Raw genomic sequence first — 57,671 nt, 5'->3', positions numbered from 1 at the left:
GCTGATCCCGCTGCGCACCATCGCCACGACCCTGCTGAGTCTGGGCGCCGCGCTCGGTGTGGTGGTGTGGGTCTTCCAGGACGGCCATCTGGCCGGGCTGCTGGGCGCGGAGGGCCTGGGGGCGCTCAGCCTGACCGCCCCGCCGCTGATCGTCGCGATCGCCTTCGGGCTCGCCATGGACTACGAGCTGTTCATCCTGGCCCGGATGCGCGAGGCCCGTCGCCGCACCGGCGACGACCAGGAAGCCGTGGTAACCGGTCTGCGGAGGTCGGGCCGGGTCGTGACCTGCGCCGCCCTGCTGCTGGCCGTGGTCTTCGGTGCCTTCATGACGGGCGGCTTCTCCCCCATCCTGCAGATCGGTCTGGGCCTCACCCTCGCGGTGCTGATCGACGCCACCGTCGTCCGCATGCTGCTCGTCCCGGCGACGATGGCGCTGCTCGGACGGCGGGCGTGGTGGGCACCGAAGCCGCTGCGGAAGGCGCACGACCGGTTCGGGTTGAGCGAGGAGGCGGAGCCCGCGCCACGCGTGACGACGAACGCCTGACGGCGCCCGGCGCGCGAGGGGACCCGGCCACGGGGCGGGTCCCCTCGCGTACGGTGGCTACAGTGCCGCCATGGGCGGGGACGAGGGGGAGCGGCCGACGCGGCCGTGCAGGTGGTGCGACGCGCCGGTCGTACAGCCGAGCAGCCGGTGGCGGCGGCGGAACTACTGCGGCAAGTCCCACCGTCGCAGATTCCGTATCCTGCGCGCCGTCCTGGAGTTCCTGGACTGGTAGCGGCCTCCCCTGAGCGCGCCCTCACAGGAATCGCGGGAAGCGGCCCGGGAAGCGAGAGGCGGGCAGCGCGCTGGAGGGCCGGTCAGGGCGCGATCGGCTCCGGTTCGGGGAAGACGCGGGCGACGGCGGCCGTACGGCTGGAGACCCCGAGCTTGCGGAAGATGTTCTCCAGGTGCTTGCGGACCGTGCTCGTCGAGACCGCGAACTGCCCCGCGATGTCCTCGGTCCCGAGCCCGTTGGCCACGGCCCGCATGACGTCGAGCTCGCGCGGGGTGAGCCGCACCGGCTCGTGACGCCGCCGGGCCGCCTCGCGGTAGACGGCCTGGATGTGCGGGCGCAGGAGTTGCAGGACCAGCCGGTCGCGGTCGCTGAACGGCCGGTCGCGGTCGCGGGAGACGGAGTACATGCGGATGCGTCCGGGCGCCGTGGGCAGGGCGACGACCATCATGGCGACGAAGGGCCGCATGAAGTCGGTGTAGAGCGCGGTGTCGCGGAACTCCCGGGTCGGCATGTAGTCCGTCAACTGGCCGACGTCCAGGTGCCCGTGGCTGTGTTCCACGTCCACACAGTGAGGATGCTGGTGCTTCCACAGCCACCACACCTCATCGTCCACCTCGGGGTAGGGACCGCCGTACTGGACCTCTTGGTGGCCCAGGCACCGGCGGGTGGGGATGTCGACCTCGTCGAACTCCGCCAGGTCGCAGGGGATCAGCCGCCCCAGCCCCGCCACGAGCGACGGCGGCGGGAACACGTCCGAGTCGTCGCGCCGGGCCTCGTCGATGGCGTCGAGCATCATCCGCAGGTGGCGTTCGGTGACGGAATGACGGCTCATGGCGGCCCCCTGTCTCCGGGCGGGACACTCCGACGGTACGCCCGTCGCCGGGCCGTCGGCGGCCACTTTCTCCGCTTTGCACATTCCTGCCTTCATGGGGTGAACTCGCCCACCCCCAAAGGACTTTCACGGTTACACCTCTTGACGACCCGAGTGACCGAGAGCACATTGGGCCCAATTTGAGAGCGCTCTCAGACGGTTCCGGGCGCGCTGTCGGATCACCCGCGCATCTCCCTCCGTACCCGAGAGGCACACCCCATGAGTGAAACCTCCGGCACACCCGCCTCCCACAGACGGCGCCGCCTGCGCCGGACCCTGATCGCCGCGTTCAGCACGATCGGACTGGCGGCGGCCGCGGCCACGCTGACCTCGCCGGCCGCCAACGCCAGTGCGCCGACGCCCCCCACGGGGTGGACGCAGGTCTTCGTCGACGACTTCAACGGCGCCGCGGGCACCGGTGTCAACACCTCCAACTGGCAGTACGCGACCGGCACTTCGTACCCCGGCGGCCCCGCCAACTGGGGCACCGGCGAGGTCGAGACGATGACGAACAGCACCTCCAACGTCTCGCTCGACGGCAACGGCAACCTGCGCATCACCCCGATCCGCGACTCCGCCGGCAGGTGGACGTCCGGCCGTATCGAGACCAACCGCACCGACTTCCAGCCCCCGTCCGGCGGCAAGCTGCGCGTCGAGGCCCGCATCCAGATGCCGAACGTCACCGGCACGGCGGCCGAGGGCTACTGGCCGGCGTTCTGGATGCTGGGCGCGCCCTACCGCGGCAACTACCAGAACTGGCCGAGCGTCGGCGAGCTGGACATCATGGAGAACGTCCAGGGCATGAACCGCGTGTGGGCCACCATGCACTGCGGCACCAACCCGGGCGGCCCCTGCAACGAGACGACCGGCATCGGCAACTACGTCGCCTGTCCGGGCTCGACCTGCCAGGCGGCGTTCCACACCTACACGATGGAGTGGGACCGCTCGGTGAGCCCCGAGACGATCCGCTTCTTTGTCGACGGCACCCAGTTCCACTCCGTCAACGCGAGCCAGATGGACGCGACGACCTGGGCCAACGCCACCAACCACGGGTTCTTCATCATCCTGAACGTGGCGATGGGCGGCGCCTTCCCGGACGCGTTCGGCGGCGGCCTGGACAGCGGCACCCAGTCCGGCGTGCCGATGACCGTGGACTACGTCCAGGTGCTGTCGGCCGGTGGGGGCGGCGGTACCACGCCTCCGCCGACGGGCGGCCGGGACGCCTACAGCGCCATCCAGGCCGAGTCCCACAACAGCCAGTCCGGCACGATCACCGAGGCCACCACCGACACCGGCGGCGGCCAGAACATCGGCGCGCTGGCAGGCGGCGACTGGGCCCTCTACCAGAACGTCGACTTCGGCTCCACGGCCGCCACCCAGTTCGTCGCCCGGGTGGCGAGCGGCGCGGGCAGCGGGGTCAGCGGCCTGGTCGAGGTACGCCTGGACAGCCGCTCCAACGCTCCGATCGGCAGCTTCGCCCTCGCCAACACCGGGGGCTGGCAGTCCTGGCGGACCGTACCGGCGAACATCTCGTCGGTGACGGGGACGCACGATGTGTATCTGACGTTCTCGAGCGGGCAGCCGGCGGACTTCGTGAACGTGAACTGGTTCAACTTCGGGCGCTGACACACCCGTTGGCGAGTTCAGTGAGGGGCCCCGCGGCGGCGGGGCCCCTCATCTCAATTCGGTGCGGAACGCCACCGGCGTCTGCCCCACGTGCAGTTGGAAGAACTTCGAGAAGTTCGCCGCGTCGGGGAACCCGATCGCCGCCCCCACCCGCCCGATCGGCAGGTCCGTGTGGGCGAGCAGCCGTTTGGCCTCCAGGACGACCCGTTTGTCGATGAACCCCTTGGGGGTCTCCCCCGTCGCGGCGCGCACCGCGCGGACCAGGGTCCGCCGCGAGTAGCCGAGGGCGTCGGCGTAGGCGCTCACGCTGTGGTTGGTGGCGAAGTCCTTCTCCACGGCGTCCCGGAACAAGGTGAACGTCGTGTCGGCCTGTCCGCGCGCCGCCTCCTGCGAACTCGCCGCCAGATGCGCGAGGCGCAGCAGGAAGGCCGTCAGGGAGTGGCGGAGCACGGCCGTGTGCAGGCTGAGCGGGAGCGTCGTCGTGTCCTTGTACTCCCGTCGCAGCTGCGCCAGGGCCGCCCCGAGTCCCGCCAGTTGCGCCGCGTCCGGGTGCAGCAGCGGCGGCAGGTCGTAGCGGTACAGGCCCGTGGCCTCGACCGTCGCGCGCGGCAGGAAGCCCGGTTGCATGGTCAGGACCGTTCCGCGGTACCCGCTGAACTTCGAGAAGCGGTGGACCTGGCCCGGGCGGATCCACAGCACGTCGCCGGCGTACGCCTCGTACTCGGCGAAGTCGATCATGTGGCGGACGGGGCCCTTGTCGAAGAGCATCACGACATGGAAGTCGATCCGGTGGACGCGGTGCAGTGGGGCGTCGGCGTGCCAGGTGCGGTGCGGGCCCATCGGGCCGACCTGCATGCCGACGCCGCCGACGCTCAGCTCGATGGGGAAGGGGAACGTTCTGATCCCGTTCACACCGCCGTCGCCGTCTCCGCCTTGGATGGAGCCGTCTGCGTCTTGGATGGTTCTGTCCGCCATGTCCTACTCGTGCCGCCTGGCCGAAGCCGCCCGTGTCCCACTTTCACCACAGGCTGACACACCCCGACCTTCCCTCAAAAAAGTCAGACTTTTAGTTTTGAACGCGTCAGAGCAGCTCCCCCGCTCGAACCGAGGATTTCTTGAAGATGAGCACGCAGACACCGGACAGCTTCGAATGGACCGAACTCGACCGGCGTGCCGTCGACACCGCCCGCCTGCTGGCGGCGGATGCCGTGCAGAAGGTCGGCAACGGCCACCCGGGGACGGCCATGAGCCTCGCCCCCGCCGCGTACACGATCTTTCAGAAGGTGATGCGGCACGACCCCGCGGACCCGGAGTGGACCGGCCGTGACCGGTTCGTCCTGTCCCCCGGCCACACCTCGCTCACCCTCTACACCCAGCTCTTCCTCGCCGGGTACGAGGTCGAGCTCGACGACCTGAAGGCCTTCCGCACCCACGGCTCCAAGACCCCCGGCCACCCCGAGTACGGCCACACCGCCGGCGTCGAGACCACCACCGGTCCGCTCGGACAGGGCGTCGCCAACGCCGTCGGCATGGCCATGGCCGCCCGCTACGAGCGCGGCCTCTTCGACCCCGAGGCCCCCGAGGGCGAGTCCCCCTTCGACCACACCGTCTGGGCGATCGTCTCCGACGGCGACCTGGAGGAGGGCGTCTCCGCCGAGGCCTCCTCCCTCGCCGGCCACCAGAAGCTCGGCAACCTGGTCTTCCTCTACGACGACAACCACATCTCCATCGAGGGCGACACCGCGACCGCGTTCTCCGAGGACGTGCTGAAGCGTTACGAGGCCTACGGCTGGCACACCCAGCGCATCGAGCCCTCCGAGAGCGGTGACATCGACGTACCCGCCCTGTACGCGGCGCTGAAGGCGGCGCAGGCGGAGACCGGGCGGCCGTCCATCATCGCGATGCGCACGATCATCGCCTGGCCCGCGCCGAACGCGCAGAACACCGAGGCCTCCCACGGCTCCGCGCTCGGCGAGGACGAGATCGCGGCCACCAAGCGGGTCCTGGGCTTCGACCCCGAGCGGTCCTTCCAGGTCGACGCCGACGTCCTCGCCCACGTCCGTACGGCTCTCGACCGGGGTGCCGAGGCGCACGCCGCCTGGGACAAGCAGCTCGACGAGTGGCGGGGGGACCGGCCGGAGCGCGCCGAGCTCTTCGACCGCGTGGTCGCCGGTCAGCTTCCCGAGGGCTGGGAGTCCACGGTCCCGGTCTTCGAGGAGGGCAGGTCCGTCGCCACCCGTGCCGCCTCCGGCAAGGTCCTGCAGTCGCTCGGTGCGATCCTCCCCGAGCTGTGGGGCGGCTCCGCCGACCTCGCCGGTTCGAACAACACGACCATCGACAAGACCTCCTCCTTCCTGCCCGAGGGCAACCCGCTTCCCGAGGCCGACCCGTACGGCCGTACGGTGCACTTCGGCATCCGTGAGTTCTCCATGGCCGCGGAGATGAACGGCATCGCGCTGCACGGCAACACGCGGATCTACGGCGGCACCTTCCTGGTGTTCTCCGACTACATGCGCAACGCCGTACGGATGTCGGCGCTGATGCAGCTGCCCGTCACCTATGTGTGGACCCACGACTCCATCGGCCTCGGCGAGGACGGCCCGACCCACCAGCCGGTCGAGCACCTGGCCTCGCTGCGCGCCATCCCGGGCCTGAACATCGTCCGCCCGGCGGACGCCAACGAGACGGCCGTGGCCTGGGCCGAGATCCTGAAGAGGCACGCCACGAACCCGGCCCCGCACGGCCTCGCGCTCACGCGTCAGGGTGTGCCGACGTTCCCCGTGAACCCCGACGCGGCGAAGGGCGGGTATGTGCTCAAGGACTCCTCCACCGAGACGCCCGACGTCGTGCTGATCGCCACCGGCTCCGAGGTCCAGCTCGCCGTGGCCGCCCAGGAACTCCTTCAGGCCGAGGGGCTGGGCACCCGGGTCGTGTCGATGCCGTCCGTGGAGTGGTTCGAGGAGCAGCCCCGCGAGTACCGCGAGAGCGTGCTGCCGCCGGCGGTGAAGGCGCGCGTCGCGGTCGAGGCCGGGATCGGCCTGACCTGGTACCGGTACGTCGGCGACGTCGGCCGCATCGTCTCCCTCGAACACTTCGGCGCCTCCGCCGACGCCAAGACCCTCTTCGCCGAATTCGGCTTCACCGCCGAGAACGTCGCCGCCGCCGCCCGGGAATCGTTGGCCGCCGCGCGCGGTTGATCCGATCGCCAGAAAGAAGATGATCACTGTGACCGAAGCAACCGCGACCGCGGGAGCACTCAAGCGCCTGTCCGACGAGGGCGTCTCCATCTGGCTGGACGACCTGTCGCGCACGCGGATCGAGTCGGGGAACCTCGCCGCACTCGTCGAGAACAAGAACGTCGTGGGCGTCACCACGAACCCGTCCATCTTCCAGGCCGCCATCGGCTCCGGAGCGGGCTACGAGGACCAGCTGACCGACCTCGCCGTGCGCGGTGTGACGGTCGACGAGGCCGTACGGATGATGACGACGGCCGATGTACGGGCCGCCGCGGATGTGCTGCGCGAGGTGTACGACGCCACCGGCGGCCGCGACGGCCGGGTCTCCATCGAGGTCGACCCCCGTCTCGCCCACCACACCGAGGCGACGATCGCCGAGGCCAAGCAGCTCGCCTGGCTCGTCGACCGCCCCAACGTGATGATCAAGATCCCGGCGACGAAGGCCGGCCTCCCGGCGATCACCGAGGTCATCGGCCTCGGGATCAGCGTCAACGTCACGCTGATCTTCTCCCTGGAGCGCTACCGCGAGGTCATGGACGCCTACCTCGCCGGTCTGGAGAAGGCCGCCGCGAGCGGCGTCGACCTCTCCACCGTCCACTCCGTCGCCTCCTTCTTCGTCTCCCGCGTCGACTCCGAGATCGACAAGCGGCTGACCGTCCTCGGCACGGACTCGGCCCTCGCCCTCAAGGGCAGGGCGGCCCTCGCCAACGCGCGGCTCGCGTACGAGGCGTACGAGGAGGTCTTCGCGGGGGAGCGCTTCACCGCCCTCTCCGGTGCCAAGGCCAACAAGCAGCGCCCGCTGTGGGCCTCGACCGGCGTGAAGGACCCGGCGTACAAGGACACCCTGTACGTCGACGAGCTGGTCGCGCCCGGCACGGTCAACACCATGCCGGAGGCGACGCTGAACGCCACCGCCGACCACGGGCAGATCACCGGCGACACCGTCACCGGCGGCTACGCCCAGGCCCGGGCCGACCTGTCGGCCGTGGAGCAGCTCGGGATCTCCTACGAGGAGGTCGTGCAGCAGCTGGAGGACGAGGGCGTCGCCAAGTTCGAGGTGGCCTGGAACGACCTGCTGGCCACCGTCACCAAGTCGCTGGACAGCAAGGGGGTTGACGCGGAATGACCGGCACTCCTGCCAACGAGACGCTCGAAACCACCGGGACCTCTCCCGCCAAGGCGCTCACCGAGGCCGCCGCAACCGTCGCGGCCACCGAGGCGGCCGACTGGGAGAACCCGCTGCGCCACCCCCAGGACCGCCGGCTGCCCCGCATCGCCGGTCCCTCCGGGCTAGTCATCTTCGGTGTCACCGGTGACCTGTCCCGCAAGAAGCTGATGCCGGCCGTGTACGACCTGGCCAACCGCGGCATGCTGCCGCCGGGCTTCTCGCTCCTCGGCTTCGCCCGCCGGGACTGGGAGGACCAGGACTTCGCCCAGGTCGTGCACGACTCGGTGCGCGAGCACGCGCGGACGGAGTTCCGTGAGGAGGTCTGGCAGCAGCTCGCCGAGGGCATGCGGTTCATCCCCGGCGACTTCGACGACGACCAGGCCTTCAAGCAACTGCGTCAGGCCGTCGACGAGTTGGACGCCTCGCGGGGTACGAGCGGCAACTACGCCTTCTATCTCTCCGTACCGCCGAAGTTCTTCCCCAAGGTCGTCCGGCAGCTGAAGAAGCACGGGCTCGCCGACGCCCCCGAGGGCTCCTGGCGGCGAGCCGTCATCGAGAAGCCGTTCGGCAGCGACCTCACCAGCGCGCGGGAGCTGAACGCGATCGTGCACGACGTGTTCGACCCGGAGCAGGTCTTCCGGATCGACCACTACCTCGGCAAGGAGACCGTCCAGAACATCCTGGCGCTCCGCTTCGCCAACCAGATGTACGAGCCCATCTGGAACCGGTCGTACGTCGACCACGTACAGATCACGATGGCCGAGGACATCGGCATCGGCGGCCGGGCCGGCTACTACGACGGCATCGGCGCCGCCCGTGACGTCATCCAGAACCACCTCCTGCAGCTCATGGCACTCACCGCCATGGAGGAGCCGATCGCCTTCGACGCCGAGGCGCTGCTCACCGAGAAGCTCAAGGTGCTGAAGTCGGTGCGGCTGCCGGAGAACATCGGCGAGCACACCGTGCTGGCGCAGTACGCCGAGGGCTGGCAGGGCGGCGCGAAGGTGGCCGGGTACCTCCAGGAGGAGGGCATCGACCCCGAGTCGAAGACCGACACCTACGCGGCCATCAAGCTGGAGGTCGACAACCGGCGCTGGGCGGGCGTCCCGTTCTATCTGCGCACCGGCAAGCGGCTCGGCCGCCGGGTCACCGAGATCGCGGTCGTCTTCAAGCGGGCCCCGCACTCCCCCTTCGACTCCACGGCCACCGAGGAGCTCGGGCAGAACGCCATCGTCATCCGCGTCCAGCCGGACGAGGGCATGACGGTGCGGTTCGGGTCGAAGGTGCCGGGCACCTCGATGGAGATCCGGGACGTGTCGATGGACTTCGCCTACGGCGAGTCGTTCACCGAGTCCTCGCCCGAGGCGTACGAGCGGCTCATCCTGGACGTCCTCCTCGGCGACGCCAACCTGTTCCCCCGTCACCAGGAAGTGGAAGAGTCCTGGAAGATCCTCGACCCGATCGAGGAGTACTGGGCACGGCACGGCAGGCCCGCGCAGTACGCGTCGGGCAGCTGGGGTCCCGAGGAAGCCGACGAGATGCTCGCACGAGACGGACGGAGCTGGCGCAGGCCATGAAGATCGATCTGACCGACACCACGGCAAGCAAGATCAACAAGGCGCTGGTGCAGGGCCGCCGCGCCATCGGCACCCCTGCCGTGGGCATGGTCCTGACGATGGTCATCGTCACGGACGAGGAGAACGCCTACGACTCGATCAAGGCGGCCGAGGAGGCCTCGCACGAGCACCCCTCGCGCACCCTGGTCGTCATCAAGCGGCACGCCCGCACCCCCCGCGACCGCCAGTCGTCCAAGCTGGACGCCGAGGTGCGGGTGGGCGCCGACGCCGGCACCGGTGAGACGGTGGTCCTGCGGACGTACGGCGAGGTCTCCGACCACGCCGACTCCGTCGTGCTGCCGCTGCTCCTGCCGGACGCGCCGGTCGTCGTGTGGTGGCCGGTGGAGGCACCGGAGAACCCGGCCAAGGATCCGCTGGGCGCGCTGGCGCAGCGCAGGATCACCGACCTGTACGCGGTGGAGAACCCCCTTGAGGTCCTCAAGACCCGGGTGAACTCCTACGCGCCCGGCGACACCGACCTCGCCTGGACCCGGCTCACCCCGTGGCGCTCGATGCTGGCCGCCGCGCTCGACCAGGCCCGCGCGAAGATCACCTCGGCGGCCGTGGAGGCCGAGGAGGAGAACCCGGCCGCCGAGCTGCTGGCCCGCTGGCTGGAGGCGCGCCTCGGCGTCAGGGTCGACCGCGTGGTCACCGCCGGTCCGGTCGTCACGGCCGTGCGCCTGGGCACCGCGACCGGCGAGATCGTCATCGACCGCCCCGAGGGCCCGCTGGCCACGCTGTCGCTGCCCGGCCAGCCCTCGCGCACCCTCGCGCTGAAGGTCCGCACCACCTCCGAACTCATCGCCGAGGAGCTCAGGCGCCTCGACGCGGACGAGATGTACGCCGTCGCCCTGCGGGGCGAGGCCGGCAAGGAGAACGGCTGATGTCCGACACCCCCACCCTCACCCGGCGGCCCGAGTGGACCGCCCTGGAGGACCACCGCGCCCAGGGGCTCACGCATCTGCGGGAGTTGTTCGCGGACGACCCCGCACGCGCGGAGCGGTACGTCGTGCGCGTCGGCGATCTGCGCATCGACTACTCCAAGCACCTGATCACGGACGAGACCCTCGCCCTGCTCCAGGAACTGGCCGCCGCCACCGATGTGTTCGGTCTGCGCGACGCCATGTTCCGCGGCGAGAAGATCAACCTCACCGAGGACCGGGCGGTCCTGCACACCGCGCTGCGCGCCTCCGCCGACACGGTCGTCGAGGTCGACGGCGAGAACGTCGTCCCGCAGGTGCACGCCGTGCTGGACAAGATGAGCGGCTTCGCGAACCGGGTCCGCTCCGGTGAGTGGGCCGGCCACACGGGCCGCCGGATCAAGAACGTCGTCAACATCGGCATCGGCGGCTCGGACCTGGGCCCGGCGATGGCGTACGAGGCGCTGCGCGCCTTCACGGCACGGGAGTTGACCTTCCGGTTCGTCTCCAACGTGGACGGCTCCGACCTCCACGAGGCCGTGCGGGACCTGGACCCGGCCGAGACGCTGTTCATCGTCGCGTCCAAGACGTTCACGACCATCGAGACGATCACCAACGCCACCTCGGCCCGCTCCTGGCTGCTCAACGGCCTGGGCGGCGACGAGAAGGCGGTCGCCCGGCACTTCGTGGCGCTGTCGACGAACGGCGAGAAGGTCACCGAGTTCGGCATCGACCCGGACAACATGTTCGAGTTCTGGGACTGGGTCGGCGGCCGCTACTCCTACGACTCGGCGATCGGCCTCTCCCTGATGATCGCCATCGGCCCGGACCGCTTCCGGGAGATGCTCGACGGCTTCCGCATCGTCGACGAGCACTTCCGCAGCGCGCCCGCCGAGGCCAACGCCCCGCTGATCCTGGGCCTGTTGGGCATCTGGTACGGCAACTTCCTGGGCGCCCAGTCGCACGCGGTGCTGCCCTACAGCCACTACCTGTCCAAGTTCACCGCCTACCTGCAGCAGCTGGACATGGAGTCCAACGGCAAGTCGGTGCAGCGGGACGGACGGCCCGTGGACTGGCAGACCGGTCCGGTGGTGTGGGGCACGCCCGGCACCAACGGGCAGCACGCCTACTACCAGTTGATCCACCAGGGCACCAAGGTGATCCCGGCGGACTTCATCGGCTTTGCCAAGCCGGTGGACGAGCTCAGCGACGAACTCAAGGCGCAGCACGACCTGTTGATGGCGAACCTGTTCGCTCAGGGACAGGCCCTCGCCTTCGGCAAGACGCCGGACGAGGTGCGCGCGGAGGGCGTGGCCGAGGAGCTGGTGTCCCACAAGACGTTCAAGGGCAACCACCCCACCACGACGATCCTGGCGAAGGAGCTGACCCCGTCGGTCCTCGGTCAGCTGATCGCGCTGTACGAGCACAAGGTGTTCGTACAGGGTGCCGTCTGGCACATCGACTCCTTCGACCAGTGGGGCGTCGAGCTGGGCAAGGTGCTCGCCAAGCGGGTCGAGCCCGCGCTCACCGAGGGCGCCGACGTCCCCGGTCTCGATCCCTCCACCGCCGCCCTCGTGGCCGCTTACCGTGAACTGAAGGAAGTGCACTGACATGACGTCGATGCAGCTCGGCCTCATCGGCCTCGGCAAGATGGGTGGCAACATGCGCGAGCGGATCCGCCGCGCAGGGCACACCGTCATCGGCTACGACCGCAACCCCGAGGTCTCCGACGTGGCGAGCCTCGCCGAACTCGTCGACAAGCTCGAAGGCCCGCGCGTGGTCTGGGTGATGGTCCCGGCCGGTGCCGCGACCCAGTCCGTCGTGGACGAGCTGGGCGACCTCCTCTCCCCCGGTGACACGGTCGTGGACGGCGGCAACTCCCGCTGGACGGACGACGAGAAGCACGCCGAGGAGCTCGGCGCCAAGGGCATCGGCTTCGTCGACGCCGGCGTCTCCGGCGGCGTGTGGGGCCTGCAGAACGGCTACGCGCTCATGGTCGGCGGCGACGCCGAGCACGTCGCGAAGGTGCAGCCGGTCTTCGACGCGCTCAAGCCCGAGGGCGACTTCGGCTTCGTCCACGCCGGCAAGGTGGGCGCCGGGCACTTCGCGAAGATGGTCCACAACGGCATCGAGTACGCCATGATGCAGGCCTACGCCGAGGGCTGGGAGCTGCTGGAGAAGGTCGACTCCGTCACCGATGTGCGTGAGGTGTTCCGGTCCTGGCAGGAGGGGACGGTCATCCGTTCCTGGCTGCTCGACCTGGCCGTCAACGCGCTCTCCGAGGACGAGCACCTGGACAAGCTGCGCGGCTACGCGGAGGACTCCGGCGAGGGCCGGTGGACCGTCGAAGCGGCCATCGACAACGCCGTACCGCTGCCCGCGATCACCGCGTCCCTCTTCGCCCGGTTCGCGTCCCGGCAGGACGACTCGCCGCAGATGAAGATGATCGCGGCGCTGCGCAACCAGTTCGGCGGGCACGCCGTCGAGTCGAAGTAGGCGCACCGTGGGGGATCTCCTGCTGGTCCGCCACGGGGAGACGGAGTGGAGCGTGTCGGGACAGCACACCAGCTGGACCGACCTGCCCCTCACCACGCATGGTGAGGAACAGGCCAAGGCGCTCGCTCCGCTCCTGTCCGGACGGACCTTCTCGCTCGCGCTGACCAGCCCGCTGGGCCGCGCGATACGCACCGCCGAACTCGCGGGCATCACCGGGGCGTTGCCCTATGACGACCTGCACGAGTGGGACTACGGCGCCTACGAGGGCGTCACCACCGTCGACATCCACCGGACCCGTCCCGACTGGTACCTGTGGAACGACGGGGTCCCGCCCGGCCCCGAAGGGCATCCGGGCGAGTCGCCCGCCGAGGTGGGGGCGCGTGCCGACCGGGTGCTGGCCCGGGTGGACACGGCGCTGCCGGACGGGGACGTGGTCCTCGTGGCGCACGCCCACTTCCTCCGCGTCCTGACGGCTCGTCGGCTGGGCCTGCAGCCGGCCGACGGACGGCTGTTCCAGCTGGCGACGGGCACCGTCAGCCGGCTGTCCACGGAACACGGTCGCCCCGTCATCGCCGAGTGGAACGCACGGCTCTGAGCACACCGGCCCGGGCTGCGGCCCGGGCCGTCGCCGTCGCCACCGCCGTCGCCACCGTCGTCGCCGTCGAGGCAGCGACTAGAGTCCCGCCCTGTGGAGATCAACGAGCTGACGCCGGCCGAGCGGCAGGTCTGGGAGGCGTTTCCGACCGGGACCGCCGTGGATCTTGCCGACAGCCCCGAACAGGCGGTCCGGGCCTCGGTGTTGCGGGCGCTGATGCTCAACGGACCCCGACGGGACGGGGAGATACCCGGGCTGAAGGTGTCCGGGGCCCGGATCACCGGGGTGCTCGATGTGCAGTACGGGACGGTCGAGACGTATGTACGGCTGAGCCAGTGCCGTTTCGACGAAGTGCCCCGCCTCTACGGCAGCCGGTTCCGGCAGCTCAACCTGACCGGCTCCGAACTGCCGGGCCTGGCCGCCGCGACCCTGTGCGTGGAGGGCGTGCTGCGGCTGACGGACTGCCGGTTCCGGGGCCCGGTGGGCCTCGCGGGGTCCCAGATCTCCGGGGCGCTGTTCATCGACCGGGCCGAGTTCCAAGCAGCGGACGACGGCGAGGAGCCCGCGCTGCGGCTCAACCACTCCTCCATCGGGGAGGACCTGGTGGCGTCCTGGACGCGGGTCCGGGGCCGGATGGTCGTCAACGACGCCACCGTCGCCGCGTCGGTCAACCTCCACGACGCCACGCTGGAGAACCCCGGCGGCACCGCTCTCGACGCCGAGACTCTGTCCATCAGCTCCGACCTCCATGCCCGGCGTCTCACCGCCCTCGGCCGGGTCAGTCTGCGGGGCATCCAGGTCCCCGGCCGCCTCGACCTGTCGTACGCGCGACTGTCGCACCCCGGCCACACCGCCCTCCAGGCCAGCAGCTCGATGATCGGGGAGCTGTGGCTGAACGGCGCCGAACCCCTGGAGGGGTCGCTCAACCTGCGCCGTGCCCAAATCGAGCACCTGCGTGTGGATCCGGAGACCCTGGCCACCGCCGTGCGGCTCAACGGGCTGACCTACACCATGCTGACTCCGCACGTCCCCGCCGAGCGCATGCTGCCGGTGCTGGAGCGGGACATCGACGGCTATGTCCCGTACGCCTACGAGCAGTTGACGGCCGCCTACCTCCGCGTGGGCGACGACCACGCCGCCCGCGTCGTCCAACTCGCCAAGCAGCGCCGGCTCAGACGCACCCGCGCCTGGTACGGCCGCCTCTGGGGCTACGTCCAGGACGTCACCGTCGGCTACGGATTCCGCCCGCTGCGCGCCTGCGCGTGGCTGGTCTCCCTGCTCGCGCTCGGCTCGATCGCGTACGCCCTGCACGAGCCGCCGCCGCTGAAGGCGGGCGAACACCCCGACTTCAACCCGGTGTTCTTCACCCTGGACCTGCTGCTGCCGGTGATCTCCTTCGGGCAGGAGGGCGCGTTCGCCCCGGAGGGCGGGTATCAGGCGCTCTCCTATGCCCTGGTCATCACCGGGTGGATCCTCGCCACGACGGTGGTGACCGGTGTGACCCGGGCCGTCAGCCGCCAGTGACCCCGTGCTGCGCGGCGAGCCGCACGGGCGCGTTCTGGGCGCCGTAGCCGCGGTAGCCGTCCCGCTGGACCAGTTCGAAGAAGACCCGGCCCACCGTGCGGGTGTAGCAGTGACGGAAGGTGCCGTGCGCGTCGCGGTCGTAGAGGATGCCGAGCTCGCGGTAGGTCTCCAACTCGCCGTCGGCGAACTCGAATCGGGCCGCGAGGTCGTCGTAGTAGTTGGCGGGGATCGGCAGCAGGCGGCCGCCCGCGTCCCGGAAGCGGCGGGCCGCGGTGACCACGTCGTCGGTGGCGAACGCGAGGTGCTGGGCGTGCACCGTGTCGTCCGTGGGCGCCGCGCCGACGCTCAGCGCGATACGGACACTGCCGTCGGTGTTCGTCACCGCGCGGCTGCGCATGAGCCCGTACGGGTCGGCGACGTCCACGCTCTCCTGGGCGTGCAGTCCGAGGACGCTGCGGTGGAAGAGCGTCGCCTCGTCGAACTGGTGCCAGGGCTGGACGAGGGCCAGATGGTCGATGCGGCGGACCCCGCCCGTCCCCGTCTCATGGGGCAGGTTCTCGAAGTCGGCGCGCCAGTTGGGCAGTTCGACGCGGTCCGTCGCGCAGAAGAAGAGTTCCGTGCCGTCGGGTGCGGCCACGGCGTCCAGCGGGGCGTCCTCGACCGCTCGGCGGCGGGGCAGGACCGGCGCCAGCAGGGCCTCGGCGCGACGGGACGCGCCGGCGGGGTCCGGTGACTCCAGGCCGATCGCGGCGAGACCGGTGCCGTCCCGGCGTCCGGCGGGGCCCGTGTTGACCAGCAGGCGGGCCTCGCCCTGCTGCCACAGGTCCACCGGCTTGCTGCGGTGGCGTGCCGTACGGGCGAAGCCGAGCGCGCCGAGGACCGCCGAGACCGGCTCGGCGTCGGGGGTGACCAGTTCGGCGAAGGCGACACCGGTGGGCACGACGGCCGCGGGCGGGGCCGTCACACCGACCGTCTCCTGGAGGACCAGGAGCGAGCGGTGGGCGTCCACGGCGGTCGGGCCGGCGTCGGCCTGCCGGTAGACGTCGTTGAAGACTTCCAGGGAGAGCGGACCGTCGTAGCCTGTATGCAGTACACGGCGTACGAGATCCGGTACATCGAATCCGCCCTGCCCCGGGAAGCAGCGGTAGTGGCGGCTCCACTGCAGGACGTCCATCGCGAGCAGCGGGGCGTCGGCGAGCTGGAGGAAGAAGATCTTCTCGCCGGGGATGTCCTCGATGCCCTTCGGGTCCGAGCCGCGGGAGAGGATGTGGAAGCTGTCCAGGCAGGTGCCGAGGGCCGGGTGGTCGGCGGCCTTGACGATCTCCCAGGCGTGGTCATAGGTGCTCACGTGCCGGCCCCATGCCAGCGCCTCGTAGGCGACCTTGATGCCGAACTCCTCGGCCAGGTCGGCCAGTCGGCCCAGCTGTTCGGCGGCGAGGGCGTCGTCGTCCACGGCGAGGGGGTGGACGCTGGAGCAGACGAGGACCGTGTCGGCGCCGAGGCGGCCCATCAGTTCGAACTTGTGGCGGGCGCGGCGCAGATGGGACGCGAACTGCTCCTCGGGCACCGCCTCGATGTCCCGCATCGGCTGGTAGAGGTCGATGCTCAGCCCGAGGTCGGCGCAGCGGGTGCGGATCTCCTCGGGGGTGCGGGGGCTGGCGAGAAGGTCGTTCTCGAAGATCTCCACCCCGTCGAAGCCGGCCCGGGAGGCGGCGGTGAGTTTCTCGGTGAGGGATCCGCTGAGGGAGACGGTGGCGATGGACGTACGCACGTCGGTACCTCTTCCTACTTCGGGGTTCCCACGGCACCGGCGAGCTCGGTGATGTCGGCGAGCATCCGCGCGCTGTCGGGTTCCCGGCCGGTGAAGAGACGGAACGCGTCCGCGGCCTGGAAGACGGCCATGCCGCCGCCGTCCAGGGTGGCGCAGCCGATGTCGCGGGCGGTGCGCAGGAGTTCCGTCTCCAGCGGGCGGTAGACGACCTCGGCGATCCACAGGCCGGAATGGAGGAGTCCGGCGGCGAACGGGAGGCCGGGGTGGGCGGCCATGCCGGTGGGGGTGGCGTGGACGATTCCGTCGGCGCTCGCGAGCAGCTCCGGGAGGCTGTCCGGTTCCGCGTGGACGGCCCGGCCCTCGCCGAAGTGGCGGTTCAGGGAGGCGGCGAGGGCGGCGGCCCGGTCGGCCAGCGCGTCGACGACCGTGACCCGCTCGGCGCCCAGCGTCAGCGTGGCGTGCGCGACGGCCGCGCCCGCGCCGCCCGCGCCCAGCTGGACGACCTTCTCCAGCGGTACGTCGGGCAGCCCGCGGGCGAAGGAGGCGGCGAAGCCGGTCACGTCGGTGTTGTGTCCGACGGCCCGGCCGTCCTCGAAGACGACGGTGTTGACCGCGCCGAGCGCCTCGGCCTGCGGGGAGAGCGCGTCGAGGTGCTCGATGACGAGCTGTTTGCACGGGTGGGTGATGTTGAGCCCGTCGAAGCCGGTGTCCCGGGCGGACCGCAGCAGGTCGCCGACCGCCTCGGGGCGGACACCGAGGACGTCGATGTCGATGAGCCGGTACAGATAGCGCAGCCCCTGGCGGTCGGCCTCCCGCTCGTGCAGGGCCGGGCTGAGCGAGGGGCCGATGCCCGCACCGATCAGTCCGACGAGATACGAGTCCTTGGCCACGGCGGACCTCCTGAGCGGCTCACTAATGTACGAACTAGTGAGTTAGTCATAGCACTCGGAAAGCGGCGTTGGGAAGCCCTCACCCGTCCCAGGAGCGACCGGGCTTCTAGAATCGCGGCACTGGCCGCACACCTGAAGGAACCCGATGACCAGCGTCGAAGAACCGGCACGACCCAACGGGCGCACCCGTGACGCCGCGCGCACCAAGGCCGAGATCCTCGACGTGGCGACCCACGAGTTCGCCCGGGCCGGCTTCGCCGGGGCGCGGGTCGACGACATCGCCGCCCTCACCAGCACCACGAAGCGGATGATCTACTACTACTTCGGCGGCAAGGAGCAGCTGTTCACGGCGGTCCTGGAGCGGGCGTACGGCGTGATCCGCGAGGCCGAGCAGGAGCTGGACGTCGAGCATCTGGACCCGGTGGCGGCCATCCGCAGGCTCGCCGAGCTCACCTTCGACCACCATGAGCAGCACCCGGACTTCATCCGCCTGGTCAGCATCGAGAACATCCACGAGGCCGAGCACATCGCCGCCTCCGAGAAGCTCGGCAAGATCGGCTCACCGGCCCTGGAGGTGATCCGCCGGATCCTTGCGTCGGGACAGAAGTCCGGGCTGTTCACGGCCGACGTGGACGCCGTCGACCTGCACGCGATGATCAGCTCCTTCTGCTTCTTCCGGGTCGCCAACCGGTATACGTTCGGCGCCCTGTTCGGCCGCGACCTGGTCGACCCGGCCCAGCGCGAGCACTACCGCAACATGCTGGGCGACATGGTGATCGCGTACCTCACGGCGGACCGCGCGACGGACTGAGAGTCGGCCGGCGGGACCTCTTGACAGGCGGGAAATGTGCGCGCAACATCCGTAGCCAACCGCTACTAACTATCCAGTGGGTTAATTAGCCGGGCAGTGGATGAACCGCACACCCCCGGCGCGGCCGACCCTCACCCCCGGGAATCGGCACTTCTCACCGCCGCTCACTCCGCCTACGTTGGAGTTCCCTCGAAGGAGCACGCCCGTGGCTGTACCTGTCGCACCCCGCGACCCTGCCGAATCCGTCGGGCAGCCGAAAAAGGCGGCCACTGCCGCCTGGATCGGCAGCGCGCTGGAGTACTACGACTTCTTCATCTACGGCAGCGCGGCCGCGCTGATCTTCCCGGAGATCTTCTTCGACAAGTCCGACCCGGCCACCGCAACCCTGCTCTCGCTGGCCACGTTCGGTGTCGCGTACGCGGCCCGGCCCATCGGCGCGCTGTTCCTGGGCCACTTCGGTGACAAGCTCGGCCGCAAGAAGATCATGGTCTTCACGCTGATCCTGATGGGTGTGTCGACGTTCCTCATCGGCTGCCTCCCCACCCGCGACCAGGTCGGCACGCTCGCCCCGGTCCTGCTGGTCCTCTGCCGTGTCCTGCAGGGCATCTCGGCGGCCGGTGAGCAGGCCAGCGCGAACTCCATGACACTGGAACACGCGCCGCCGGGCCGACGCGGCTTCTTCACCAGTTTCACTCTCAGCGGCACCCAGGGCGGCCAGCTCCTCGCCACGCTCGCCTTCATCCCGATCGCCGCGCTCCCCGAGGACCAGCTGCTGTCCTGGGGCTGGCGGATCCCGTTCTTCCTGAGCATCGCGGTCGCCGTCGTCGGCTACGTCATCCGCCGCAAGCTGCAGGAGACCCCGGCCTTCGAGCAGCAGACCGCGAGCGAGGGGGTCGTGAAGATGCCGCTCGCGGTCCTCGCCCGCAACCACTGGGCGGACGTCCTGCGGGTCGTCGCGGGTGCGATGATCGCCTCGGTCTCAACGATCTTCACGGTGTGGGCGCTGGCGTACGCCACCAGCGACTCCGTCGGCATGAGCCGCTCCTCGATGCTGTGGGTGGGCGCCCTGGCCAACCTCGTCGCCCTCGGCGCCATCCCGGCGTGGGCCACGCTCTCGGACCGCATCGGCCGCCGCCCGGTCTATCTGATCGGCGCCGCGGGCAGCGCGATCGCGATGTTCGCCTACCTGTGGGCGATCTCCACAGGCAACTACCCGCTGATCCTGCTGCTGGGCATCGTCACCTTCGGAGTGATCTACAGCGCCGCGAACGGTGTCTGGCCGTCCTTCTACGGCGAGATGTTCTCGACCCGCGTCCGCCTGTCCGGCATGGCCATCGGCACCCAGATCGGGTTCGCGGTCGCCGGTTTCGCGGTCACCTTCGCCGCGCAGATCGCGGGCCCCGACGGCGACGACTGGTCGGCGGTCGCCCTGTTCACCGCCGCCCTGTGCGTCCCGCCGGTCCTCGCCGCCCTCACGGCCCGCGAGACCCACAGGATCCCGACGGAACTGCTCGGCGAACGCACGCCGCGGACAACGGCGGACCGGGAGACCGTAACCGCCTGATCCACTCCCGCAGGACTCCCGAGTCCCCGGACGCCCCAAGGGCTCCGGGGACTCGGGCTTTCGTACGGACTACGGGCGCGGGTGGCACGGCTCGTACAAGGACCGGCGGCTCCGGCACGGCACGGCCGGGACGGAACCGTCAGTTTTCGAGAAGCGGCCACCCCGGGACGGCGCCTAGCGTGAAGGATGCTCGAAGACTCCGAGCTCCCGCACACGAAGACTCCGAGCTCCCGAACATGGAGACGATGAGATGGCCAAGACGACGACCCCCCAGCCGCCCGCGTCGCACCCCGCCGACAGCCACGATCTGATCCGCGTGCACGGAGCGCGCGAGAACAATCTCAAGGACGTCAGTATCGAGATCCCCAAACGCAGACTGACGGTCTTCACCGGCGTCTCCGGGTCGGGCAAGAGCTCGCTGGTGTTCGACACCATCGCCGCGGAGTCGCAGCGGCTGATCAACGAGACGTACAGCGCGTTCGTGCAGGGCTTCATGCCGACGCTGGCGCGGCCCGAGGTCGACGTGCTGGACGGTCTGACCACCGCGATCATCGTCGACCAGGAGCGGATGGGCGCCAACGCCCGCTCGACCGTCGGCACCGTCACCGACGTCAACGCCATGCTGCGCATCCTCTTCAGCCGGCTCGGCACGCCGCACATCGGCCCGCCCAACGCGTACTCCTTCAACGTCCCCTCGGTCTCGGCGAGCGGTGCCATCACCGTGGAGCGCGGTGGAAAGACGAAGGCGGAGAAGGCCACGTTCAAGCGGCTCGGCGGCATGTGTGCCCGCTGCGAGGGCATGGGCGCGGTCAGCGACTTCGACCTGACGGCCCTGTACGACGACAACCTCTCCCTCAACGAGGGCGCGCTCACCATCCCCGGCTACAGCATGGAGGGCTGGTACGGCCGTATCTACCGGGGCTGCGGCTTCTTCGACCCGGACAAGCCGATCCGCAGGTTCAACAAGCGGGAGCTGCACGACCTGCTGTACAAGGAACCCACCAAGATCAAGGTCGAGGGCATCAACCTGACGTACGAAGGGCTGGTCCCGAAGATCCAGAAGTCCTTCCTGTCGAAGGACGTCGACGCCCTCCAGCCGCACATCCGCGCCTTCGTGGAACGGGCGGTGACCTTCCAGACCTGTCCCGAGTGCGAGGGCACCCGGCTCAGCCCGGAGGCACGGTCGTCGAAGATCAGGGGGAAGAACATCGCCGATGTCTGCGCGATGCAGATCGACGATCTCGCGCACTGGGTACGGGAGTTGAAGGAGCCCTCGGCGGCGCCCCTGCTGGCCGCGCTCGGCCACTCGCTGGACTCCTTCGTCGAGATCGGCCTCGGCTACCTCAGCCTCGACCGCCCCTCCGGCACCCTCTCCGGCGGTGAGGCGCAGCGCACCAAGATGATCCGCCACCTCGGCTCCTCGCTCACCGATGTGACGTACGTCTTCGACGAGCCGACGATCGGCCTGCACCCGCACGACATCCGCCGGATGAACGAACTGCTGCTCCAGCTGCGGGACAAGGGCAACACCGTGCTGGTCGTGGAGCACAAGCCGGAGGCCATCGGGATCGCCGACCATGTGGTCGACCTCGGTCCGCGCGCCGGCACCGAGGGCGGCGAGGTGGTCTTCGAGGGGACCGTGGAGGGCCTGCGGGCCAGTGACACGCTCACCGGACGGCACCTGGACGACCGCGCCTTGCTCAAGGAGTCGGTGCGTGAGCCGTCGGGGGTGCTGGCGGTACGCGGCGCCGCCACCAACAACCTCCAGGACGTCGACGTCGACATCCCACTCGGCGCACTGGTCGTCGTCACCGGCGTCGCGGGGTCCGGCAAGAGCTCGCTCATCCACGGCTCGGTCTCCGGGCAGGACGGCGTGATCACGGTCGACCAGACGGGCATCCGCGGTTCACGGCGCAGCAACCCGGCGACGTACACAGGGCTGTTGGAGCCGATCCGCAAGGCCTTCGCCAAGGCCAACGGGGTGAAGCCGGCCCTGTTCAGCGCCAACTCCGAGGGCGCCTGCCCTACTTGCAACGGCGCCGGCGTCGTCTACACCGACCTGGCGATGATGGCCGGGGTCGCCTCCACGTGCGAGGAGTGCGAGGGGAAGCGGTTCCAGGCGGCGGTCCTGGAGTACCGCCTGGGCGGCCGGGACATCAGCGAGGTGCTCGCGATGTCGGTGACCGAGGCGGAGGAGTTCTTCGGCGCGGGCGAGGCGCGCACTCCGGCGGCGCACAAGGTCCTTCAGCGGCTCGCGGACGTCGGCCTCGGCTATCTCACGCTCGGCCAGCCGCTGACCACACTGTCCGGCGGTGAGCGGCAGCGGCTGAAGCTGGCCACGCACATGGGCGAGAAGGGCGGGGTCTACGTCCTCGACGAGCCGACGACGGGTCTCCATCTGGCCGATGTGGAGCAGCTGTTGGGTCTGCTGGACCGGCTGGTCGACGCCGGGAAGTCGGTGATCGTCATCGAGCACCACCAGGCGGTCATGGCCCACGCCGACTGGATCATCGACCTCGGCCCGGGCGCCGGGCACGACGGCGGGCGGGTCGTGTTCGAGGGCACACCGGCGCAGCTGGTCGCGGACCGGTCGACGCTCACGGGCGAGCATCTCGCGGAGTACGTCGGAGCCTGAGGACACCCCGCGAACGGGTGTGGTCCGACTCCTGGTCGGACCACACCCGTTCGCACAGCACCCGGCCGCCGGCTTCAGGGACGGCCGGTATGCGCGGAGTGACCGCCGACCGGCGCGACGACTCCGCAGGGCCCGTCTACCCCTTGTTGGCGCCCGCCGGAATCCCGTACGCCCGCTCCACCTTCAGCCGCAGCACCAGCCGCCGGTCCCGCACCATCGCCGCCCGGTAGTCCTCCCAGTCCGGATGCTCGCCCAGTACGTCGCGGTACAGCCGGATCAGCTCCTCCACCGTGTCGTCGTACGGGTCCTCCGCCACCGGCGACAGCTCGGCCGTCCCCTCGGCGACCGTGTACGCCCACCGGTCGGCACCGGTCACGTGGTACGAGGCCCTCGGATCGCGCCGCAGGTTCCGTGTCTTGGCACGGTCGTCGGTGACGGAGACCCGGATGATCCGCTCGTCGGGGTAGTAGGCGTGACTGACGTTCGACAGCTGGGGCCGACCGTCGCGCTTGAGGGTGACGAGCACCCCGCCGTGGCCCTCGGAGAGCAGCCCGAGCAGTGCGTTCTGAGTCGCGTCCTGAGTCATGCCTTGGTCAACCGGTGCACGAGGTGTGCACATTCCCGGGCGGGGAGTTGTCACGAAAGGCGAGTAGACGCTGTCTACGGACGGCTGGTAGACAGTGTCCATGCATGAATCGTCCGCCTGCGAACCCGAGGCCGGACTGCGGGCCCGTCTCGTCGAGGCCGGCGTGGAGCTGCTGGCCCGGGAGGGCGTGCAGGCCCTCACCCTGCGGGCGATCGCCCGGAGGGCAGGCGTCTCGCACGGCGCGCCCCGCCGCCACTTCCCCACCCATCTGGAGCTGCTGTCGGCCATCGCCCGCCGCGGCTTCGCCGAGCTGGGCAGGAGCGTGGCGGCCGATGACGACACGGCGACTCCGCGTGCCCGGCTCACCGATCTCGGACACGTCTATCTGCGGTTCGCGCTCGACAACCCCGACATGTACGAGCTGATGTTCCGTCATGATCTGCTGGAGAGCGGCCATCTGGGCCTCAGGGACACCGGCCTCCCCCTCTTCGCCCGGCTGGTGGAACTGGTCGGCCGGGTCCGTCCCGACGCCGACGCCCGTCTCGTCGCGGGGGCGTTGTGGGCGAGCCTGCACGGGATCGCCCAGCTGTGGGGCCGGGGCGGTCTCCAACCGGCCACGGGCTCGGACGACTTCGTACCCCTGCTGCGGTCAGTGCTCGATGCGCACCTCGGGCCGGAGGACGGGTGAGGCCGCGTCTCGTGCTCGCGGGGGCGGTGCCGGCGGCCGGATTCCGCGTCACGACGGCCGATCAAGGTCAACTGGGCATCCGTACCCGGGTTCCTGAGCGACGATGAGGTCTGAGGTCGGTGTGGCGGGGTATGCCGGATCGCACCTCGACGAAAGCGAGCGGAGGAGCACGATGGCACAGCTGCGACAAGAGGTCGACCCGGGTGAGGTGGGGCTGGACGGGAAGGCGTTGGACCGCCTCGACCAGCACTTCGCCCATTACGTCGACGAGGAGCGGATGCCCGGCTTCCTCGTGGCCGTCGCCCGCGGCGGCCGGATCGCCCACGTCACGTCCCATGGACGGCGGGACATGGCGGCTCGGCTTCCGGTCGAGAGCGACACGTTGTGGCGGATCTACTCGATGACCAAGCCGGTCACCGCCGTCGCCGCGCTGACCCTGGTGGAGGAGGGCAGGCTGTCGCTGGACGACCCGGTGGCCCGGCATCTGCCGGCCTTCGCGGACGCGCGGGTGTACGAGAGCGGCTCGGGCGCGGACATCGTCACCCGGCCCGCCGAACGGCCCCTGCTGGTCCGGCACTTGATGACCCACACCGCGGGTCTCACCTTCGCCTTCTACCACTCCCACCCGGTCGACGCGCTCTACCGCGACGCCAACCTGGAGTCGTCGGTCGTGCCGGGATCGACGCTCGCCGAGACGGTCGACGTCTACGCGAGCCTGCCGCTGCAGTTCGAGCCGGGGACCGAGTGGAACTACTCGGTCAGCTCCAATGTGCTGGGCCGGGTCATCGAGGTGGTGTCCGGGCAGCCGCTCGACGAGTTCTTCGCCGAGCGGATCTTCGGACCGCTCGGGATGACCGACGCGGGCTTCTGCGTGACGGACGAACAGGCGTGCAGGCTCTCGGAGTTGTACGGCGAGAAGGACGACGGCTCCATCGAGGCGATCCCCGGGCTCCCGCTGCACGGACGGCCCCGCTTTCTGTCCGGCAGCGGCGGCATGGCGGCCTCCGCGCACGACATGCACCGCTTCATGGAGCTGCTGCGCCGCCGCGGCGAACTCGACGGCGTCCGGCTGCTCGCCCCCGAGACGGTGGACCTGATGACCAGGAACCATCTTCCCGGCGGCGCCGACCTGCGTGCCTTCGGCAGCAAGCCGGCCCACGACGAGCCCAACAACGACGGGATCGGCTTCGGCCTGAGCGTCTCCGTGGTGATCGACCCCGACCGCACGCTCGCGCCCACGAGCCCCGGCACGTTCGGCTGGAGCGGGGCCGCCTCCACCACCTTCTGGGTCGATCCGGCCCGCGATCTGACGGTGCAGTTCTACACACAGGTGCGGCCCAGGACGCTGAAGCTCAACCCGGACCTCAGACGGCTGGTCCACGAGGCCGTGATCGACTGATCGGTCATCTGGTCGGCCGCCGACCGATCAGCTGTCGACGCGCAGCGTGAACCCGACTCCTTCCAGGGCGAGTTCACGCAGCCACTCCTCCGACCGGGCCGCCGTCTCGGCGGCGCGGTGCAGGCCGGGCGGCAGCGAGCCGTCCAGGATGTGGCCGACGCCGAGGGCGAGGGTGCGGGAGACACAGCGGGCCATCGCGCTCTCCTCCTCGTCCCCCACCAGGTCCAGCAGATAGCTGCCCGACCAGGCCTCCCCCTCCGGGCCGCGCACATCGAGCGACACGGCGAGGACGACCCGGTCGCGATCGGCGTCCGTGGTGGGGTAGGCGGCCGCCAACTCCCTTGCCAGCGCGGCGATCCGGGCGTCGTCGCCGCCCTTGAGCTCCTCGAGGACGGCGTCCCAGGCCCGCAGCCAGCCCTCCAGACGCAGGGTGCCCCGTACGAAGGTCCGCGGCTTCCAGGCGGGCGGCATCCCGTACTGCTCGACGAACGGGACGCTGTCGCGGTTCGGGTAGACCTCGAAGTCCTCACCGTCCACGACATGCCGCCGGGTCGCCTCCCACGGCCGCCCGACGGTGGTCTCGGCACCGTCCTCGATGTAACGGGCGGGCGAGCGCAAGGCGTTGAGGACCCCGAGAGGTGCCCAGCTGAACCGGTACCGGAAGTCGTTCGGCACCGCCGGGACGCCGCCGCAGTAGGAGGTGAGGCGGTAGGAGGCCGCCGTGCCGTCGCCGATCGCCTCCCGGGCGCGGGAGACCAGACTGTGGGCGAAGAGGTGGTCGATGCCCGGGTCGAGCCCGGCCTCGGTGAGGACGGTGATCCCGGCCGCGGCAGCCGCGGGCACCTGCTCGAGGACCGCGTCGGACACATAGCTGGAGCAGGCGAAGTGGGCCTTGTGGGCGACGCAGGCGGCCAGGATCCCGGCGTGCTCCGGGGCGGGCAGCATCGACACCACGACGTCCCCGGGCGCGAGGTCCTTCCTGAGCGCGTCGAGCGTGTACGCGCGGGGCTCGGCGCGGCCGGTGAGATCCAGCCGGCCGAGGGCCTCGGCCGCGCGCTCCTCGGTGCGGTGCCACACCCGTACCCGCTCGGCCGTGTCGCACAGCCGGGCCAGTCCGCTGCCCGTGGACAGCCCGGTGCCGATCCAGTGGACGGTGCCGCTCGCCGGAACCAGCTCAGACATCCCGCAACTCCCCTTCCGCGATGCCGAGTTCACGGCACGTCCGATGGAACCGGTCCAGAGCTCGCTGCCACGGCCCGCCGGTCCCGAAGCCGAGCAGCAGGGGCAGCAGCTGTCCGGAGAAGTCGGTGCTCGACTCCTTCGGCAGGAGCGACGGCAGGTTGTCGATGGCGATGAGGTCCAGCGGGGGCTCCTTGCGGAGGCTGCGTACCGGGTCGTCCCACTCGGTGGTGCGGTCGTAGACCGGCAGCACGTTCAGGGGCGAGCCGACGTCACAGGTGACGTCGCAGAGGGTGCGCAGCCGGCGGGTGGGGTCGTCGAGGTCAGCTTCCCTCAGGAAGGGCGGGACCGGGGTGGTGGCGAGGACGCAGTTGACCATCATGTCGTGGTCCAGCAGGGCCCGTCGGTCCAGGTCACGGGTCTCGGCGAGGTCCCAGCAGGTGGGGTCGATCCCGGCCTCCCGGAGGGCGTCGTGGGCGCCCCGGCCGCTGCGGCCCAGTGCGCCGATCACCAGCGCGCGGAACTCCTCGTCCCCGGCGGCGGGCCGGAGGGTCTCGTCGAGCTCCTCCTTGGAGGTGGGCGCGAGCGGCGCGCCGAGCCGGCCCCGGTGTCGGAGCACCGCCAGGGCGGCGCCCAGATAGCCGGCCCAGTAGCCGAAGGCGGCGAGCCGGCGCCCGTGGTCGTCGACCAGGTACTCCAGGTCGAGGAGGACCCCTCCCCCGGCGGCGAACCGGCCGAGGAGCTCCGCGGCACCGGGCTGCTGCTTGTAGGCGTGCCCGAAGAAGATGTGCCGGTGCGGCAACTCGGCGGGGGCGTCCGGGAGTTCCTTAAGACCGAGGACGACCGCGTCCGTCGGCGCCGACACCCAGGAGCCCGCGGGTGCGACGCGGGCGCCGACCGCCTCGTACTCCTCGACGGGGAAGATCCGCTGCGGGGAGTCCTCCACCGTCAGGGTCACCCCGCTCTCGACGAGCCGCCGGGCGTCGGACGGCACGACGGGGGTGCGCCGTTCGGTGGATCGGACCTCGTGGCGCAGCCACAGGTGGAGCTCGGTCATACGCAGTTGGCCTCCGGGCGCGGGGCGTCGGCCGCGAACCGGCCGGCGTTCAACGGGCTGACGTCCACGAAGGGTACGCGGCCCAGGCACAGGTCGCGGACGACCTCGCCGACGGCCGGTCCCTGGAGGAAGCCGTGCCCCGAGAAGCCGGTTGCATACAGAAAGCGGGATACCGAAGTCGCCTCGCCGATCAGGGCGTTGCGGTCCGGGGTGACCTCGTACAGGCCCGCCCAGCCGCCCGTGCGGCGCAGGTCGAGGAGGGACGGGGCGCGGTGCTCCATGGCGGCGGCGAGGCGGGGGATCCAGCGGTCGTGGGTGTCGGTGGCGAAGCCGGGGCGTTCGTCGGGGTCGGACATGCCGAGGAGGAGGCCGGGTCCCTCGCGGTGGAAGTAGAGGCTCGTGGCGAAGTCGATGGTGAAGGGGAGGCCCGGTGGCAGGCCCTCGACCGGTTCGGTGACCGCGATCTGGCGGCGTAACGGCTCGACGGGCAGATCCACGCCCGCCATCTTCCCGACGGCCCGCGACCAGGCGCCGGCCGCGCAGATCACCGTGCCGGTGCCGATGGTGCCGAGGGTGGTCTCGACGGCGGTGATGGTGCCGCCGTGCCGGGTGATGCCGGTGACCTCGGTGTGCCGCAGGATGCGGGCGCCCAGGGCGCGGGCGGCGGAGGCGTAGCCGTGGACGACGGCCTCGGGGGTGCAGTGGCCGTCGTCGGGCGAGAAGGCGGCGGCGAGCAGTCCTTCGGTGCGGATCAGCGGGGAGAGCTTGCGGGCCTCTTTGACGGTGAGCATGCGGCTGGGCACGCCCAGCGCGTTCTGCAGGCGCACGCTCGCCTCGAAGGAGGCCACGTCCTCGGGCGTCGACAGCAGGAACAGATAGCCGGATCGGTGCAGGCCGATGTCGTACCCGGTCTCCTCCTCGAACCGGCCGAACGCCTCCAGGCTGCGGGCGCCGAGCTGGATGTTGAGCTCGTCGGAGAACTGGGCCCGCACCCCGCCCGCCGCCTTCGAGGTGGAACCGGAGGCCAGTTCGTCCCGTTCGACGAGGACCACGTCGCGGACTCCGGCGGCGGCGAGATGGTAGGCGATGCTGGTGCCCATCACTCCGCCGCCGATCACGACGGCGTTTGCCTGCAGTCTCACGGGCGGGCCTCCCAGGGGGTGTCGGGGTCGTCGCCCCCTCTTCCTGTCCGTACTGCCGTGCCCGTAATCAGGACAGGTGCGCGACCGCGTCCAGGTGCGGAAGATGGTGGTCGAGGCGTTCCCGCTTGGTGCGCAGATAGGTGATGTTGCTCTCGCAGGGCGGTATCAGCAGCGGCACGGTCTCGGCGACCTTGATGCCGTGCTGCATCAACGCCTCGCGCTTGTCGGGGTTGTTGGACATCAGCCGCACCGACTGCACGCCCAGGTCGTGCAGCATCCCGGCGGCGACCCCGTAGTCGCGGGCGTCCACCGGCAGGCCGAGGGCGAGGTTCGCCTCGACGGTGTCCAGGCCCTCCGCCTGCAGGGCCATCGCGCGCAGCTTGGCGAGCAGACCGATGCCGCGGCCCTCGTGGCCCCTCAGGTAGACGACGATGCCGCTGCCTTCGGCGACGACGGCCCGCAGCGCCGAGTCCAGCTGCTCGCCGCACTCGCAGTGCCGGGAGCCGAAGGCGTCACCGGTCAGGCATTCGGAGTGCAGCCGGACCAGGACGTCCTCCGTGCCGATCTCGCCGTGCACCAGGGCCACTTGCTCGTCACCGCGGTCGTGGTCGAGGTACCCGACCGCCCGGAATTCCCCGTACACGGTGGGCAGCGGAGCATTCACGACGCGTTCGACGCCCGTGCGCTGTGGAGACTTCTTGCCGAGTACGCCAATTTTATCTGTCATGATTCTCGAGTTCCTAAGCAGAGACGAAAGGCCGTGAAAGAATGAGTGGTTCGCAAACGCGGTCGGCGGAGCACGGTACGTTGCCGGCGGACACCACGGAAGACGTACGGACGCGGGGCGCGGGTGTCTCACGACAGGTCGCCGTCCTTCCCGTCGGAAGCTTCGAACAGCACGGCCCGTACCTCCCGCTCGCGACCGACACACTGGTCGCGTGCGCCGTCGCCCGGGAGATCGCCGCGGCGTACCCGGTCCATCTGCTCCCTCCGGTGACGATCTCCTGCTCGCACGAGCACGCGGCGTGGCCGGGAACCGTCAGCATCTCCTCGGTGACCCTTCACTCGGTGGTACGGGACATAGCGGCTTCGCTCCGCCGCTCCGGCGTCGAGGCCCTGGTGGTGGTCAACGGGCACGGCGGAAACTACGTACTGGGCAACGTCGTTCAGGAATCCTCCGCGCGCGGCGAGCGGATGGCGCTCTTCCCGGCCGCGGAGGACTGGGAGACCGCACGCGAGCGGGCGGGGGTGGCCACCTCGCTGCTCACCGACATGCACGCGGGGGAAATCGAGACCTCCGTCCTTCTGCACGCGTCTCCCGAATTCGTCCGGCCCGGTTATGAGACCTCCGATTTCGTCGCCGACGACCGACGTCATCTGCTCACCCTCGGTATGTCCGCCTATACGGATTCCGGTGTCATTGGCCGTCCTTCGCTGGGTTCGGCGGAAAAGGGCAAAGCACTGCTGGCGAGCCTGGCGGATTCCTTCGGCGCGTATTTCTCACTGCTCACCGCAGAAGGCTCCGAGGGCTCCGAAGGGGATGCGTCCGCAGACGCGGGACGCGGATAGCGGGCGAGCAGCACCAGGACGCCGGGCAGGCTCGCCACGAGGCTGAGCACCCCGTAGACGACGGCGACGGCCAGCCCGCTGCTCGCACCGAGGCCGGCCGCGCCGAACGCCCACGCGGTGACGCCCTCTCGGGGGCCCCAGCCGCCGACGTTGAGCGGCAGCCCCATGGCGAGCAGGGCCAGCACGGCGATCGGCAGCAGTACGGCGACGGAGGCCGCGGAACCGGCGACGCGGGCGGCGAGCACGAACATCGCGAGATGCCCGGCTAGCACGACGGCGGAGGACAGCGCGACACCGGGTCCGTTCCGCCGCGACAGCAGCCCCTCCCGCGCCTCGCGCAGGGCCTTGCCGGCACGCGCGGGCGCCCGGTTCATCCGCAGGGCGAGTACGACGGCCAGGGCGCCCAGCGCGGCGAGGATCAGCAGCGGGGCGATGTGCCGGGCCTGGGTGAGCACCGGTGACGGCATGGTGAGCAGCACGCCGGCGCCGACGACCGCCAGCGCGATCTGCCCGGCGACCCGTTCGAGGACGACGGCCCGTACGCAGCGGCCGAGTTCCTGGGTGCTCCGCCCGTGCCGGACGGCCCGGTGCACATCGCCGAGGACGCCGCCGGGGAGCGCGGCGTTGAGGAACAGGGCCCGGTAGTACGCGGCCACGGCCTCCCCCAGGGGCAACCGGATCTCGAGACCGCGGGCGACCAACTGCCAGCGCCAGGCGCTGAACACGGTGGTGACCACGCCGATCCCGAGCGCGGCGACGACGGTCGCGGTGTCGATCCGCCGCAGCCCTTCGACGAACACGCCGGTGCCGAGCCGCCACAGCAGGACGGCGAGGATGACCGCGCCGACCGCGCTGCCGAAGTGGGTGCGCACGGCAGGGGAGTTGAGGCGGGTGAGAAGGGTTCGCCACCAGGGGGTGCCGGAGGTCGTCGCCCGGTCGGGGCGGGGCATGGAGACGATCACGCCGATGCGGTCCGCGGAGACGGCCACGGGGGGCGGGGGGACGGCTTTGGCGGGCGGGAGGAGGGCGACGGCGGGGCGGGGGGCGGGACCGTGGGTCGCCGCGGTGTCGCCGTACCGTTCCTTCGTCGCCGTACCCCGCGAGCGGCCGGCCGCGTCCGCCGCCGTGGGGACCGCCGTGGCGGCCGGCGGATCGGCAGCGCCCGCCCCCGTGGCCGTCGGGCGGTCGGCCGCACCCTTCGCCGTACCGGCCGAGAGGTCCGCCGTCCCCTTCACCGACACCGTCACGTCCACCGGCGTGGCCGACACCCGGCCGCGCCCCCGCGCCGGCACCGCCCGTCCGGCCCACCGCCTGCGCCGCGCGGGCCCGCGCTCTCCCGCGTGGGCCGCCCGTACCGTCTCCACGCTCATGCCGTGCCGCCCGTCGGCCGGGACAGTGCCAGCAGGTCGGTGTGGTGGACGACGACGTTCAGTTCCCCGGTCTCACAGGCCTCCAGGCGCTCGCGGAGATAGCGTTCCGCGCGCTCGGCGAGCTGCGGGCGTTCCTCCACCGCGGCGCCGACCCAGCCGCGCAGCCACTGGGCGGTGAGGGCGGACTCGGCGGGACCGAGGCGCCAGGGGCTCGGGTTGAGACGTACGGTCGCGCCGCGGTCGGAGAACGCCTCGCAGGCCACGGTGATCGCGTCCGGGCCGAGCAGGCCGGAGCGGCGCTGGTGGGCGTTGAACGCGTCGGCGATCTCGCCGTCCAGCGGGTCGGACGGGGTCAGTTCCACGCGCCCGGCGACGGAGAGCGTCAGCAGGGCCGGGCAGCCCGCGCCCGTGCAGGCGGCGGCGAGGGTCTCGATCTCCTCGCGGGTGAGGACGTCGAGGAGGGCGGAGGCGGTCACCAGGGACGCGCCGGCGAGGGCGTCCGGGGTCAGCCGGGCGACGTCGCCGCGCCGTGTCTCGACGGTGACGCGGCTGCCGTCGGCGGCGACGCGCGGGGAGGCGACGGCGGCGAAGTGCAGGAGGTAGGGGTCGCGGTCGTGCAGCACCCAGTGCTGGGGGCCGTCGAGGCGCGGCGCGAGCCAGCGTCCCATCGAACCGGTCCCGCACCCGAGGTCGTGCACCACGATCCCGGCCTTCCCCGGCAGATTGGCGAGCCTGATCCGCAGCGGGTCGAGCAGGTCCAGCGCCCGCGCCCCCGCGTCGGCGGGCTCCCGCAGCTCCAGCCACTCCGGCGCGTACCGCGGCGGCTCCTCCGGCCCGTCCTCCCGCAACCGCACGGTGGCCCGCTCACCGGGACGCACGGCGGGACCGGCGCCGGGGATGACGGAGGGGGAGCCGGCGTCGGGGGTCACGGACCGGGCAGCGGCGTCAGGGCCCACCGGCCCGGTGCCCGCATCCCCGGTACCGGTCGCCCCCGGTGTCGTCGCCACGTCCCGCGGCCCCGCCTGCGTCGGGATCTTCCCGCCGCGCTGCTTTGTCACAGCCGTCTTCCTCATGCCGCCCTCCTGGGTTCGCTCGGCAGTCGGCTCAGTACTCCGGCCAGGCTGCGGGCCGTGGTCGCCCAGCCGTCCAGGGCGGCCCGCCGGCCCCGGGCAGCCGCCTTGAGGCGACGTCGTACGTCCGCCTCGCCGAACCAGCCGCGCAGTTCCGCGGCGAGGGCGGCGGGGTCCTCCGGCGGGACGAGGATGCCGGGCACGCCGCCGTCGGGGGCGCGGCCGACCGCCTCGGGAAGGCCGCCGACATCCGTGGCCAGCACCGGGATGCCGCGGGCGAGCGCCTCGGTGACCGCCATGCCGTAGGTCTCGGCGTAGGAGGTCAGCACCATCAGGTCGGCCGCGGCATAGCTCGCGTCGAGTTCGGCGCCCGCCTGCGGCCCCGCCAGGTGCAGCCGGTCCTCCAGGCCGTACTTCCCGATCAGGGACCGCAAGCCGGCCACGTACTCGGGGTCCTGGCCGAGGCCGCCCACGCAAGAGCAGCTCCACGGCAGGTCCCGGACCGCCGCGAGCGCCTCGACCAGCCGGTGCTGGCCCTTGCGCGGGGTGACGGCCGCGACGCACAGCAGGCGTGAGACGCCGTCCGTGCCGGGGGCCGGCGGGGCGATGTCGGCGCCGGGGGCGGCGACATGGACCCGGTCGGGGGCGAGGCCGTGGTGCGAGACGAGGCGGCGGACCGCCCAGTCGCTGGTGGCGATCACCGCGGGGACGGCACGCAGGACCGTACGCTCCTTGGCGTCCAACTCGGCGGCCAGCAGTGGCTCCAGGCCGGTCTCGTCGCCGAGCGGGAGGTGCACCAGGACCGCGATCCCCAGGCGTTCCGCCTCCGGGACGACGATCTCCGGTACCCCGCAGGCGACCAGGCCGTCCATCAGCACGACGGTGCCGTCCGGCAACTCCCGCAGCACCCGGGCGAGTTCCGCACGGGCCGTCGCGCCCGGCCGGGGCCACTCCCCCGCCACCGCGTGCTTGTGGACCTGCCAGCCGAAGCCCGGCAGATCCAGACTCACCCGCCGGTCATAGGCGTTGCCGCCGCTCGGGGTGGCCGGGTCGTCGACGCCGCCCGGCATGACGAAGTGCACGGAGCGCAGGGACATGGGGATGATGTCCGCGTTCTTCAGGGCCGAGTGCTGCACGGGCACATAGCCGAGGGCCGCCTGCGGGGCCTTCTCCAGGGTCACGTCGGTCACAGGGCACGCTCGTAACTCGCCCACGCGACATGCGACTCGTGCAGCGTGACGCCGATCGCGGCGATCCCCCGGGCACCTTCGCCGAGCGCGCCCTTCTCGATGCGCTCGGCGAGCCGGTCCGCGATCACCTTGGCGAGGAACTCCGTCGAGGTGTTGATCCCGGCGAAGTCGGGCTCGTTGTCGAGGTTGCGGTAGTTCAGCTCGCTGACGACAGCGCCCAGTTCCTGCGTGGCCAGTCCGATGTCGACGACGATGTTGTCGTCGTCCAGCTGCTCCCGCCGGAAGGTGGCGTCCACGAGGAACGTCGCTCCGTGCAGGCGCTGCGCGGGGCCGAAGACCTCGCCGCGGAAGCTGTGGGCGATCATGATGTGATCGCGGACGGTGACACTGAACAACGGACGACCCTCCAGGTGCGGCGCCTCTGATCCCTCCGACCCTGATCGCCGGCGGGATGCCGAGTAGTACGGCTCTTCGCTTCCCCGTGTTCAGCCGTCTCTCACTCTTTTCTCAGGTCAGGCGCTCTTGCCGTACCTCACGCGGTGACAAAGGGCAGGAATTTCCCCGTCAGCGAGCATGGGCATCACCCGTGGCAGCTCTTCGAACGCGCTTTCTCCCGTCACGAGCGCGTCGAGCGCCGGATCGGCGAGGAGTTCGAGGGCGAGAGCGAGTCGGTCGGCGTAGGTACGGCTCGCGCGGCGGGCCGGGGAGACGGTGCCGACCTGGCTGCTGCGGACGACGAGCCGCCGCGAGTGGAAGGCCTCGCCCAGCGGGAGGCTGACCCGCCGGTCGCCGTACCAGCTCAGTTCGAGGACCGTGCCCTCGGGCCTCAGCAGCTCCAGGGCGCGGGCCAGTCCCTGTTCGGCGGCGCTGGCGTGGACGACGAGATCGCACTCCCCGAGCGCGTCCGCGGGCAGCGCGAAGCCGACGCCGAGCGCCTCGGCGACCTTCGCCCGCGCCGGATCGGCGTCGACCAACTGGATGCGCACGCCGGGGAAGCGGGCCAGCAGCGCGGCCACCGAGCAGCCGACCATGCCGCCGCCGACCACGGCGATCCGGTCGCCGACCAGCGGCGCCGCGTCCCACAGGGCGTTCACGGCCGTCTCGACGGTGCCGGCGAGGATCGCCCGTTCGGCGGGCACGTCGTCGGGTACCCGGGTCACGGCAGTCACCGGTACGACGTACCGCGTCTGGTGCGGGTAGAGGCAGAAGACCGTACGGCCGAGCAGGTCCGCCGGGCCCTCCTCGACCTCTCCGACGCTGAGGTAGCCGTACTTCACCGGCGCCGGGAAGTCGCCCTCCTGGAAGGGCGCCCGCATCACCGCGTGCTGGCTGTGGGGGACCCCGCCGCGGAAGACGAGGGTCTCGGTGCCGCGGCTGACTCCGGAGTACAGGGCGCGGACCAGCACCTCGTCATGGGAGGGGGCCGGAAGAGTCACCTCACGTATCTCTCCTTCACCCGGACTGCGTAGCCAGAACGCGCGTGCGGTGCGCTTCATCCGCATCCTCCTGAACGCTTGGGAAGTAGTTCACGTACCGAGGTGTGCACAGGTCGCGCACAGTACGCGGCGTTGATCGACTCTGTCACACGGCCGGAGGATGTTCGGTGGCCCTGAACAACACTTACGACGCAAGGCTGGTCCAGCAGGAGACCGCTGTGGGAGCGGGTGTACAGATCCTGTTGCTGGCTCTGCTCGGGACGGCGATCGGCATGGGACCGGCGGGCTGGCTGACCGGTCTCGTCTTCGCCGTCGCCACCTGGGCGGTGCTCTCCCGGGCCCTGCACCGCCACCGTCCGCGCTCCTTCGGCCCCGCCAACCGGGTGACGCTCGGTCGTTCGATCCTGGTCGGCGGGGTGACGGCACTGGTCGCCGACTCCTTCCAGAGCTCGCCGCCGATCACGGTCTTCGTCGGGCTGACGGCCGTCGCCCTGATCCTCGACGGCGTCGACGGCAAGGTCGCCCGCCGCACCGGCACCTCCACCGCGCTGGGCGCGCGCTTCGACATGGAGGTCGACGCGTTCCTGATCCTGGTGCTGAGCGTGTACGTCGCGATGCAGCACGGCCCGTGGGTCCTGCTGATCGGCGGCATGCGCTACGCGTTCGTCGCCGCCGCCCGCGTCTGGAGCTGGCTCAACGCCCCGCTCCCGCCGAGCACGGCCCGCAAGACGGTGGCCGCGCTCCAGGGTGTGTTCCTGCTGCTCGCCGCCTCCGGCTTCCTCCCGCACACCCTGGAGTTCGCGGTCGTCGCGACGGCGCTGGGCGCGCTGGTGTGGTCGTTCGGGCGGGACATCCTGTGGCTGTACCGCACCTCCCGCATCGAGCGGATCGTGGTGGAGGACGTGCGCGAGCTCGTCGCCGGATGAGCTGATGAGCTATGGCCGCCGCGGCAGCAGCGCGATCGCCGCGACCGGTACGACGGCCAGCACCAGCCAGGGCACGGCCGCCGGCAGTCCGCTGTCGAGGAGTGTGCCGGTGAGCGAGCTGCCGGCCAGCACGACGAGGCCGGACACCGAGGACAGCGCCCCGGTGTAGAGCCCGAGCCGCCCCTCCTCGGCGAGATCGGGAACCCAGGCGCGGGCCACGGGCGCGACGAGCATCTGGCCGAAGGTCAGCAGCACGACGAAGCCGGCCGCGGGCAGCAGCCCCGCCGGCCGCCCGATCGCCACGAGCGTGAACCCGGCGGCGATGAGCAGCAGTCCGGCCACCATGGACCGGCGCGGCGACAGCCGGTCCCCCACCCACCGGGTGACGGGCAGCTGGGCGGTCACCACCAGCAGCGAGGACAGGGCGAACAGCCAGCCCAGCGCGGACTGGGAGCCGGTGGCCCGTTCCACCTCGGCGGGCAGGGCGAGATAGAGCTGGTTGTAGGCGAGCAGGTAGGCGCCGTAGGCACCGCACAGCGCGAGGAACCGCCGGTTGCGCACCAACACCCTTATCCCGCCCTCGACCCGGACCGGCTGCCGTCCGGGAATGTGCTGGGGCAGCAGCCACGCGTGTCCGGCGAGCACGAGCACGAAGATCCCGGCACCGGCGAGGCACACGGTCCGGAAGTCCGCCGACAGCAGCAGCGCACCGAGCAACGGCCCGACGAACGCGCCCGCTTGACCGGCCACGGTGAACAGCGCGAGGACCCGGGTACGGGATCCCCCGCCCTCCTCCTCGTGCACGACGGCCTGCCGGGCCACCTCGGACTCGACGGCCGGCGAGAACAGCGCGGCGGCGAACCCGATGAGCAGGACGGCCCCGATGACAGCCCAGGTCGCCTCCGCGTACCCGAGCCAGGCGAACCCGGCGATCCGCAGCGCACATCCCGCGAGCACGACCGGCCTGATCCCGTACCGGTCGGCCAGCGCCCCGCCCACCACGAACAGTCCCTGCTGGCTGAAGGTCCTGAGCCCCAGCACGAACCCGACCATCCAGCCCGCCATCCCCACCGCGGTGCCGAGATGCTCGGACAGGAACGGCAGCACGGCGAAGAAGCCGACGTTGAAGGCGAGCTGGGTGAGGATCAGCAGATGGAGCAGCGGCGACAGTCGGACGCGGCTCGGGTCCTTGCGCAGGACGGTCGCGATCGCGCTCATCGGCTCCCCACCAATTCCCTTGTACGAGGCTGCTGTTCGGGTTCGGTCGCGGGCGGGCGCGACTTGCGGCGCGGTCGGCGCACACCGCCCGCTGCGGTGACCGCCAACGCGCCGAGCAGGGCGAGGGCGGCGGCCGGGGCGAGGACGGCCCAGGGGGCGCGTTCGGCGTAGGGCTGGTTCTCGGCGAGGAGCAGGCCCCACTCCGGGGCGGGCGGCTGGGCGCCGAGGCCGAGGAAGGCGAGGGAGGCGAGGGCGAGGGCGATGCCGGGGAGCCGCAGGAGGGCGTGGCGGGTGACGGGCGGCAGGACGGCGGGGAGCAGTTCATGGCGCAGCAGGTGCCAGGGGCCGGCGCCGAGGCCGCGGGTGGCGGTGATGTGGAGGGCGGCGCGTTCCTGGCGGAGCAGGGCGGAGGTGTGGGCGGCGAGGGGCGCCCAGGCGACGGCGCCGACGGCGAGGGCGGGGGTGGCGGGGCCGCTGCCGGCGACCGCGGTGACCAGGAGGGCGACCAGGACGGGCGGCAGGGCGGTGACCGTGTCGACGAGCGGGCCGGACAGGCGGGGCAGCAGGCCGAGGAGCACACCGGTGAGCAGGGCGGCGGCGCCGATCACGAGGGCGAGGAGGAGGGTTTCGAGGGCGCCGTGGGCGACGCGGGCGAGGACGTCCCGGCCGAGGGCGTCAGTGCCGAAGGGGCGGGTGAGGGAGGGGGCTTGAAGGCGTTCGCCGGTGTCGAGGGCGAGGGGGTCACGGGGGAGGCCGAGCGCGATGACGACCGCCAGCAGTCCACCGTATGCAAAAGGCTGTATATCGCGAACACGCTGTATACCGCCGACTGTCGGCTTCGGGCCGTGCAGCGACGGCAGGGCGCCGTCCCTTAGCGCCGTGCCGATGAGCAGACGGGTGGTGAGGGCGGCGAGGCCCGCGAAGGCGGCCGCGAGGAGGACGAGGGTGAGGGTGCCGGCCTGGAGGACGGGGAGGTCCTGGGCGAGGGCGGCCCGCAGGGTGGTGCGGCCGAGGCCGGGTATGTCGAAGATCTGCTCCACCGCGACCGAGCCACCGGTCAGACCGACCGCGAACAGGCCCGTGTTCGGCAGGAGTCCGGGCAGACAGCGGCGCAGGGCCTGACGGGCGATGGTGCGGCCGGGCAGTCCGCGGGCGGTGGCGGCCGTCGCCCAGGGTTCGGCGAAGGCGCCGGGGAGCAGGTCGTCGAGGAGGCGGCCGAGGACGGCCCCGGCGGGGAGGCCGAGGGCGAGAGCGGGGAGGACCGTCCACCGGGGGCCGTACCAGCCCAGCGCGGGGAGCCAGCCGAGCTGGACGCCGACGACGGTGGCGAGCACGGACGCGGTGAGGAACTCGGGGAGTGCGGCGAGGACGGCCGAACCGCTGCCGCCGGGGCGACGGCCACCCAGCCGTCGGTGCGCGCCCAGCCACAGGGTGCGGGCGCAGACCAGCGCGGCCGTGAGGGCGGCGACCACCAGGGCCGCCGCCATCAACAGCAGGGACGCGCCCAGCGCTTGGAGCACGGCGGGCGCGACGTCGGTGCCGGAGATCCACGACTGTCCCGCGTCCCCGCGCCACAGTCCGCCCAGCCACCGGCCGAGGAGGTGGAACGGGCCGTCGTCCAGGCCCAGTCGGCCCCGGATGTCGGCCAGCACCTGCGGGTCGGGGTCGCGTTCGGCCGAGCGGGCCTTCAGCACGGTCAGTGCCGGGTCCGTGCGGGTCAGCCACGGCAGCAGGCCGATGGCGCACACCAGGGCGGCGGCGATCCCGGCCCGCCACAGGAGCGTGGCCGCTTGCTGCCGCACGGGTCAGCGCCGGGTGCCGACGCCGACGAGGGTGCGCTCGTACGGGTCGAGGAGGGCGCCGGCGACCTTGGGGCCGACGCCGGTGATGACGCGCTGGTGGACCAGCGGGACGACGGCGTCGGTGGCGAGGATCCGCGCCTCGGCGGCCAGGGCGGCATCCTGTCGCTGCGCGGTGTCGGCGATGCCCTGGGCCTTCTTCACCGCCTTGTCCACGTCGTTGTCGCACAGCAGCGCCAGGTTGTAGCTGCCGTCGCAGGTGTGGTCGCTGGCGAGGACCGAGACGGGGTCGCCGGTGTCGACGAGGCTGTTGCGGGCGCCGACGAAGGCGTCGAACCTGCCTGCCAGCGCGTCGCTCTCCAGCCGTGAGTACTCCCGCACCTCCAGTTCGACCTCGAACCCGGCCTTCTCCAGCTGCTGCTTCAACACCTGGGCGGCCTCGGGGAGTTCGGGCCGGTTGTCGTAGGTGGCGAGGGTGATCCGCGCGCCGTCCGGGTCGGTGGCCGCCGCGCGGCCCCGCGGCTCAGACCTCTTGCCCTCGGCCCAGGTCACGGCGGGGCCGTAGACACCGGCGCCGGTGTCGGCGTAGCCCTCGTAGACGCCCTCGGCGAGCGCGGAGGTGTCCACGGCCTGCCGGGCGGCGGCCCGCAGACCGGCGTCCTTGAAGACGTCGGACTCGGTGTTGAGCAGCAGGCTCGTGGTGCGGGTCGTGGCGGTCGCCTTGCGCAGGCCCTTGTCGAGGGTGGCGGCCTGGGCGACGGGGATCGCCTCGGCGAGGTCGACCTGGTCGGTGCGCAGGGCATTGGCGCGGGCGGTGCCGTCGGCGATGAACTTCACGTCGATGCCGGAGGCCTGGGCGCGGCCGCCCCAGTAGTCGTCGTAGCGGTCGAGGGTGGCGGCGGTGGCGCCCATGGTCCCGGTGAGCTCGAAGGGGCCGGTGGCGTGGCCGACGGGGTCGGCCTTCTCGCCGTAGGCCTTCGGGGAGAGGACGGCGAGGCCGGGGCTGGACAGGCGCAGCGGCAGTACGGGGTCGGGGTCCTCGGTGGTGACCCGGACGCCGGTGGCTCCCTCGGCCTGCGCGGTGAGGGTGACGCCGGAGAGCGCGGCCGGGGCGGGCCTGGCCTCGGTCGCGTGGGTGAGGGCGGCGGCGACGGCGGCCGGGGTGACGTCCGTGCCGTCCTGGAAGGTGGCCTCGCGCAGGGTGAACAGCCAGGTGCGGTCGTTCTCGCGCCGCCAGGACGCGGCGAGCGCGGGGGCCGCGGCGCCGTTGGCGTCGAGCGAGGTCAGGCCCTCGGTGACGCCGAGGCGGCTGAGGATGGTGGCGTCGGCGCCGTAGGGCGAGAGGTTCTCGGCGGGCGGGAAGGCGAGGGCGACCCGCAGCCGGCTGCCGTCGCCGGCCCCGTCGGCCGGGCCGCCCGAGCCGGCGGAGGCGAAGCAGCCGGTGAGGGCGGGGGCGAGCAGGAGGGCGAGCAGGAAGCGCGGTCGCGTCATTCGGTCCGGCCTTGTCGGGATGCGCGGTCGGGTCACTCGGTCATCGCCCCATCGGGATCTCGAAGTGCAGGACGTCGTGCACGCCCTCGGGGTCCTCGCGCTCGTCGTGCACGAGCTTGCCGAGGGAGTGCCAGAAGGCTTCGGCGCCGGCCACGGCGGGGTCGGTGTGCAGGTACACGGAGCGGTAGCCGCCGTCGTCCACGGCGAACTCCATGAGCTGCGCGACCAGGCGCCGGGCGAGGCCGCGTCTGCGGTGCCCGGGGCGGACGTAGACGCGGCGGAGTTGTGCGGTGCGCCCGGACGGGAAGCGTTCGGTGACCTGGCGCGGGTTCGGCGGGTGGGCCGGGCCGCGGGAGTCGAGGGCGCCGGTGGCGACGATCTCCCCGGTCTCCGGGTCGGTCGCGACGAGGAGGGTGTGCCGGTCCGGGACCAGGTAGGCGGTGGCCGGGTCGATGATGTCGCCGTGCCAGCGGGGCACGTACCCGGTGCCGAAGTCGCGGTAGACGGTGTCGAGCATCACGGCTCGTACACCGTCCAGGTCGTCCGGGCCCGCGGCCCTGATGCTGTAGTTACGCACTTGCACATCATATGCATTAAGTGGAAGACCCCTGATCACCAGGGGATTTGACAGTGATCGACAACACGCCTTAAACCTACCGACATGACATCCATTTTCAAAAACGGTTTACGAGCCGCGCCGGGGTGGTGCTGATGCGCATCGCCTTCGTCGGCAAGGGCGGCAGCGGCAAGACCACCCTGTCGGCGCTCTTCTCGCGCCACCTCGCACAGTCCGGCGCCCCCGTCCTCGCCGTCGACGGGGACATCAACCAGCACCTGGCCGAGGCGCTGGGCCACGACGGGGAGCCGCCGGCCGCCCCTCCGCTGGGCGCGCGCCTCGGGGACATCAAGGAGTATCTGCGCGGCTCCAACCTGCGCATCGCCTCCCCCGAGGCCATGATCAAGACCACTCCGCCGGGCCGTGGTTCCCGGCTGCTGCGGCTGCTCGGCGACGACGAGCTGCACGCCCGGCACGTCCGGCGCGTGGGTGAGGTGCCGCTGATGGTCACGGGCGAGTTCGAGGAGAGCGACCTCGGAGTGGCCTGCTACCACTCCAAGCTCGGCGGGGTGGAGCTCTACCTCAACCACCTCGTCGACGGCCCCGGCGAGTACGTGGTCGTCGACATGACCGCGGGCGCGGACGCGTTTGCCTCGGGCCTGTTCACCCGCTTCGACCTCACGTTCCTGGTGGCGGAACCCACCCGCAAGGGCGTCTCGGTCTACCGCCAGTACCGTGACCACGCCCGTGAGTTCGGCATCCGGATCGCCGTGATCGGCAACAAGGTGACCGGCGAGGACGACCTGCTCTTCCTCAAGGAGGAGGTCGGGGACGACCTGCTCACCCACCTGGTCCAGTCACCGTTCGTACGGGCCGCCGAACAGGGCCGGGAACAGGGCGGACTGGAGTCCCTGGAGTCCCACAACCGGCACGCCCTGAACGTCCTGCGCGAGACGGTCGACGCCTGCCCCCGGGACTGGGCGACGCTCCATCGCCATGCCGTCGAGTTCCATCTGCGCAACGCCCGGGCCTGGGCGGGCGAGGACCTGGCCACCCAGGTCGACCCGGAGTTCGTACCGGGACCGGCCTCCCTCATCTGATCCCTTCCGCCACCTCGCTGCCTCCCCCTCTCACTCCCAACGCACAGACAGGACAAGCCCCTTCATGTCTCTCGACGTCTCCCCGAAGCTCCTCGCCGAAGCCGAGCACGGTGACATCCGCGAGGAGGACTTCGTGGACACCGTCCGTACGTCCCTCCCCTACGCCTACGACCTGATCGCCTCCCTTGCCGCCGAACTCCACGACGGCACGGCCGAGTTCACCGACAACCAGACCCCTCCCCCGTCCGAGAAGGAGCGCGGCCAGCTGCTGCGGGCCCTCGCCAGCGACGCGATCCGCGGCAGCCTGGAGCGGCACTTCGGGGTGGCCCTGGCCTTCCAGAACTGCCACCGGGTGGCCGCCTTCCGGCCGGGCGCGCAGGCCGGGGAGACGTACGGGCGCTTCACCTCGCTCCGCTCGCAGATCCTGAACCAGTCGCCGGAGTTCAGGGACTGCTGACCGCCTCCAACCGGGCGCGTATCGACGCGTCGGTGATCTCGGTGTCCGCAGCGAGCAGGAACGCCTTGCTGAGGATGAGCGAGAGCCGGTCGTCCTCGAAGGGCAGGTAGACCTTTCCGCCGGCCTTGCCCCGCGCGGGGACGATGCAGAGACAGGAGTGGTCGGGCTCCATCAGGATGTCGGCCGAGCCGAGATGGATGCGGTACGTCCGCAGGTCGCCCCTGACGATCAGGTGGCGGCCGTCGAGCGTGCACCGGTCGGCGATCTTCAGACGGGGCAGGATGCGTTCGAGGGCGTCGCGGCGCGCCTCGGCGGTCTCGGTCAGCTCGGCGAATCCGGCCCGCTGCCAGTAGGCGCGGGCCGGGCCCTGCTCGGTCCAGTCGGGGTCGGCGGCGATCGAGGTCACCCCGACGAAGGGGTCCACGTCCCGCATGGCCTCGCTGAAGACCAGCGGCGGCACCTCTCGGCGAGCGGGGCGTCCCGCCAGGTGCCGTCGGTCCGGTGCTCGAAGGTGACCCGGTCGGTGGAGGCCACCGCGTCGCCGTCCGCCCAGCTGACGTAGTCGTGCAGGAAGGCGGCCCGCCACTCCCCCGCGCCCAGGGTGCGCACCGCGGCGGCGCCGTCCCCGTCGCCCCAGGGTCCGAGTCTGCGGCTCGTCCAGCCGCGCGCCCGGAACAGCGCGAACATCCGGTGGTAGTCGACGAGATGGGCGGCGTAGCGCAGGGAGTGGTCGCGGGTCTCCTCCTCGGCCGGGGTGAGCCGGTAGATCTCGCGGAACGCCTGCTTGAAGGGCTGGCGCAGCTCCGCGTCGACGAGCCGGTCCCGCCAGGCCCGTACGGCGCCGGCGGCGGAGCGGATCGGGTGCCACAGCCGCACCGGGGCGTCCTCGGGCGCGTCGGGGAGGTCCTCGATCGCCGGCAGGACGGCCCGCCACGCTCCGGGCGCGGTCCCGAACTCCCAGATCAGCCGGCGTACGACGGACCGGGCGAGCGGATGTCCGGCCAGTTCGGTGCGCCACCAGCCGTACGGGTGGACGGCGTCGACGGTGAAGCCGCCCTCCAGCGCCCGGGCGAGGGTGCCGAGTTGGATGTCGACCCGTTTCACCAGGTCGCGCAGCTCCTTGAGCAGGCCGGCATGGTCGCGGCGGACGGACGCGGGCACGGTCTTCAGCGGGCGGCCGTCCTTCTCCCAGGTCAGTTCGGCCCGCTCGGTGACCGTGACGACGGCCGTGCAGCCGTCGGCCGTCTCCCGGCGCAGTACGCCGTCGTCGTCGAAGCCCGCTCTCGACAGCCACAGGGCCACCTCGGTCCGCTCGGCCAGGGCCGGTTCGACCTGCCCCAGCAGCTTGTCGAGCCGCCCCGGCACTCCGGCGTGCCGGGTGCGGGATCGCGCGGCGCGGATCGCGGTGACCGCTTCCGGGGTCGGGAAGTCCCGTGCGGCGCGGACCGGTTCGTACAGCAGGGCCTGCGAGGGCACGGTCTTCGCGGTGCCGGGGGCGACCGCGACGCCGGGCACGATCCGGTCGAGGAGCTCCGGCAGCCACGGTTCGTCGCACAGCAGTGCCACCCGCGCGGCCTGCCCGAGCACCTCCACCTCACGGGGTGTGAACGCCTTGTCGGACCGGTAGGGGAGCTCGCCGCCGTGCAGGGCGTCGATCCGGTCGGCCGCCGTCTCCAAGGCGCGGCGGGCGAAGGCGGCGTAGGCCGGGATGCCGGCCGCGTCCCGCCAGATGTCCGGCCCGGACGGGGGCGGTTGATAGGTGTCGACCTGATCGATCCCTGCCAGGAGGGCCCGTTCGGCGGAGGTCAGGGCGACGACGGCGTCGATCTCGTCCAGGGAGATGGGCCCTCGGTCCCGTCGCAGCCGGTCGGCGGCCGATCGCAGCGTCGTCGCGTCCGCGAGTCCCGCGACCGCCAGGAGCGCGTAGGGGTGCTCCGGGTTCCCTCTCGGCAGCAGGTGCCCGGTCAAGGCGCGGGCGGGGGCGGAGAGTTCGGGCCACGCTCCGGTGCAGCGCGCCAGCGCGGTCACGGCCGGGAGGAGGTCCACCGCTTCCCCGGCCTCGGCGCGCACGACGAGCGCGTCGAACATCCGACGGCACGCGTCGGGTGTGGGGCGCCCGTCCTGATCCCTGTGAGACATACCGGGGATCATGACAGGCGCCACTGACAACGCGGCCGTTCCGCTGCGGGCCTCAGGCCAGCAGACCTCAGGTCAGCAGGGCGAGCAGCCCGATCCCGGGTTCCAGCACTCCGGGCCGGCCGAGGGCGCGGAAGTCGGCCTCGACGTCGTGCGGGAGCCCGGCCAGGAACGGTTCGACCGGGCGGGCCGGCTTCGGGCGTTCGGTGCGCGGCCCGTCGGGGAACCGGCGCGCGAGATCGGCGTCCAGATCCCGCTCCGCGTACCCGACGCGTTGATCAACGGTGAGAGGCACACGGTGAAGGCCGGCCTGGGACATCGGACGCGGGTGGGGACGCGTCAGGATCGGCCTCGGAGGAACGCGGCCGTCGTCGCCACGAACCGCTCCGCGTCGTCGAGCCACGGGAAGTGCGCCGCACCCTCCTGGACCGCGAGCTCCGCGTCCGCGAACAGCCCCGCGTACTCGGCCATCGCACGCCGGGGCCCCGCCACGTCCGCCTCTCCCGCCAGTACGAGCACCCGTCCCGCGAACCCGGCCAGGGCGGCACGCGTGGCCTCGGGGGCGAAGGCGCCCTCGGAGCCGTAGACCCTGGCCGCCTCGTCGTTGCGCTGCTCGTCCTCGGCCGCCCGGACCGCCTTGGCCTCCTCGTCCCAGCGGGCGAACCAGAACGGGGCGACGGCCTGCCAGGCGTCGGGGACGGGACGGCCGGAGTTGAGGGACTCCAGGGCCGCGTACGCCGTCGGGAACCACTCCTCGTCCCGGCGCAGACGTGCCGTGCCGAGGCGCTCCTCGACGGTGATGCCGATGCCGACCGCGTACACGCTCGGGGTGATCAGGGCGAGGCGGGCGACACGGTCGGGGTGGCGGGCGGTGTAGAGGGCGGCCAGGTTGGCGCCGGCGCTGTGGGCGAGGAGATCCAGACGGTCCAGGCCCAGTTCCTTCTGCAGCGCCTCGACGTCGTCGACCTGGCGGTCGCAGCGGTACGACGCCGGGTCCTCGGGGGTCGCCGAGTCGCCCGTGCCCCTCAGGTCCAGGCGGATCAGGGTGCGGTGGGCGGTGAGGCCGCCCAGGTCGCCGAGATAGGCCGAGGCCTGCATCGGGCCGCCGGGGAGACAGACCAGGGGCGGGCCCTCGCCGGTGGCGTGGTAGGCGAGGAGGGTGCCGTCGGGGGCGGTGAAGGTGGGCATGACGTGAGGCTTTCAGCATGGCTGAGCTGTGGCAACGCATTAACGCCGCGCGTTCGTCCCGTCACGGGCGAAGGGCCGGGCGGTCGATCCGCCCGGCGCCTTGAATGCCGCTGTTGTCCGCGCCGCTCAGCTCGACGACTTTGCGCCCTGCCGCGCGTAGTACCACCAGGTGACGGCGATGCAGGTGACGTAGAAGGCCACGAAGCCCCACATCGCGCTGGTCACCGCGAAGTTGGCGAACAGGGCCGGGATGAAGAGAAGCCGTAGGCAGGGCCTCGGTGTACTCCGGGGTGCCTTCGGTGAGGCCCTTGAGGGGCGGCCTCGATCACTCGGGTGGTCGAGGCCGCCATGCCGACGAAGGAGAGGATCGTGACACGGGCGCCGCCGATCCTGTCGGCGATCCAGCCGCCGGCCCAGCGGGCGAGGGCGCCGAGGGCCGGGCCCGTCCAGGCGTAGGTGGCGACGGAGCAGGCCGGGAAGGCGGTCTTGATCAGCATCGGCAGGGCGGCGGCGAAGCCGATGAAGGAGCCGAAGGTGCCGACGTAGAGCCAGGTCATCACCCAGGTGTGCTTGCGGCGGAAGATCACCTTCTGCTGGGCGAAGGACGACGAGGCCGTCTTGAGGTTGTTCTGGCCGAACCAGGCGATGGCCGCCGGCACGATCAGGACCGGGACCCAGACGAAGGCCGCGTTCTGGAGGTGGACCGTCTCGCTGGTCCGGGCGTTCTGCCGGCCCGAGCCGATCGCGATGACCGAGCTGGTGATGACGATCGGGGACAGCAGCTGGACCACCGAGACGCCGTGGTTGCCGAGGCCGCCGTCGATGCCGGTCGCGTTGCCCTTCTCTCGCTTGGGGAAGAAGAAGCGGATGTTGGCGAGGGAGGAGGAGAAGAGATGGCGCCGCCGGCTCCGCAGAGGGCCGCGATCATGGCCATCGTCATGAAGGACGTCGAGATGTCCTGGATCGCGTAGCCCAGCCGGACCAGCGGGACGATCAGGACGACGGTGGACACCGCGGTGAAGGTGCGCTGACCGATCCTCGGACCGAGGAAGGTGTAGATCATCCGGGCGGTGCCGCCGGTCAGGCCGGGGATCGCGGTGAGCCAGAACAGCTGCGAGGTGGAGAAGCTGTTCCGGCCCACCGCCCGCCCGGTCAGGCCGCGTGCCGCTCCCGTCCCCGGTGCTCCCGGACGATCTCCGCGTAACGGTGTCCCGAACCCTTGATCGTGCGGGTCTGGGTGGCGTAGTCGACGTGGACGAGACCGAAGCGCTTGTCGTAGCCGTAGGCCCACTCGAAGTTGTCCAGCAGCGACCAGGCGAAGTAGCCGGCCAGCGGGGCACCCTTGCGGGCTGCGGACGCGCAGGCGGCGAGATGGCGGGCCAGATAGTCCTGCCGCTCGGGGTCGTCGACGGTACCGTCCGGGCGTACGGCGTCGGGGTAGGCGGAGCCGTTCTCGGTGACGTACAGCTTCCGGGCGCCGTACTCGTCGGTGAGCCGGAGCAGCAGGGTCTCGATGCCGCTCGCGTCGATCTCCCAGTCCATGCCGGTGCGGGGGACGCCGGCACGGCGGACGGAACGGACGTAGGGGGCCGGGCCGTCGGGGTCGTCGGCGACGGTCTGCGGGAAGTAGTAGTTCAGGCCGAGCCAGTCGAGCGGGGCGGCAATGGTCTCCGAGTCGCCCGCGCGGGCGGGCAGTTCGACGCCGTAGACCTTCCGCATGTCCTCGGGGAAGCCGCGGCCGTGGATGGGGTCCAGCCACCAGCGGTTGGTGTGGCCGTCCATGCGGCGGGCGGCTTCGAGGTCCTCCGGGCGGTCGGTGGCGGGGTGCACGGTGGAGAGGTTGTTGACGATGCCGACCTGGGCGCCGGGGGCCGCCGCGCGGATGGCCTGGGTGGCGAGGCCGTGGCCGAGGAGCAGGTGGTAGGAGGCCCGGACCGCCGCCGTGAGGTCCGTCCAGCCGGGGGCCATCGCCCCTTCCAGGTGGCCGATCCACGCCGAGCACAGGGGCTCGTTGAGGGTGGTCCAGTGGTTCACCCTGTCACCCAGTCGCTCGGCCACGACCGAGGCGTACGCGGCGAAATGTTCGGCGGTGTCGCGGGCGGGCCAGCCGCCGCGGTCCTGGAGGACCTGGGGCAGGTCCCAGTGGTAGAGGGTGACGGACGGGGTGATGCCGGCGGCGAGCAGTCCGTCGATCAACTCGTCGTAGAACGCGAGGCCCTTGGCGTTGACGGGACCGTCGCCGCCGGGCACGATCCGCGGCCAGGCCACCGACAACCGGTAGGCGTTGGCGCCCAGTCGGCGCATCAGACCGATGTCCTCGCGCCAGCGGTGGTAGTGGTCGCAGGCGATGTCGCCGGTGTCGCCGTTCGCCACCTTGCCCGGGGTGTGCGAGAAGGTGTCCCAGATCGACGGCGATCGGCCGTCCTCCGTCACGGCTCCCTCGATCTGGTAGGCGGCTGTGGCCGTGCCCCACAGGAAGTCGTGCGGGAGTGCGGCGAGATCGATGGTCACGTAAGTCCTTTCAGGAGTGGTCACTTGACGGCGCCCGCCGTCAGCCCGGCGACGAGATAACGCTGGAGGAGCAGGAAGCCGGCCACCACCGGGACGCTCACGACCAGTGAGGCGGCCATGATCTGGTTCCAGTACACGTCGTAGAGCGTGGAGTAGCCCTGGAGGCCGACGGCGAGGGTGCGGGTGGTGTCGTTGGTCATCACCGACGCGAACAGCACCTCGCCCCAGGCCGTCATGAACGCGTAGACGGTGACCGCGACGATGCCGGGGATCGCGGCCGGTACGACGACCCGGAAGAGCGCGCCGAGCGGCCCGCAGCCGTCCACCAGTGCCGCCTCGTCCAGGTCGCGCGGCACCGAGTCGAAGTACCCGATGAGCATCCAGATCGAGAACGGCAGGGAGAAGGTGAGATACGTCAGGATCAGCCCGCCGCGCGAGCCGAACAGGGCGATGCCGGTGGCGTTGCCGATGTTGACGTAGATCAGGAACAGCGGGAGCAGGAAGAGGATGCCGGGGAACATCTGCGTCGACAGGACGGTGACCGTGAAGACGCGCTTGCCGCGGAAGTCGTAGCGGCTCACGGCGTAGGCCGAGAAGACCGCGATCACCACCGAGCAGACGGCGGCCGCGCTCGCCACGATCAGGGAGTTCACGAAGTACCGGGCGAGCGGGACCGTCGACCAGATGTCGATGTACGGCTGGAACGTCACCTCGCTGGGAATCCAGCGGAACTTGCCGGTGACGTCCGCGAGCGGCTTCAGTGAGCTGGAGAGCATCACGTACACCGGCAGCAGGACGAAGCCGGCGAGCAGGGTGAGGAAGACGCGCCGGGTCCACAGGAAGGACCGGGGTGGCGCCATGGGGGAGCTAGGCACGTGACGCCCTCCGTCCGCGTGTGGTGAGGGCGAGGTACACGCCCGTCACGAGGAGCAGGAACAGCAGCAGGAGCACGGACATGGCGGAGCCGGTGCCGAAGTTCCAGGTGACGAAGGAGGCTTGATAGATGTGGACCGAGATGAGGTCCGCGGCCTCCGGTGCCGACTTGCCGAACAGGACGTACGGCGTGTTGAAGTCGTTGAACGTCCACAGGAACAGCACCAGGATCAGCACCTGGTTGACGGCGCCCAGCGAGGGCAGGGTGATGCGGCGGATCTGCTGCCACATCCCGGCGCCGTCGAGGGCGGCCGCCTCGTACAACTCCCGTGGGATGTTCTGGAGTCCGGCCATGACGATGAGGAAGGCGAACGGCCAGCCCTTCCACACGGACACGACCAGCAGGGCGATGAAGCTGTTGTCGCCGATGAGCCAGAAGGACGGCTTGTCGGTGAGGCCGAGCTGGTCGTGCAGGACGTGGTTCACCAGGCCGTTGTCGTGCTGGAACATGAACACCCAGGTGATGACGGCCGCGTAGACCGGCAGGGCGTACGGCACCAGGAACAGCGCGCGCAGCAGACCGCGGCCGCGGAAGGTGTCCTGCATGCAGATCGCGGCGGCCGTGCCGATCAGCCAGCACAGCCCGACCGAGGCGAGCGTGAAGCCGACCGTGACGAGGAAGGAGTGCAGCAGGGCCTCGCCGACGGGGGCGTCGAAGTCCACCGACATACGGAAGTTGTCGAGGCCGGCCCACGGCGCGGCGCCCCAGTCGCGGATGTAGAACTGGGTGAGCTCCTTGAAGCTCATCACGATGCCGATGACCATCGGCACGAGATGGACGAGGAGTTCGAGGATCAGGGCGGGCAGGAGAAGCAGATAGGGCAGTCCGATGCGGCGGATGCGGCCGGGGACGCGACGGCGCGGTCCACGCGTCGCCTTGTCGCCCGACTCCCCCTTGTGCACCGGGAGTTCGACGGTACTGGTCATCCGGGTCACGCCGCCGGCATCTGTGCCTGGGCCTTCTCCAGGGCCGCCTTCACCGATTCGGTGGTCACCGCGCGACCGGCGGCGGCGTCGGCGAACAGGCCCTTGATGGCTGTGCCGACCGCCGTCTCGAACTGCGACTCGTCGGCGACCTGCGGGGCCGCGACCGCGCTGGTGGCGAGGGTGTTCTTCAGGACGCCGTTGGCGGGGGTGTTGAAGGCCGCGTCCGCCTGGGCGCCCTTCACCGGCGGGATGGAGCTGTAGGCGGTGTTGAGGATCTTCTGCTCGGCGTCGCTCGTCATGAACTTCACGAACTTCTTCGCGCCGTCGAGGTTGTCGGAGTTCTTGAAGACGGCCAGGTTGATGCCCATCACCATCGAGTTGACGCCGGTACCGGTGCCGGGGGTGCCGGACTGCACGGGCACCGGGGCGATACCGAAGGAGTCCTCGCTCATGCCCTGGGACTTGAGGTTCGCGGACGCCGACTGCCACAGCAGCATCGCGGTCCTGCCCTTGGCGAAGTCGCTGACCGACTGGTTCTGCGCGTACTCGGCGTTGCCCGGCGCGATGACCTTGTCCTTGGCCATCAGGTCGACGAACTCCTTGACGCCGGCGACCGCCCCCTCGCCTGTGAAGTCGGGCTTGCCGTCAGCCGTGAAGAAGTCGCCGCCGTGCTGCTTGGCGAAGACGACCGCGTGGTGGATGTTCTCGGACGGGTTCGCGCCCTCCACGCCGAGCGCCCACTTGCCGCCCTTGGACAGCTTCTTGCCGTCCTCGACGAACTCGGCCCAGGTGGCGGGCGGTTGGGATATGCCCGCGTCGGCGAACATCTTCTTGTTGTAGTAGAGCGCGTAGGCCATCGAGTACAGCGGCACCGCGGCCGGGTCCTGGCCCTCGGCGCCCGTGGACCCGAGGGCGGAGTCGACGAAGCGGTCCTTGCCGCCGATCGCCTCGAAGTTCTTCGCGTCCCACGGCAGCAGCGCGCCGGTCGCCTGCAGCGAGGCGCTCCAGGTGTTGCCGATGTTGAGGACGTCGGGTCCCTGGCCCGACGTCGTCGCCGTGAGGATGCGGTTGAGCAGGTCCGACCAGGGCACGACCTCCAGCTTCACCTCGATGCCGGTCTGCTTCTCGAACTTGTCGAGTTCCGGCTGGAGGACCTTCTTGTCGACCTCGACGCTCGCCCCCTGGTTGGAGGCCCAGTAGGTGAGCGTCTTGGGCGAGTCGTTGGACCCGCCCTCGGTCGACGAACCGCCTCCGCAGGCCGACACGGCCAGGGCGAGAGACAGGATGACGGCGCCTACGGCCGCGGCTCGGTTGCTGCGCATGGCTCCTGGTGTCCCTTCAGGGAATGCACTCACGGCTTAATTTAGGACGTGAGTTAAATGCCGCGGGTTCGGGACGTCAAGGGGTTGCGCAGCGGGAGTTCGACGGGGAAGCACGGTCGGGACCGGGCCGTTCACTTCCTGAAGGAGGGAGCCCGGGTGGCCGCCCCGCGCAAAGGTGGTCCCTCCCGCGTACGGGAGGGACCACCCCGGTGGCTCGCTACCGCTGGGCCGGTGTCACGGCCGACGGCGCCGGGGCGTACCCCGTGGGCCGGGCCGTGAACGTGCCCCGGCCCTGCGTCCGGCTGCGCAACCGGGTCGCGTAGCCGAAGAGTTCGGCGAGCGGCACCGTCGCGGTGACGACCGTCGAACCGGCCCTGGTGACCGAGCCGCTGACACGGCCGCGCCGGGCCGCCAGGTCACCGAGGACCGAGCCGACGGCGGTGTCGGGCACGGTGACCGTGACCTCGGCCACCGGTTCCAGCAGGACCACCGCGCAGGCACGCAGGGCTTGCCGGAGCCCGAGCCGGCCCGCCGTGCGGAAGGCCGTGTCGGAGGAGTCCTTCACATGGGTCGCCCCGTCGGTGAGGGTGACCCGCAGCCCGGTCACGGGATGACCGGCCAGGGGCCCCTCGGCCAGGGCGTCCCGGCAGCCCGCCTCGACGGCCCGGACGTACTCCTGCGGCACCCGCCCGCCGACGACGGCCGAGCGGAACTCGAACCCGGCATCCAGGTCGAGTGGCTCGACGTCGAGGACGACATGCGCGAACTGCCCCGCGCCACCGTCCTGTTTGACGTGCCGGAAGACGTGTCCGGACACGCCGCGCACAACGGTCTCGCGGTGGGCGACCCGCGGCCGCCCTGCGTTGACGTCCACCCCCTGGTCCCGCCGCACCTTCTCCAGCGCGACCTCCAGATGCAGTTCGCCCATGCCGGACAGCACGGTCTGCCCGGTCTCCGGATCGGTCCGCACCACCAGCGACGGGTCCTCCTCGGCGAGCCTCGCGAGGGCCGAGGCCAGCCGGTCGGTGTCGGTGGACCTGACGGCCTCGACCGCCACGGAGACGACCGGTTCGGCGACCCCGGGCGCTTCCAGGACGAGCGGGGCGCCCGGCGCGCACAGGGTCGCCCCGGCGCGGGCCGACTTCAGCCCGACGACGGCCACGATGTCCCCGGCGAGCGCCCGGTCCACCTGGGCGTGCCGGTCGGCCTGCACCCGCAGGATCCGCCCGACGCGCTCGGTACGCCGCGCACCCGCGTCCATGACGACGTCTCCCTTCCCGATCGTCCCGGAGTACACCCGGAGATAGGTGAGCCGCCCCGTCGGAGTGGCGTTCACCTTGAACACCAGCGCCGCGAAGGGTGCCGCCGGGTCGGCGGGCCGCTCCTGCCCTTCGTCCTCGCCGGTGCCGCGTACGGGCGGTACGTCGAGGGGTGAGGGGAGGTACGACACGACCGCGTCCAGCAGTGGCTCGATACCGCGGTTGCGGTAGGCCGAGCCGCACAGGACGACCACGGCGTCGCCGGTGCGCGTGAGGTCGCGGAGGGCGCCGACGAGGGTGCGCGCGTCGAGGGCCGACTGGATCTCGCCGACCGTGGACCGCTGCTCGTCGACCCTGGACGGTTGCTCGTCGACCGTGGACGGTCGCTCGTCTGCAGTCGACTGCCGCTCGCCAACCGTCGACCGCTTCTCGCCGACCGTCGATCGCATACAGAACTCCTCCAGCGCACCCGCGTGCAGTTCGGCCACCGCCTCCTCCAGCAGCCTGCGCCGCCGCAGCGCCTCCTCGCGCATTCCGGCCGGCACCTCTCCTGTGACCATGCCACCGTCGTCGGTCCAGGTCAGGGCCCGCATGTGCACCAGGTCGACGACACCGCGGAACCCGTCCTCCGTACCGATGGGCAGCTGCACGACCAGCGGAGCCGGATGCAGGCGCTCCCGGATCGACTCCACGGCGGTGTCGAGGTCGGCGCCCGCGCGGTCCAGCTTGTTGACGAAGGCGATCCTCGGTACGCCGTACCGGTCGGCCTGCCGCCACACCGACTCGCTCTGTGGCTCGACGCCCGCGACGGCGTCGAACACGGCGACCGCCCCGTCGAGCACCCGCAGCGAACGTTCGACCTCGTCGGCGAAGTCGACGTGCCCCGGGGTGTCGATCAGGTTGATGCGGTGACCGTCCCAGGCACAACTCACCGCCGCCGCGAAGATCGTGATGCCACGGTCGCGCTCCTGGGAGTCGAAGTCGGTGATGGTGGTGCCGTCGTGGACCTCGCCACGCCGGTGCGTGGTGCCGGTGGCGTAGAGGATCCGCTCGGTGACGGTGGTCTTGCCGGCGTCGACATGGGCGAGGATGCCCAGGTTGCGGATGACGGCGAGGGAGTTGAGGTCGGTGCGCACGGCCCGTGGCCTTTCGGTCGGTGTGATGCAGGGCGGCGCGATTCCCGGAGCAGGCGGCATGAACGGAACTGACGGCACGTCAATCCGTAGACATCTACCGTCAGTTGGTGATCAGACGTGCGTCCGGGGCATTCGGTGCCGGCCGCGCAGCGGGCACCGGACGGACGAGGACACGAGGATCACGTCGTACGACGACGGGGGAACGACGACAGCGGCGCGGTCTCGCACGGCCGGTCTCCCCTCACTCGTCGGTCCTCATCAGGAAACGCCCCCCACCGATGCGGGCGGCGCGTGTCGCGTGGTGAGTGTAGGGAGACGGCGACACCCGGGTCATCCGATTTTCCGGCGTCACCTCGACCGGACCCTCGGGCCGCCGTCAGGGCCGGAGCCGGGCCGCGACGAGGGCGATGTCGTCCTCGGGGTCGGTGGGGGCGGCCTCGGCGAGTACGAGGTCCAGGAGGCCGCCGGGGTCCAGGCAGGCGGCGCCGGTGCGGATGCGGGTCAGACGGTGCAGGGAGGCGTCGATGTCCTCGTGACGGCGTTCGATCAGGCCGTCGGTGTAGAGCAGGAGGGTGTGCCCGGGCTCGTAGGGGCCCGCGAACGGGACGTACTGGCGGTGGCCGGTGCCGAGCGGAGGCCCGGGGTTCACGGGGAGCAGCGCGGCGCGGCCGTCGGGGCCGAAGAGGACGGGCGGCAGGTGTCCGGCGCTGGCGTAGGTGCAGGTGGCACGGCGTGGGTCGATGACGGCGGCCACACAGGTCGCGGGGCGTTCGGCGCCGGTCGTGTGGAGCAGGTGGTCGAGTTCGCGCAGGATCCGGTCGGGCGCGGACTCACGGGCGGCGATGACCCGCAGCATGGCCTGGTAGCGGCTCATGGCGACGGCGGCGTCCAGGCCGTGGCCCATGACGTCACCCAGGACGAGGAGGGTGCGGCCGTGGGCGAGAGGGACGGTCTCGAACCAGTCGCCGCCGACGAGCACGCCCCGTCCGGCGGGCCGGTAGCGGTAGGCGACGTCGAGGCCGGGGTGCGGGGTGCCCGGCTCGGCGAGCAGGGCGCGCTGGAGCTGGACGACGGCGTTGTGCTCGGCGGTGTAACGGCGGGCGTTGTCGAGGCTGATGGCCGCCCGGCCCGCGAGGTCCTGGGCGATGACGGCGTCGGTCTCGTCGAACACGGGTGAGCCGTCGGCCCGGACCATGCTGACCGTGCCCACGTCGTGGCCGCGCGCGGTGAGCGGCACGATCAGCGCGGAGTGCAGGCCCGCCGCGCGGTAGGCGGCCACCCTCCTGGCGTCGGGCGCGGAACGGCGCAGCTCGGCGTCGGTGGGCACGTTGTCGATCACCGGGCGGCCGGTGGCGAGGCAGCGGGGGATGGCGGAGCCGGGCTGGTAGTCGACGTACTCGCCGGGGCGGCCGAGGCTGCGGACCACGGCCTCCAGTTCGGGCGTCGAGGCCATGGCGGCGCGGAGCAGCCGCAGGGTGCCGTCCGTGGGCGTACGGCTGCTGCCTCGTTCGGGGAAGACCTCCACGGTGGCCGCGTCGGCGAGCTTGGCCACCAGGAACTCCGCCAGCTCCTGGCAGGTCGTCGTCATGTCCAGGGTGGTGCCGATGCGGGTGGCGGCCTCGTCGAGGAGGGCGAGGCGCTCCTGGGCGCGCTGCAGCTCCAGCTGCTCCTGCCGGGCGACCGAGATCTCCAGCAGGATGCCGACCAGACCGACCGGCCGGCCCTCGTGCTCCAGCCGGTGGTAGGCGCCGTGCCAGTAGCGGCGCTCCACGGGCGAGTCGGCCCGGGTGTGGCCGCTGGAGACCGTCTCGCGCGAGATGCCGTCGGCGATGACGGCGAGCAGCACGTCCTCGCGCGCCTCGACGTCCGGCACCACCTCGGCGACGGTCCGCCCCAGGTGCTCCTCGGCGGGTACGCCGTTCATGCGGGCGAGCGTGGGATTGACGTACCGGTAGCGCAGCTCGGTGTCGAGCACGCCGATCGCCGCGGGCGTCCCGTCGAGGATCTGTGCCAGCAGCTCGGGCACATGCGCCGACGGGGCGCCCCAGAAGTCCGGGTCGCCCTCCCCCGGCGCCGCGCGCTCACCCCGGGTCCGCTCCTGTCCCACACCGGCATACGACCATGGCGCGGACGTGCTCGCACGCGGAGTCGCCCGGAAAACACTTTGTGCGGGCCGAGACCATGCTCGACCCGCACAAAGGAACTGCTCTGTTGCTCTGCTCTGTGTCCGAGGGGGGACTTGAACCCCCACGCCCGATAAAGGGCACTAGCACCTCAAGCTAGCGCGTCTGCCATTCCGCCACCCGGACTAGGTGTCTGCCGCCTTGCCGGGGGTGTTCCCCGCGGCGACATGGACAACAATACCAAGCTTTCGGAGTGCCTTTCACCTGCATATCCGTGGCCTGGGCGGTGGTCCTGAGCGGGCGGCCGGAGCGACTTTCACGGCCTCACCGTGAGCGACCACGCGGTCACGCACGGCCCGGCCGGAGTCGGTCGGGGCCGGTCGCGGGGGCGACCTCGGCAGCGGCGTCCCGGCCTCTACTTCTCCCGCTCGTGGTACATCTTCCGCGTCTGCTCCGTGTGGGCCCGCATGATCTCCGTGGCGCGCTGTTCGTCGCGGTCGGCGATCGCCGCGATCAGCTCACGGTGCTCGGTCCAGGACTGGCGGCCGCGCTGCCGGGCGACCGGGGTGTAGTACCAGCGGACGCGTCGGTCGACCTGGGCGGCCAGCTCCGCGAGGACGGCGTTGCCGGCGAGTTCGATGATCTTCGCGTGGAGCCGGGCGTTCAGCGCGACCGCGGCGTCCACGTCGTCGGCGGCGACCGCGCGCTCGCCCTCGGCGCACAGCTCCTCCAGTACGCCGATGGCGGCGGAACCCGCGTTGGCGGCGGCGAGCCGGGCGGCTTCGGCCTCCAACAGGGTCCGGACGGTGAGGAGTTGGTCGGCCTCTTCCTCGGTGGGCTCGTGCACGAAGGCGCCCTGGGCGGGCCGGAGATCGACCCACCCCTCGGTGTTCAGCCGCTGCAACGCCTCCCGCACCGGCTGTCGGGAGACCCCTAGGTGACCGGCGAGTTCGCTCTCGACCAGGTGCTGTCCGGGCTGGAGGGCGCGCGTGATGATGAGTTCGAGGAGGGCCTCGTAGACGCGGTCGCGCAGCGGTCCGGGGCGTTCGAGCTTGGGCACCGCACCCTGCGGCAGTCCTGTCGTCGACAACATCACGACCCCTCTCGCCAGCGCCGTCGCTGCATCGAGAGCCCAGTATGAATTGGCTTTCGCCTACAGTCTACGGCGCACAAACGCCTGGACATCCGGGAGTTGGGCCCCTGGAAGCGGTGCCGGACGGGGGGTGGCGGGCGGTTCCCGAACCCTTGCTGCCACCGGCTCCATCCTGTAGACAATATTTCGTCGACAGAGTTCGATACGTTTTCGACAGTTCCGCGGTACACCCTCGACCGGACGGAGCACCCACACAGTGAAAGTCGCAGTCCTCGGCGCCGGAGCCATCGGCGCCTACGTCGGCGCCGCCC

General features: G+C 71.3%; 50 protein-coding genes, 1 tRNA gene and 1 pseudogene (1 of these 52 running past the window's edge). 21 read left to right on the top strand and 31 right to left on the bottom strand.

Translation table 11 applies throughout. The features are described 5' to 3' along the window. Together PH203_RS26070 and PH203_RS26065 are read left to right on the top strand one after the other, a co-directional pair. Positions 1-544, top strand: partial view of an MMPL family transporter gene (locus PH203_RS26070; protein WP_289923226.1) — the 3' portion only. The gene continues 1,559 nt to the left of window position 1, outside the view; only the last 544 of its 2,103 coding nucleotides appear in the window; its start codon lies off the left edge, out of view; its stop codon occupies positions 542-544. 70 nt (positions 545-614) lie between these two features. Then, on the top strand, positions 615-776 hold the full coding sequence (locus PH203_RS26065; protein ID WP_289922928.1) for a hypothetical protein: 162 nt from the start codon (positions 615-617) through the stop codon (positions 774-776). A gap of 82 nt (positions 777-858) precedes the next feature. On the opposite strand, the gene PH203_RS26060 is transcribed toward PH203_RS26065, so the two are convergent. After that, positions 859-1,608, bottom strand: coding sequence for a helix-turn-helix transcriptional regulator (locus PH203_RS26060; RefSeq protein WP_289922927.1), 750 nt, complete (start codon positions 1,606-1,608; stop codon positions 859-861). 258 nt (positions 1,609-1,866) lie between these two features. Between PH203_RS26060 and PH203_RS26055 the strand changes: the two genes are divergently transcribed. Then, entirely contained in the window at positions 1,867-3,273 is a 1,407-nt protein-coding gene (locus PH203_RS26055) for a glycoside hydrolase family 16 protein (RefSeq protein ID WP_289922926.1), read from the top strand. A gap of 48 nt (positions 3,274-3,321) precedes the next feature. On the opposite strand, the gene PH203_RS26050 is transcribed toward PH203_RS26055, so the two are convergent. Beyond that, entirely contained in the window at positions 3,322-4,248 is a 927-nt protein-coding gene (locus PH203_RS26050) for an AraC family transcriptional regulator (protein ID WP_289922925.1), read from the bottom strand. Positions 4,249-4,394: 146 nt separating this feature from the next. Here PH203_RS26050 and tkt point away from each other — a divergent pair, with 146 nt between their 5' ends. From tkt to PH203_RS26010, 8 genes are all read left to right on the top strand, one after another. Then, on the top strand, positions 4,395-6,470 hold the full coding sequence (gene tkt / locus PH203_RS26045) for a transketolase (protein ID WP_289922924.1): 2,076 nt from the start codon (positions 4,395-4,397) through the stop codon (positions 6,468-6,470). Positions 6,471-6,489: 19 nt separating this feature from the next. Continuing rightward, entirely contained in the window at positions 6,490-7,635 is a 1,146-nt protein-coding gene (tal, locus tag PH203_RS26040) for a transaldolase (RefSeq protein ID WP_289922923.1), read from the top strand. Further along, positions 7,632-9,254: a glucose-6-phosphate dehydrogenase gene (zwf, locus tag PH203_RS26035; protein ID WP_289922922.1), complete on the top strand. Its 1,623-nt coding sequence runs from the start codon at positions 7,632-7,634 to the stop codon at positions 9,252-9,254. Before tal ends, zwf begins: the two co-directional genes overlap by 4 nt. Further along, complete coding sequence (opcA, locus tag PH203_RS26030) at positions 9,251-10,177, top strand: glucose-6-phosphate dehydrogenase assembly protein OpcA (protein ID WP_289922921.1); 927 nt, start codon at positions 9,251-9,253, stop codon at positions 10,175-10,177. Before zwf ends, opcA begins: the two co-directional genes overlap by 4 nt. After that, positions 10,177-11,823 (top strand): glucose-6-phosphate isomerase, encoded by a 1,647-nt coding sequence (gene pgi / locus PH203_RS26025; RefSeq protein ID WP_289922920.1) that lies wholly within the window; start codon positions 10,177-10,179, stop codon positions 11,821-11,823. Before opcA ends, pgi begins: the two co-directional genes overlap by 1 nt. Before the next feature lie 10 nt (positions 11,824-11,833). After that, positions 11,834-12,709 carry a phosphogluconate dehydrogenase (NAD(+)-dependent, decarboxylating) gene (gene gnd, locus PH203_RS26020; RefSeq protein ID WP_289923225.1) on the top strand — a complete coding sequence of 292 codons (876 nt, stop codon included), beginning with the start codon at positions 11,834-11,836 and terminating at the stop codon, positions 12,707-12,709. Between the two features lie 7 nt (positions 12,710-12,716). Then, entirely contained in the window at positions 12,717-13,304 is a 588-nt protein-coding gene (locus tag PH203_RS26015; protein ID WP_289922919.1) for a histidine phosphatase family protein, read from the top strand. 93 nt (positions 13,305-13,397) lie between these two features. Further along, a complete protein-coding gene (locus tag PH203_RS26010) occupies positions 13,398-14,828 on the top strand; it encodes a membrane-associated oxidoreductase (RefSeq protein WP_289922918.1) in 1,431 nt (476 codons plus the stop codon). On the opposite strand, the gene PH203_RS26005 is transcribed toward PH203_RS26010, so the two are convergent. Then, entirely contained in the window at positions 14,815-16,599 is a 1,785-nt protein-coding gene (locus tag PH203_RS26005) for a sugar phosphate isomerase/epimerase and 4-hydroxyphenylpyruvate domain-containing protein (protein WP_289922917.1), read from the bottom strand. The genes PH203_RS26010 and PH203_RS26005 overlap by 14 nt on opposite strands. A gap of 14 nt (positions 16,600-16,613) precedes the next feature. Then, positions 16,614-17,489 carry a shikimate dehydrogenase gene (locus PH203_RS26000; RefSeq protein WP_289922916.1) on the bottom strand — a complete coding sequence of 292 codons (876 nt, stop codon included), beginning with the start codon at positions 17,487-17,489 and terminating at the stop codon, positions 16,614-16,616. A 145-nt stretch (positions 17,490-17,634) separates the two neighbouring features. Between PH203_RS26000 and PH203_RS25995 the strand changes: the two genes are divergently transcribed. The 3 genes from PH203_RS25995 to PH203_RS25985 all read left to right on the top strand — a co-directional run bounded on the left by PH203_RS25995 (position 17,635) and on the right by PH203_RS25985 (position 22,499). Beyond that, positions 17,635-18,300: a TetR/AcrR family transcriptional regulator gene (locus tag PH203_RS25995; protein WP_289922915.1), complete on the top strand. Its 666-nt coding sequence runs from the start codon at positions 17,635-17,637 to the stop codon at positions 18,298-18,300. A gap of 205 nt (positions 18,301-18,505) precedes the next feature. Beyond that, complete coding sequence (locus PH203_RS25990; RefSeq protein ID WP_289922914.1) at positions 18,506-19,864, top strand: MFS transporter; 1,359 nt, start codon at positions 18,506-18,508, stop codon at positions 19,862-19,864. 250 nt (positions 19,865-20,114) lie between these two features. Further along, positions 20,115-22,499: an excinuclease ABC subunit UvrA gene (locus PH203_RS25985; protein WP_289922913.1), complete on the top strand. Its 2,385-nt coding sequence runs from the start codon at positions 20,115-20,117 to the stop codon at positions 22,497-22,499. A gap of 136 nt (positions 22,500-22,635) precedes the next feature. Here the strand turns inward: PH203_RS25985 and PH203_RS25980 are convergent, their stop codons facing one another. Next, positions 22,636-23,085 carry a PPOX class F420-dependent oxidoreductase gene (locus tag PH203_RS25980; RefSeq protein ID WP_289922912.1) on the bottom strand — a complete coding sequence of 150 codons (450 nt, stop codon included), beginning with the start codon at positions 23,083-23,085 and terminating at the stop codon, positions 22,636-22,638. Between the two features lie 100 nt (positions 23,086-23,185). Between PH203_RS25980 and PH203_RS25975 the strand changes: the two genes are divergently transcribed. Continuing rightward, the gene (locus PH203_RS25975) at positions 23,186-23,773 is read left to right on the top strand and encodes a TetR/AcrR family transcriptional regulator (protein ID WP_289922911.1); all 588 of its coding nucleotides are present in this window, start codon (positions 23,186-23,188) and stop codon (positions 23,771-23,773) included. A gap of 172 nt (positions 23,774-23,945) precedes the next feature. Continuing rightward, positions 23,946-25,172, top strand: a complete 1,227-nt coding sequence (locus PH203_RS25970) for a serine hydrolase domain-containing protein (RefSeq protein WP_289922910.1) — start codon at positions 23,946-23,948, stop codon at positions 25,170-25,172. A gap of 27 nt (positions 25,173-25,199) precedes the next feature. Here PH203_RS25970 and PH203_RS25965 read toward each other — a convergent pair whose 3' ends face one another. From PH203_RS25965 to ribA, 4 genes are all read right to left on the bottom strand, one after another. Continuing rightward, positions 25,200-26,354 carry a saccharopine dehydrogenase family protein gene (locus tag PH203_RS25965; protein ID WP_289922909.1) on the bottom strand — a complete coding sequence of 385 codons (1,155 nt, stop codon included), beginning with the start codon at positions 26,352-26,354 and terminating at the stop codon, positions 25,200-25,202. After that, positions 26,347-27,408 (bottom strand): saccharopine dehydrogenase, encoded by a 1,062-nt coding sequence (locus tag PH203_RS25960; protein WP_289922908.1) that lies wholly within the window; start codon positions 27,406-27,408, stop codon positions 26,347-26,349. The genes PH203_RS25965 and PH203_RS25960 overlap by 8 nt, the downstream gene beginning before the upstream one ends. Next, positions 27,405-28,550 carry an FAD-binding oxidoreductase gene (locus PH203_RS25955; protein WP_289922907.1) on the bottom strand — a complete coding sequence of 382 codons (1,146 nt, stop codon included), beginning with the start codon at positions 28,548-28,550 and terminating at the stop codon, positions 27,405-27,407. Before PH203_RS25955 ends, PH203_RS25960 begins: the two co-directional genes overlap by 4 nt. A 67-nt stretch (positions 28,551-28,617) precedes the next feature. Beyond that, a complete protein-coding gene (gene ribA, locus PH203_RS25950) occupies positions 28,618-29,277 on the bottom strand; it encodes a GTP cyclohydrolase II (RefSeq protein ID WP_289922906.1) in 660 nt (219 codons plus the stop codon). Positions 29,278-29,318: 41 nt separating this feature from the next. On the opposite strand from ribA, the gene PH203_RS25945 reads away from it, so the two are divergent. Next, positions 29,319-30,119 (top strand): creatininase family protein, encoded by an 801-nt coding sequence (locus PH203_RS25945; RefSeq protein ID WP_354671261.1) that lies wholly within the window; start codon positions 29,319-29,321, stop codon positions 30,117-30,119. An 80-nt stretch (positions 30,120-30,199) separates the two neighbouring features. Here PH203_RS25945 and PH203_RS25940 read toward each other — a convergent pair. From PH203_RS25940 to PH203_RS25920, 5 genes and pseudogenes are all read right to left on the bottom strand, one after another. Further along, a pseudogene (locus tag PH203_RS25940) lies at positions 30,200-31,069 on the bottom strand (lysylphosphatidylglycerol synthase transmembrane domain-containing protein); the annotation flags it as partial. 416 nt (positions 31,070-31,485) lie between these two features. Next, entirely contained in the window at positions 31,486-32,562 is a 1,077-nt protein-coding gene (locus PH203_RS25935) for a class I SAM-dependent methyltransferase (RefSeq protein ID WP_289922905.1), read from the bottom strand. Continuing rightward, positions 32,559-33,749: a glycosyltransferase family 4 protein gene (locus PH203_RS25930; protein WP_289922904.1), complete on the bottom strand. Its 1,191-nt coding sequence runs from the start codon at positions 33,747-33,749 to the stop codon at positions 32,559-32,561. Before PH203_RS25930 ends, PH203_RS25935 begins: the two co-directional genes overlap by 4 nt. Further along, on the bottom strand, positions 33,746-34,144 hold the full coding sequence (locus tag PH203_RS25925; protein ID WP_289922903.1) for a 6-carboxytetrahydropterin synthase: 399 nt from the start codon (positions 34,142-34,144) through the stop codon (positions 33,746-33,748). The genes PH203_RS25930 and PH203_RS25925 overlap by 4 nt, the downstream gene beginning before the upstream one ends. 117 nt (positions 34,145-34,261) lie before the next feature. Next, the gene (locus PH203_RS25920) at positions 34,262-35,245 is read right to left on the bottom strand and encodes a zinc-binding alcohol dehydrogenase (protein ID WP_289922902.1); all 984 of its coding nucleotides are present in this window, start codon (positions 35,243-35,245) and stop codon (positions 34,262-34,264) included. 107 nt (positions 35,246-35,352) lie between these two features. On the opposite strand from PH203_RS25920, the gene PH203_RS25915 reads away from it, so the two are divergent. Beyond that, positions 35,353-36,111, top strand: a complete 759-nt coding sequence (locus tag PH203_RS25915; protein WP_289922901.1) for a CDP-alcohol phosphatidyltransferase family protein — start codon at positions 35,353-35,355, stop codon at positions 36,109-36,111. 9 nt (positions 36,112-36,120) lie between these two features. Here PH203_RS25915 and PH203_RS25910 read toward each other — a convergent pair whose 3' ends face one another. Genes PH203_RS25910 through PH203_RS25895 form a run of 4 tightly spaced genes read right to left on the bottom strand, consistent with a single transcriptional unit; the run spans position 36,121 to position 41,196 of the window. Further along, the gene (locus PH203_RS25910; RefSeq protein ID WP_289922900.1) at positions 36,121-37,329 is read right to left on the bottom strand and encodes an MFS transporter; all 1,209 of its coding nucleotides are present in this window, start codon (positions 37,327-37,329) and stop codon (positions 36,121-36,123) included. Next, a complete protein-coding gene (locus PH203_RS25905) occupies positions 37,326-39,131 on the bottom strand; it encodes an ABC transporter permease subunit (RefSeq protein ID WP_289922899.1) in 1,806 nt (601 codons plus the stop codon). The genes PH203_RS25910 and PH203_RS25905 overlap by 4 nt, the downstream gene beginning before the upstream one ends. Positions 39,132-39,134: 3 nt before the next feature. After that, complete coding sequence (locus PH203_RS25900) at positions 39,135-40,619, bottom strand: ABC transporter substrate-binding protein (protein ID WP_289922898.1); 1,485 nt, start codon at positions 40,617-40,619, stop codon at positions 39,135-39,137. Between the two features lie 40 nt (positions 40,620-40,659). After that, complete coding sequence (locus tag PH203_RS25895; protein WP_289922897.1) at positions 40,660-41,196, bottom strand: GNAT family N-acetyltransferase; 537 nt, start codon at positions 41,194-41,196, stop codon at positions 40,660-40,662. A gap of 134 nt (positions 41,197-41,330) precedes the next feature. Between PH203_RS25895 and PH203_RS25890 the strand changes: the two genes are divergently transcribed. Continuing rightward, positions 41,331-42,275 (top strand): ATP-binding protein, encoded by a 945-nt coding sequence (locus PH203_RS25890; protein WP_289922896.1) that lies wholly within the window; start codon positions 41,331-41,333, stop codon positions 42,273-42,275. A 64-nt stretch (positions 42,276-42,339) separates the two neighbouring features. Next, on the top strand, positions 42,340-42,732 hold the full coding sequence (locus PH203_RS25885; RefSeq protein WP_289922895.1) for an SCO5389 family protein: 393 nt from the start codon (positions 42,340-42,342) through the stop codon (positions 42,730-42,732). On the opposite strand, the gene PH203_RS25880 is transcribed toward PH203_RS25885, so the two are convergent. From PH203_RS25880 to PH203_RS25860, 5 genes are all read right to left on the bottom strand, one after another. After that, entirely contained in the window at positions 42,719-43,165 is a 447-nt protein-coding gene (locus PH203_RS25880; RefSeq protein ID WP_289922894.1) for a hypothetical protein, read from the bottom strand. The two genes, PH203_RS25885 and PH203_RS25880, sit on opposite strands and share 14 nt — an antisense overlap. Next, positions 43,135-44,871 (bottom strand): DUF4132 domain-containing protein, encoded by a 1,737-nt coding sequence (locus PH203_RS25875; RefSeq protein WP_289922893.1) that lies wholly within the window; start codon positions 44,869-44,871, stop codon positions 43,135-43,137. The genes PH203_RS25880 and PH203_RS25875 overlap by 31 nt, the downstream gene beginning before the upstream one ends. A 67-nt stretch (positions 44,872-44,938) precedes the next feature. Then, complete coding sequence (locus PH203_RS25870) at positions 44,939-45,163, bottom strand: hypothetical protein (protein ID WP_289922892.1); 225 nt, start codon at positions 45,161-45,163, stop codon at positions 44,939-44,941. A gap of 44 nt (positions 45,164-45,207) precedes the next feature. Next, positions 45,208-46,056 (bottom strand): alpha/beta hydrolase, encoded by an 849-nt coding sequence (locus tag PH203_RS25865; protein WP_289922891.1) that lies wholly within the window; start codon positions 46,054-46,056, stop codon positions 45,208-45,210. A gap of 221 nt (positions 46,057-46,277) precedes the next feature. Next, on the bottom strand, positions 46,278-46,847 hold the full coding sequence (locus PH203_RS25860) for a hypothetical protein (protein ID WP_289922890.1): 570 nt from the start codon (positions 46,845-46,847) through the stop codon (positions 46,278-46,280). A 9-nt stretch (positions 46,848-46,856) separates the two neighbouring features. On the opposite strand from PH203_RS25860, the gene PH203_RS25855 reads away from it, so the two are divergent. Further along, positions 46,857-47,027 carry a hypothetical protein gene (locus PH203_RS25855; RefSeq protein WP_289922889.1) on the top strand — a complete coding sequence of 57 codons (171 nt, stop codon included), beginning with the start codon at positions 46,857-46,859 and terminating at the stop codon, positions 47,025-47,027. Positions 47,028-47,208: 181 nt separating this feature from the next. On the opposite strand, the gene PH203_RS25850 is transcribed toward PH203_RS25855, so the two are convergent. From PH203_RS25850 to PH203_RS25815, 8 genes are all read right to left on the bottom strand, one after another. Further along, positions 47,209-48,567, bottom strand: a complete 1,359-nt coding sequence (locus PH203_RS25850) for a GH1 family beta-glucosidase (RefSeq protein ID WP_289922888.1) — start codon at positions 48,565-48,567, stop codon at positions 47,209-47,211. 20 nt (positions 48,568-48,587) lie between these two features. After that, positions 48,588-49,427: a carbohydrate ABC transporter permease gene (locus PH203_RS25845; protein ID WP_289923223.1), complete on the bottom strand. Its 840-nt coding sequence runs from the start codon at positions 49,425-49,427 to the stop codon at positions 48,588-48,590. A 7-nt stretch (positions 49,428-49,434) separates the two neighbouring features. Beyond that, a complete protein-coding gene (locus tag PH203_RS25840) occupies positions 49,435-50,427 on the bottom strand; it encodes a sugar ABC transporter permease (RefSeq protein WP_289922887.1) in 993 nt (330 codons plus the stop codon). 5 nt (positions 50,428-50,432) lie between these two features. Beyond that, on the bottom strand, positions 50,433-51,749 hold the full coding sequence (locus PH203_RS25835; protein WP_289922886.1) for a sugar ABC transporter substrate-binding protein: 1,317 nt from the start codon (positions 51,747-51,749) through the stop codon (positions 50,433-50,435). A 217-nt stretch (positions 51,750-51,966) separates the two neighbouring features. Continuing rightward, a complete protein-coding gene (locus PH203_RS25830) occupies positions 51,967-54,144 on the bottom strand; it encodes an elongation factor G (RefSeq protein WP_289922885.1) in 2,178 nt (725 codons plus the stop codon). A gap of 376 nt (positions 54,145-54,520) precedes the next feature. Next, positions 54,521-56,170 carry a SpoIIE family protein phosphatase gene (locus PH203_RS25825; protein ID WP_289923222.1) on the bottom strand — a complete coding sequence of 550 codons (1,650 nt, stop codon included), beginning with the start codon at positions 56,168-56,170 and terminating at the stop codon, positions 54,521-54,523. Positions 56,171-56,368: 198 nt separating this feature from the next. Further along, positions 56,369-56,453: transfer RNA gene (locus PH203_RS25820), tRNA-Leu, on the bottom strand. A 229-nt stretch (positions 56,454-56,682) separates the two neighbouring features. Beyond that, positions 56,683-57,360, bottom strand: coding sequence for a GntR family transcriptional regulator (locus tag PH203_RS25815; RefSeq protein ID WP_289922884.1), 678 nt, complete (start codon positions 57,358-57,360; stop codon positions 56,683-56,685). Positions 57,361-57,671: the final 311 nt, after the last annotated feature.

Origin of the sequence: Streptomyces sp. S.PB5 (genome assembly GCF_030403745.1) — a bacterium.
GTDB lineage: Bacteria > Actinomycetota > Actinomycetes > Streptomycetales > Streptomycetaceae > Streptomyces.
The sequence above is the reverse complement of the archived record's forward strand: the minus strand, read 5'-3'. Positions and strand labels throughout refer to the sequence as shown.

Excerpts from the sequence above, each read along its gene's own strand:
- gnd (WP_289923225.1), top strand. The coding sequence starts at position 11,834 with ATGCAGCTCGGCCTCATCGGCCTCGGCAAGATGGGTGGCAACATGCGC.
- PH203_RS25965 (WP_289922909.1), bottom strand. The coding sequence starts at position 26,354 with ATGTCTGAGCTGGTTCCGGCGAGCGGCACCGTCCACTGGATCGGCACC.
- opcA (WP_289922921.1), top strand. The coding sequence starts at position 9,251 with ATGAAGATCGATCTGACCGACACCACGGCAAGCAAGATCAACAAGGCG.
- PH203_RS25890 (WP_289922896.1), top strand. The coding sequence starts at position 41,331 with ATGCGCATCGCCTTCGTCGGCAAGGGCGGCAGCGGCAAGACCACCCTG.
- tal (WP_289922923.1), top strand. The coding sequence starts at position 6,490 with ATGATCACTGTGACCGAAGCAACCGCGACCGCGGGAGCACTCAAGCGC.
- PH203_RS25845 (WP_289923223.1), bottom strand. The coding sequence starts at position 49,427 with ATGGCGCCACCCCGGTCCTTCCTGTGGACCCGGCGCGTCTTCCTCACC.
- PH203_RS25985 (WP_289922913.1), top strand. The coding sequence starts at position 20,115 with ATGGCCAAGACGACGACCCCCCAGCCGCCCGCGTCGCACCCCGCCGAC.
- PH203_RS25835 (WP_289922886.1), bottom strand. The coding sequence starts at position 51,749 with ATGCGCAGCAACCGAGCCGCGGCCGTAGGCGCCGTCATCCTGTCTCTC.
- tkt (WP_289922924.1), top strand. The coding sequence starts at position 4,395 with ATGAGCACGCAGACACCGGACAGCTTCGAATGGACCGAACTCGACCGG.
- PH203_RS25910 (WP_289922900.1), bottom strand. The coding sequence starts at position 37,329 with ATGAGCGCGATCGCGACCGTCCTGCGCAAGGACCCGAGCCGCGTCCGA.
- zwf (WP_289922922.1), top strand. The coding sequence starts at position 7,632 with ATGACCGGCACTCCTGCCAACGAGACGCTCGAAACCACCGGGACCTCT.
- ribA (WP_289922906.1), bottom strand. The coding sequence starts at position 29,277 with ATGACAGATAAAATTGGCGTACTCGGCAAGAAGTCTCCACAGCGCACG.
- PH203_RS25975 (WP_289922911.1), top strand. The coding sequence starts at position 23,186 with ATGCATGAATCGTCCGCCTGCGAACCCGAGGCCGGACTGCGGGCCCGT.
- PH203_RS25970 (WP_289922910.1), top strand. The coding sequence starts at position 23,946 with ATGGCACAGCTGCGACAAGAGGTCGACCCGGGTGAGGTGGGGCTGGAC.
- PH203_RS25995 (WP_289922915.1), top strand. The coding sequence starts at position 17,635 with ATGACCAGCGTCGAAGAACCGGCACGACCCAACGGGCGCACCCGTGAC.
- PH203_RS25875 (WP_289922893.1), bottom strand. The coding sequence starts at position 44,871 with ATGTCTCACAGGGATCAGGACGGGCGCCCCACACCCGACGCGTGCCGT.
- PH203_RS25815 (WP_289922884.1), bottom strand. The coding sequence starts at position 57,360 with ATGTTGTCGACGACAGGACTGCCGCAGGGTGCGGTGCCCAAGCTCGAA.
- PH203_RS25880 (WP_289922894.1), bottom strand. The coding sequence starts at position 43,165 with ATGCGGGACGTGGACCCCTTCGTCGGGGTGACCTCGATCGCCGCCGAC.
- PH203_RS25840 (WP_289922887.1), bottom strand. The coding sequence starts at position 50,427 with ATGACCAGTACCGTCGAACTCCCGGTGCACAAGGGGGAGTCGGGCGAC.
- PH203_RS26060 (WP_289922927.1), bottom strand. The coding sequence starts at position 1,608 with ATGAGCCGTCATTCCGTCACCGAACGCCACCTGCGGATGATGCTCGAC.
- PH203_RS25935 (WP_289922905.1), bottom strand. The coding sequence starts at position 32,562 with ATGAGGAAGACGGCTGTGACAAAGCAGCGCGGCGGGAAGATCCCGACG.
- PH203_RS26055 (WP_289922926.1), top strand. The coding sequence starts at position 1,867 with ATGAGTGAAACCTCCGGCACACCCGCCTCCCACAGACGGCGCCGCCTG.
- PH203_RS25900 (WP_289922898.1), bottom strand. The coding sequence starts at position 40,619 with ATGACGCGACCGCGCTTCCTGCTCGCCCTCCTGCTCGCCCCCGCCCTC.
- pgi (WP_289922920.1), top strand. The coding sequence starts at position 10,177 with ATGTCCGACACCCCCACCCTCACCCGGCGGCCCGAGTGGACCGCCCTG.
- PH203_RS26050 (WP_289922925.1), bottom strand. The coding sequence starts at position 4,248 with ATGGCGGACAGAACCATCCAAGACGCAGACGGCTCCATCCAAGGCGGA.
- PH203_RS25920 (WP_289922902.1), bottom strand. The coding sequence starts at position 35,245 with ATGAAGCGCACCGCACGCGCGTTCTGGCTACGCAGTCCGGGTGAAGGA.
- PH203_RS25960 (WP_289922908.1), bottom strand. The coding sequence starts at position 27,408 with ATGACCGAGCTCCACCTGTGGCTGCGCCACGAGGTCCGATCCACCGAA.
- PH203_RS25865 (WP_289922891.1), bottom strand. The coding sequence starts at position 46,056 with ATGCCCACCTTCACCGCCCCCGACGGCACCCTCCTCGCCTACCACGCC.
- PH203_RS26065 (WP_289922928.1), top strand. The coding sequence starts at position 615 with ATGGGCGGGGACGAGGGGGAGCGGCCGACGCGGCCGTGCAGGTGGTGC.
- PH203_RS25885 (WP_289922895.1), top strand. The coding sequence starts at position 42,340 with ATGTCTCTCGACGTCTCCCCGAAGCTCCTCGCCGAAGCCGAGCACGGT.
- PH203_RS25945 (WP_354671261.1), top strand. The coding sequence starts at position 29,319 with ATGAGTGGTTCGCAAACGCGGTCGGCGGAGCACGGTACGTTGCCGGCG.
- PH203_RS25980 (WP_289922912.1), bottom strand. The coding sequence starts at position 23,085 with ATGACTCAGGACGCGACTCAGAACGCACTGCTCGGGCTGCTCTCCGAG.